We start from the raw sequence: 56,915 nt of genomic DNA on the forward strand, positions 1-56,915 counted from the left end.
AGGAGTTACCCCTCGCGATCAAGGCCGTGTGTGCGGGCCAAACCTTTGCCAGTGAGTGCCTGCGCGAGCAACTGGTGGAAGCGGGGGCTGGCGATCAGTCGCAACAGCCGCAGTTGTCCGGCAAGGAGCGCGAGGTGGTGCGCATGCTGGCCAGCGGCATGACCGTCAGCCAGATCGCGGCACGGGTCAATCGCAGTATTTCCACGATCAGCAAACAGAAAAGCACAGCCATGCAACGGCTGTGCATCTCGACGGATGTGGACTTGTTCGCGTATGCGCGTGCGGCGGGGATGGTGCCGTAGAAAGTTGCAGTTTTATGACGACTCATCATGTAAAAACGCAGTGGCCAGGATTCGTATTACTTGTATTTGGTTTGAACTAATAACGCTCTAACTTGCCAGGGTCGCCCTGCCATGAGTTCTGGTGGGGGGGCATAACATTCCTGGTTTATTAGTTGAGTCGAACTTGCAGGTAGGCGGCGTGCCTCTGCGCGTGTGTTTAACCTGCTGATAATCGACCGAAAGTGAGCATTGATATGCAACCCTCTCGTGCACTTATAACCGCCGCGCTTTTGCTGGCGGGTGTTTCCAATGTGATGGCCGCGTCCAGCGTGGACCTCAGCGTTGTTGGTGTAGTCACGCCGTCAGCGTGTACGCCAACTTTGTCCAATAATGGGGTGGTGGATCATGGGAAAGTCTCGGTTCAGGACTTTCCGGAGTCGGGCAACAAGGTGCTGCCAACGGCTTCGCTGCAGTTGGTGGTTAACTGTAATGCGCCGATGTTGATGGCCGTCAAGCCCACAGATAACCGTGCCGGTACAGCACTTTATCCTTGGCCGGAATATTTTGGTTTGGGCCTGGCAAGCGGCGGAGAAAAGATCGGTTGGTACGAACTGGTAATGCGCAATGCTACCGCTGACGACGTACCGGGTATCGTGATCGAATCCGTTGATGGGCAGCGCTGGTCTGATTCAGAGAACACGGTCTGGGGGGCAGGCTTGATGCGTACTGTCGGCACGAGCTTTGCTCCCTTGCCGTTAACGACCTTCAAGGCAGATCTGGATGTGTACACAACCCTCACCGACAAGACCAATCTGCCGATCTCCGAAGAAATCCAAATAGACGGCAGCGCCACCCTGGACGTCGTATACCTTTAACCCCGCCGGGTTTTCTAATTAGTTGAGTCGAGCTGACAGGTTGGCAGTGCGCTCCTGTGCGCCTGTTCAACCTGTTAATAATCGACCGAAAGTGAGCATTGATATGCAACCCTCTCGTGCACTTATAACCGCCGCGTTTTTGCTGACGGGTGTTTCCAATGTGATGGCCGCGTCCAGCGTGGACCTCAGTGTCGTCGGTGTAGTCACGCCGTCAGCGTGTACGCCAACCTTGTCCAATAACGGGGTGGTGGACCACGGGAAAATCTCGGTCAAGGACTTCCCGGACTCAGGCAACATGGCCTTGCCAAAGGTGACGCTGCAGTTGGTGGTCAGCTGTAATGCGGCGATGTTGATGGCCGTCAAACCGACGGATAACCGGGCGGGTTCTACCTTTTATGATTATCCGGAATATTTTGGTTTGGGCCTGGCGAGTGGCGGTGAAAAGATCGGTTGGTACATGCTGGTAACGCGCAATGGTATCGCTGACGATATAACGCGTTCCGTTATCGAATCCGATGATGGTGAGTCTTGGAGGTTCGCGGATAATACGTACTGGGGAGTGGGCCGGATGCGCACTGCCCAAGGTGCGGGTGGGGCCCCCATGCCGTTGACGACCTTCAAGGCGGACCTGGAGGTTTACACAACCCTCATGGACAAGAACACTCTGCCGATTACCGAAGAAATCCAGATAGACGGCAGCGCCACTATCGACGTCGTCTACCTCTAACCCCACCGGGCATCACTCATTCCCAAGGCGAATAGCCATGGCTTTCCCCCGCCGCGCGGACTATCGTTCAGCACCTCTGACCACCGTGCGAAACCTGCCCATGAGTGATGCCCACAACGCCCTGATCACCGAGTTTTACAGTGCCTTCCAACGCCTGGACGCCGACGCCATGGCCGCTTGCTACACCGACGACGTGGTGTTCAGCGACCCGGCCTTCGGCGAACTGCGTGGCCGTGATGCCGGGGACATGTGGCGCATGCTCACTACGCGGGCCAAGGACTTTTCCCTGACGTTCGACCATGTACGCAGTGACGAAACCACCGGCAGCGCGCATTGGGTGGCGACGTACCTGTTCAGCGCCACCGGCAACACGGTGGTCAACGATATCGGCGCGCGCTTTGTATTCCGCGACGGCAAGATCTGCGAGCACCATGACCACTTCGACCTGTGGCGTTGGTCGCGCCAGGCGTTGGGCCTCAAGGGGCTGCTGCTGGGCTGGTCGCCTGCGCTGAAAAACGCCGTGCGTGCCCAGGCGCTTAAAGGCTTGAAGGCATTCCAGGCCGGTCGTTGATAAGATTGGCGCTCTTCTGGTTTGCCGAATAGACCCGTGACTGATCTTCCTGAACCCAAACCCTGGTTCGTCTACCTGGTGCGCGCCGCCAACGGCTCGCTGTATTGCGGCATCAGCAACGACCCGGTGCGCCGTTTTGCTTCTCATCAGAGCGGCAAGGGCGCGCGGTTCTTTTTGTCCAGCCCGGCGGTTGCGCTGGTGTACACCGAGCAATGTGCGAGCAAGGGCGAGGCGCTGCGCCAGGAACGGCTGATCAAAAAATTGAAGAAAAGCGCCAAGGAGTGCCTGGCGGCGAGCGGCTCATTGATTTGACTGATGGGTTCCCATCGCCCCCGCGCGTGTTTTTGCAGGCTAAGCTAGTGGCTCACTTATTGGGCGGAGCCTGGCATGTCTGAGTTGATCCTTCACCACTACCCGCAATCACCCTTCGCTGAAAAAGCCCGGCTGATGCTTGGGTTAAAGGGCTTGTCCTGGCACTCCGTACGCATCTCGCCAGTGATGCCAAAACCCGACTTGACGGCCCTGACCGGCGGCTATCGCAAGACGCCCGTGCTGCAAGTCGGCGCCGATATCTACTGTGACACTGCCTTGATCGCCCGCCGCCTGGAACAGGAAAAAGCCGCCCCGGCGCTGTTTCCCCAAGGCCTGGAACTGGTCACCCAAGGGTTTGCCGCCTGGGCGGACTCCGTGGTGTTTTCCCATGCCGTGGCGCTGGTGTTCCAGCCGGAATCCCTGGCCGTGAAATTTGCCAACGTACCCGCGCAAATGCTTCAGGTGCTGGTGGCCGACCGCAGCAAGTTGTTCAGCGGCGGCACGGCAGCCCGCTTGCAGTTGGACCAGGCCAGGCATCAATGGCCGGCGATCATCAGCCGCATCGATCAGCAATTGCAGCACCAGGCTGGGGATTTCCTGTTTGGTGAACCGTCGATTGCCGACGTTGCCCTGGCTCATCCGCTGTGGTTCCTCAAAGGCTCTTCGGTGACGGCGCCGTTGGTGGATGCGTATCCGGCCGTTGCCGCCTGGCTGGACCGGGTGCTGGGTTTTGGCCATGGCACCGCCAGTGAGATGACTGCCGAACACGCGCTGGAAGTGGCGCGTAACGCCACGCCTGCCGGCTTGCCTGACGAACGGTTCGAGGACTTGAACGGCTTCAAGCCCGGGCAACAGGTGACTATTTCGGCCACCGACTACGGCACCGATCCGGTGGCCGGAGAGCTGCTGTTTGCCGGGCGTGAAGAGCTGATCCTGCGTCGTACCGACGAGCGCGCGGGCACCGTGCACGTGCATTTCCCGCGCCTGGGTTTTCGCATTCAAGCGCAATAAGTAAAAATATTTGCAAACAAAGGTGAGGTAAATCCACCGCTCAACCGTGTAGTGCTTGAAACTGCGATTAATTCGCATTAACAGCGTTTTCTACACGGGTTCTCACAGCATGAAGTCGACGGCGGGCGGTTGGGTAAAACAGTGGCTGGGAGCCTCGGTATTGACGGTGTCGGGGCTGGCGTTACTGCCCCTGGCCGTGGCGCAGGCGCAGGAACAGCAAAGCGCCCAGTTCAACTTTGCGCTGGCAGCCAAACCGCTGCCCCAGGCCCTGAGCGAATTCAGCCGGGTGACCGGCATCAGCGTGATCTACACCGACGAAGCGCCCTACGGCCTCAGTGCCCCGGCGGTCAGCGGGCAGATGAGCGCGACCCAGGCCCTGCAACGCCTGCTCGGTCATTCAGGCTTTACCTTCCGCCAGATCGACGCCCGCACCCTGGCCCTCGAGCCCGCGCCCACTGACGGCGCGGTCAACCTCGGCGCCACCACCATCAGCGGCGCCAGCCCGGCCCAGGACAGCACCAGCTACCAGCCGCCGCCCACCAGCTCAGTGATGCGTTCCCATGGCCTGCTGTTGGAAACCCCGCAAACCGTCAACGTGGTGCCTGCCCAAGTGCTGCGCGACCAGACCCCGCGCAACCTCGATGACGCCCTCGCCAATATCAGCGGCATCACCCAGGCCAACACCTTGGCCAGCACCCAGGACGCGGTGATGCTGCGCGGTTTTGGCGACAACCGTAACGGCTCAATCATGCAGGACGGCATGCCGGTGGTGCAGGGCCGCGCGTTGAACGCCACCGCCGAGCGCGTTGAAGTGCTCAAGGGCCCGTCATCACTGCTGTACGGCATCCAGGACCCGGGCGGCGTGGTGAATATCGTCAGCAAAAAGCCCGAGTTGGTGCAATCCACCTCCCTGACCGCACGTGGCTCGACGTTCGGCAACGGCAAAAACGGCAGCGGCGGCAGCCTCGACACCACCGGGCCCATCGGTGACGGCGGCCTGGCCTATCGCCTGATCGTCGACCATGAAGACGAAGATTACTGGCGCAATTTCGGTACCCACCGCGAGACGTTGGTGGCGCCGTCCCTGGCCTGGTACGGCGACACCACTAAAGTGGTCTTCGCCTATGAACACCGCGAATTCCTCTCGCCGTTCGACCGTGGCACCGCCATCGACCCCAAGACCAACCATCCGCTGAACATCCCCACGACGCGTCGCCTGGACGAGCCGTTCAACAATATGGAAGGCCGCTCCGACCTGTACCGCCTGGAAGTCGACCACGATTTGAACGACGACTGGAAAGCGCACTTCGGCTACAGCTGGAACCGCGAAACCTACGACGCCAGCCAAGTGCGCATTGTGTCGGTCAACCCTAACGGCACGCTGACCCGCAGCATGGACGGCACGCGGGGCGCGTTGACCACCGATCGTTTCGCCACGATGAGCCTGGAAGGCAAGGTGAACGTCGGTGGCATGCAGCATGACCTGGTGTTCGGCCTGGACGATGAGTACCGCAAGATCTATCGCGCCGACCTGATTCGCCAGGCGCAACGCAGCGCATTCAGCTACCTCAATCCGGTCTACGGCAAAGATGTGGAAGGCACCACCGTCAGCGCCAAGGACAGCGCCCAGACTGACCTGCTGCGCAGCGACTCGCTGTTCTTCCAGGACGCCATTCACCTGACCGACCAATGGATTCTGGTGGGCGGTGTGCGCTATCAGATGTACGACCAGTACGCTGGCAAGGGCGTGCCGTTTACGGCCAATACCAACGGCAATGGCCAGGCCTGGGTGCCGCGTGCCGGCCTGGTGTACCGCTACACGGATGAGCTGTCGTTCTACGGCAGCTACACCGAGTCGTTCAAGCCCAACTCCACCATCGCCGCCTTGGCCGATGGCAGCACCTTGACCGGCGACCTCACGCCTGAGGAATCCAAGTCCTGGGAACTGGGGGCCAAGCTCGACATCCCTGGGCGTATTACCGCCAGCGCAGCGTTGTTCAATATCGACAAACGCAACGTGCTGGTGTCGGTGGGTTCCGGTGCGAACACGGTCTACAGCATTGCTGGGCAAGTGCGTTCGCGTGGCCTGGAGTTGGACGCTACCGGCCAGTTGACCGACCAGTGGAGCGTGATCGGCAGCTATGCCTACACCGATGCCTTGGACACCAAGGACAAAGACCCGACCCTTGAGGGCAACCGCCTGCAAAACGTGGCCAAGCACACAGGCTCACTCTCGGCGGTCTACGACTTCGGCAATATTTTCGGTGGCGATCAACTGCGGGTGGGCGCAGGTGCGCGTTATGTCGGTGAGCGCGCTGGCGATGCCGCCAACGATTTCAACCTGCCTGGCTACACCGTCGCGGATGCGTTTGCCACCTACGACACCAAAATCGAAGGGCAGAAGGTCAAGTTCCAGCTCAATGTGAAGAACCTGTTCGACCGCACGTACTACGCATCGGCCGCGAGCCGGGTGTTTGTCTCGCTGGGCGATGCGCGGCAGGTGTCGGTGTCCAGTACGTTGACCTTCTGATGAAAAAATCCATCTGGTTATTGGGCTTGCTGCTCAGCAGCACGGCGCTGGCGGATTCCAGCGCCTACCACCGTGAACACCGGGTGACCCTGCCCGGTGCCGGCCACAGCTGGGGTTTTATTGGCCTCGACCCGACCCGTCCGTATCTGTTTGTGGCGCGGCGTGAAAACGGCCTGAGCGTGTTTGATGTGCTGCATCAGCGTGCGGTCAAGACCGTGGCCCAGTCTGCAGGCGCCAACGGCGTGGTGTTTGTGCCCAAGCTGGACCGAGTGTTCGTGCTCAATACCGACGGCAGTTTGGGCGTGGTGCAGTTATCCACACTCAAGCCGCTCAAGCGTATCGCCGTGGCACACAGCAACCTCAACAGCGCGGTGTATGAGCCATCTACCGGCAAGGTGATCATTGTGAGTGGGCGGCGGGCAGACCGCTCGACGCTGTTTGAGTTTGATCCCAAACAAGAGCGCATCACCGGCGCCCATGAGCTGGCGGTGAAGAAAATCGACCCGCTGTTGCTTAAGGGCGATGGCAGTTTCTTCCTGCCGATGCGCGATGAAGGCAAGGTCGCGCGGTATGCGGCCAGCACCTTTGCCGTGCTGGATACCTGGCAGTTTGCTGGTTGCCCCAAGCCCAGCGCGTTGGCCCAGGATGTCGAGCGCCAGCGTTTGTTTGTGGCGTGTCGCGGCGATGCGCCGGTATTGATCGTTGCCGATCGGCAGACGGGTGAAGTCAAGGCGACGTTGCCGATTGGGCGTGACGTCAATGCCGTAGCCTATGATGCGCAACATCGTCGGCTGCTGATCCCCAGCGGTGTGGATGCCAACCTGATGGTGATCGACCAACAGGATGCCGATCATTACGCCGTGGCTGCGACCCTCAGCACCTTGCCGATGGCCTACAACATGGCCTTCGATGCGCAACGCCAGCGCGTTTACCTGCCCGCCATGGACTTTGTACAGCCCGCGCCGAGCCCGGCCGAACCCAAGCCAGACCCGCAATTTCAGGCCGATACGTTCTCCATCACCACCCTGGCACTTGATTGAGCGCGGTGAATTAACCAAGCTGCGCACTTTCGTAGATTCAGGAACGCCAGGTTTATGCGGTTGGGACGATGGATACACGCCAGTGCAATGACGCTGGCCTTTGGCCTGTTGCTTGGTGGCTGCGCAACATCATCGAAGACGGCGTCCGGGCCCAGCCTGGACCAGTTGCTGGCCGACCCGGCGCTGCACGGCGCCACGGTTTCGCTGATGGTGCGTGACGCCCGCAGCGGCACCACGCTCTACGAGCACAACCCACGCACACGGCTGGTGCCAGCCTCCAACCTCAAGCTGCTGACCACCGCTGCGGCCATGGACGTGCTGGGGCCGCAATACCGCTTCGCGACGCAACTGCTGAGCAATGGCATACGCCAGGGCGATCGCCTGACCGGCAACTTGTACCTGCGTGGCCTGGGCGACCCGACCATTCAGTTCGCCGACTACCGGGCTCTTGCGGCGCAATTGGCCAGCCAGGGCGTGCGCCAGGTGCAGGGCGACCTGGTGTTCGACGACACCTGGTTTGACGCCGAGCGGCTGGGTGTCGATTGGTCCCACGATGACGAAACCACCTACTACGGCGCGCAGATTTCGGCGCTGACCGTGTCACCTAACGCAGATTTTGATGCGGGCAGCGTACTGGTCACGGCCAAAGCGCCAGCGCGTGTGGGCCAGCCGGTGAATGTCGATATCTTCCCGCCGACCGACTACCTGCAATTGAGCAACCGCGCCGTCAGCGGGCCAGGCAACACCTATGGCATCAACCGCCGCCATGGCACCAATCTGCTGCAGCTCAGTGGCGCCGTAGCACCGGGGCGGCAGAGCGAACAATTGGTCAGTGTGTGGGAGCCGACGCAACTGGTGGCCAATCTGTTTGAACAGGCGTTGGCGCAGCAGGGCATTACGGTGCTGGGGCGTCGAGTGATGGGCGGCGCCAGCCCGGCCACGGCGACGGTGTTGGCCGAGCACCAGTCGGCGCCGTTGCAGGAACTGATCACGCCGCTGCTCAAACTCTCGAACAACAACATGTCCGAAGCCCTGCTCAAGGCCATGGGCCGCAAGACGGCCAATAGCGGCACGGCGGCGGCGGGTGTGGTGGCGGTGGCCGGGTTTCTCAAGCGCCAGGGGCTGGACACGGCAACGCTGAGCCAGGTCGACGGTTCCGGCCTGTCACGGCGTAACCTGGTGTCGTCGCAAAACCTCACCGACCTGCTGCTGGCTGCGAGCAAACAGCCGTGGTTCAGCGCCTGGTACAACGCGCTGCCGATTGCCGGCAACACCGACCGCATGACCGGTGGCAGCCTGAGTTATCGCTTGCGCGGCACAACGGCTGAAAACAACCTGCACGCCAAGACCGGCTCCATGGGCGGCGTGTCGTCCTTGAGCGGTTACATCACCGATGCTCACGGGCGCCAGTTGGTGTTCTCGATGCTGACCAATAACTACGTGGTGGCCGGCGCGCAGGTGAAGGGCCTGGAGAACCGCGTGGCGGTGGCCCTGTCACGTTGGGACGATTGATTCAGGGCTGATAGCCCATCCGCCAACTCACGGCCCGGGTCGCGGCCAGCAAGCGCTGCGCCGCCGGGCCATCTTCATCGGCGTGGAACAGCGAGGTGGGGCCGACCACGGTCATCACCGCCGCCACGTGCCCGATTGCGTTGAACACCGGCGCCGACAATGCATCGACGCCGGGCATCAGCAAGCCATGCACAAAGTGCAGGCCACGGCTGCGGATCTGTTCACACGCGCTGGCGTAGGCCTGATCATCCGCCAGGGCATGGGCGATACCGGCCTGGATCTCACGCTCGCGCAATTCGACGGTCTCCCGCGACGGTAAATAAGCGCTGAACACCAACCCGGTGGATGAGCTGAGCAGCGGCAACACCGAACCCAACTGCGTCACCACCGTGATAGCGCGCACCGCCGGCTCGATGTGCACCACGGTCGCGCCCTGGTTGCCCCACACCGCCAAAAAGCAGGTCTCATTCAGTTCATCGCGCAGCTCCGCCAGGGGCAGGGCGCCGACTTTCAACACATCCATGCTGCCCAGCGCCGCCAGGCCCACGCGCAAGGCTTCGCGGCCCAGGCCATAGTGGTTGGTGGCGGTGTTCTGTTCGGCAAACCCCGAGGCGATCAGTGCCTGCAAATAGCGATGGACCTTGCTCGCCGGCATCTGCACGTGCTCGGCCAGGCGCGACAGCGAGGTGGCCGGGGACAGTTCGGCGAGGGCCTTGAGGATATCGGTGCCCACTTCGGCCGAGCGGACTTTCTGTTTACCGGTGTCGCGGGGCTTTTCCATGGGGGAGCGAGAATCCGAGAGATGAATGGGCGTCTTTATAGCTTGACGGTCGATAGTGTTCAAATTACGTTATGCGTAACTGGATTACGATAAAAACAACTTCCGTACTGAGGATGATCCATGAACCTCGAATACCTGTCGGGCTTCGGCAATGAATTCGCCAGCGAAGCCCTGCCCGGCGCGCTGCCCGTCGGCCAGAATTCCCCGCAAAAAGCGCCCTATGGCCTGTACACCGAACTGTTTTCCGGTACCGCCTTCACCATGGTGCGCAGCGAAGCCCGGCGCACGTGGCTGTACCGCATTCAGCCATCGGCCAATCACCCGGCCTTCGTGAAGCTCGAACGGCAACTGGCTGGTGGGCCGTTGGGTGCTGTGACGCCGAATCGCCTGCGTTGGAACCCGTTGGATATGCCCGCCGAGCCGACGGACTTTATCGACGGGCTCGTAGGCATGGTGGCCAACTCAGGGTCTGCAAACCCCTCAGGCATCAGCATCTACAACTACCGCGCCAACCGTTCCATGGAACGAGTGTTCTTCAACGCCGACGGCGAACTGTTGATCGTCCCCGAGCAGGGCCGGCTGCGCATCGCCACCGAGTTGGGCGTACTGGACCTCGAGCCGCTGGAAATCGTCGTGCTGCCGCGCGGCCTTAAATTCCGTGTCGAACTGCTGGACGCCCAAGCGCGCGGCTACGTCGCCGAAAACCACGGCGCGTCGCTGCGCCTGCCGGACCTGGGGCCTATCGGCAGCAACGGCCTGGCCAACCCGCGTGATTTCCTGACGCCGGTCGCGCACTACGAAGACCTCAAAAAACCGACCACGCTGGTACAGAAGTTCCTCGGCGAGTTGTGGGCCTGTGAGCTGGACCATTCGCCCCTGAACGTGGTCGCCTGGCACGGCAATAACGTGCCGTACAAATACGACCTGCGCCGCTTCAATACCATTGGCACCGTCAGTTTCGATCACCCGGACCCGTCGATCTTCACCGTGTTGACCTCGCCCACCAGCGTGCATGGCCTGGCCAACCTCGACTTCGTGATTTTCCCGCCGCGCTGGATGGTGGCCGAGAACACCTTCCGGCCGCCGTGGTTCCACCGCAACCTGATGAACGAATACATGGGCCTGATCCAGGGCGCCTACGACGCCAAGGCCGAAGGCTTCCTGCCCGGTGGTGCGTCGCTGCACAGTTGCATGAGTGCCCATGGTCCGGACGGCGAGACGTGCACCAAGGCCATCAATGTGGAACTGGCGCCGCACAAGATTGATAACACCATGGCCTTCATGTTCGAGACCAGCCAAGTGCTGCGCCCCACACAGTTCGCCCTGGAATGCCCGCAACTGCAAAACACTTACGACGCGTGCTGGGCCTCGCTGCCCGCCACCTTCAACCCGAACCGGAGATAACCCATGACTCAACCAACGCTAACCCGCAGCTGGGTGGACTCCGCCAACGGTCACCGTGATTTCCCGTTGCAGAACCTGCCGTTGGGCGTGTTCAGCATCAACGGCTCGGCACCGCGCAGCGGCGTGGCAATTGGCGACGCGATCCTCGACCTGCATGCCGCGCTGGACGAATTTGACGGTGAAGCCCGTCGCGCAGTTGAAGCGACGGTAGGTGGCCAGTTGAACGCCTTTTTCGAGCTGGGCCGTGGCCCGCGCCTGGCCTTGCGCGAGCGGCTGCTGGAGCTGCTCGCCGAAGGCAGCAAGCTGCAAACCCGTGAAGCGCAGGTGCTGCACCGCGCCGCCGATTGCCAGATGCACCTGCCGGCGAAAATCAGCGATTACACCGACTTCTATGTCGGCATTGAACACGCGCAAAACGTCGGCAAACTGTTCCGTCCCGACAACCCATTGCTGCCGAACTACAAGTACGTGCCGATCGGTTATCACGGCCGCGCCTCGACCATTCGCCCGTCGGGCACAGATGTACGCCGGCCCAAAGGCCAGACGCTGCCCGCCGGCCAGACCGAGCCAACCTTCGGCCCCTGCGCACGCCTGGATTACGAATTGGAGCTGGGCATCTGGATCGGCCAGGGCAATGCCATGGGTGACTCGATTGCGATTGGTGACGCCGCCGAGCATATCGCCGGTTTCTGCCTGCTCAACGACTGGTCGGCGCGGGATATCCAGGCTTGGGAATACCAGCCACTGGGCCCGTTCCTGTCCAAAAGCTTTATCACCAGCATCTCGCCGTGGGTGGTGACGGCCGAAGCGCTGGCGCCGTTCCGCAAAGCCCAACCGGCACGCCCCGAAGGCGATCCGCAACCGCTGCCGTACCTGCTGGACACGCGTGACCAGGCCGCGGGCGGCTTTGACATCGAACTGGAAGTGCTGCTGACCACCGCCTCGATGCGCGAGCAAAACCTGCCGGCCCATCGCCTGACGTTGAGTAACACCCAGCACATGTACTGGACCGTGGCGCAAATGGTTGCACACCACAGCGTCAACGGCTGCCAGTTGCAGGCCGGTGATCTGTTCGGTTCGGGCACCTTGTCCGGCCCGCAACCGGGGCAATTCGGCAGTCTGCTGGAAATCACCGAAGGCGGCAAAAAGCCGATTGAACTGGCCTCCGGCGAGGTGCGCAAGTTCCTCGAAGACGGCGACGAGATCATCCTGCGCGCCCGGTGCAGCCGCGAAGGGTTTGCCTCCATCGGCTTCGGCGAGTGCCGTGGCACTGTGGTCGCGGCGCGCTAAGAGGGCAGGGCGATGGAACTCTATACCTACTACCGTTCTACGTCGTCGTACCGGGTGCGTATCGCCCTGGCGCTCAAGGGGTTGGACTTCAGCGCCGTGCCGGTCAACCTGCTGGTGCCGCCCGGTGGGGCCAATCGCCAACCGGCGTACCTGGCGATCAACCCGCAAGGCCGGGTGCCGGCGCTGCGTACCGACGAGGGCGAGTTGTTGATTCAGTCGCCAGCGATCATCGAGTACCTGGACGAACGTTATCCACAGGCGCCGCTGCTTTCCAAAGACCTCGCAACCCGTGCCCATGAGCGCGCGGTGGCGTCGATCATCGGCTGCGATATTCACCCGTTGCACAACTCCAGCACCCAGAACCTGCTGCGCCAGTGGGGGCATGACGAGGCGCAATTGCTGGAGTGGATCGGGCACTGGATCAGCCAGGGCCTGGGTGCAGTCGAGCAGTTGATTGGCGATAAAGGCTTTTGCTTTGGCGAGCAGCCGGGGATGGCGGATGCGTTTCTGATTCCTCAGCTGTATGCGGCCGAACGCTTCAAGGTGCCGTTGGCGGCGTACCCGCGCATTGGGCGCGTGGCGGCGTTGGCGGCGCAGCATCCGGCGTTTGTGCAGGCGCATCCGGCTAATCAACCGGATACTCCAGAAGCACCCTGAATCAATGTAGGAGCTTGCTCGCGAATGCGTCGGATCAGTCGAAACATTTGTCGCTGACACATCGCTTTCGCGAGCAAGCCCGCTCCCACATTTTGATCGGCGACATCCTCATAAAAATAACAGGTACCTTGCGATGCACAATCAGATTGCCAGCTTTCGCGCGGCACTCGACGCCCGTCCGGTGTCGCGCTATCAGTGGTTGATTCTCCTGTTGCTGGCGTTGCTGCTGGTAACCGATGGCTACGACGCGCAGGTGCTGGGCTATGTGGTTCCGGCATTGGCGAAGGACTGGGGCCTGGAAAAAGCGGCATTCGGTCCGGTATTCAGTGCCAACCTGCTGGGCCTGACGCTGGGCTCGTTGCTGGTCACGCCACTGGCTGACCGCTTTGGTGTGCGGCGCATCCTGCTCGGCTGCGTACTGATCTACGCCAGCCTCACGGTGTTGATGGTGTTTGCCAATTCGCTGACCACGCTGATGGCCGCACGGTTTATCTGCGGCATCGGCATGGGCGGCGCAATGCCGAGTGCCATGGCGTTGATGTCGGACTATTCGCCGCCCCGGATGCGCACCTTGATGGTGACCCTGGCCGCGTGCGGTTTCTCGTTCGGCGGCGCGGCGGGTGGTTTCGTGGCCGCTGGGTTTATCGATGGCTTCGGTTGGCAGGCGGTATTCCTCGCCGGCGGCGTGACGCCGTTGCTGCTGTTTCCTTTTCTGATCTGGCTGTTGCCGGAATCCCTGCCGCGCCTGCTGCGGGATGCGCCGCCGTATGCGTGCTTGCGCAAAGTCACTGGTCGCATGCTGCCCGACTGGCAACCGCCGTTGGCGAGCGAAGCCGAAAACCTTCAGGAGCGGGGCAGCAAACTCACGGTGGTCGAGCTGTTCCGAAATGGTTACGCGCGCCCGACCGTGTTGATCTGGGCGACCTTTTTCGTCAGCCTGATCCTGCTGTATTTCATGATCAGTTGGCTGCCGTCGTTGTTGCTGGAAAGTGGCCTGGCGCTGAACGAAGCCAACCTGGTGACCTCGATGTTCCTGTTCGCCGGCACTTTGGGCGCCATCGGCATGGCCTGGTTCGCCGACCGCCTGAAAAGCAAGGTACGGCTGCTGTCCGGCGTGTTGGCAGCGGCGGCGGTATGCACCATTTTGCTGGGCCTGAACCACGATAATCCGCGCTATCTGGTGGCCTGTGTATTCGCCGCCGGGTTTTGCATCATCGGTGGGCAACTGACCCTCAATGCCTTCGCCAGTAACTTCTACCCGGCGCATGTGCGCGCCACCGGCACTGGCTGGGCGTTGGGCGTGGGGCGATTCGGGTCAATCCTGGGGCCGCTCTTTGGCAGCATGTTGCTGGCGATGCATATTCCGGTGGAGCAGATTTTCTTCTTCTGTGCGATTCCGGCGGTGATTGCGGCGCTGTTGATCATCCAGGTGCGCTCGCCTGTACCGACTGCGCCGAAGAGCCCGCTGTATAGCGATATTCTCAAGGCGCCGGCCAATCACTGATTGACCGGTTGACGCGGTTTATGTGGCGAGCCGGCTCGCCACACAGCACGTATTTCAGTGCACCACTGAGTTGGGCGGCAGGTGCCCCAGCCGCTCCGTCAGGCGCAGGCGCTGGATCGGGTCCTCGCTGAGCAACAAGGCGTGCTCGAGGTCAAAACGTTCAGCGCTCGGGCAATCCAGGCGCTGGTACAAACTGGCCCGCGCCAGGTAGTCGGCGGCGCTGGCGTTGCCCAGTTCCAGCACGCGTTCGGCGTCGACCAGCGCGGCCAGCGGGTTGTCGTTGGAGAGGTGCAGTTGGCGCAGGTTGCGTGACAACCGTTGCAGGATCGAGCGCGGGCCGGCGGTCAGCAGGTGGTCGGCGTGTAACTTGAGATTCGGCCCGTACTGGCGATGCAGCAATTCTCGGCAGTCATTGGGGTACAGGCGTCGCCCGCCGCAGGGGTCCAGCAGGTGATCGGCGCCGGGCACCCGCAGCAGGAAATGGCCCGGGAAGTTCACGCCCACCATGGGGATATCCAGGCGCCGCGCCAACTCAAGCGCGATCAGCCCCATGGCCAGGGGTTGCCCGCGTTTGCGTTGTAATACCTTGTCGAGCAAGGCCGCCGCCGGGCGCAGCGGGGTGAAGTCATCCTGGGCGAACCCCAAGTCATTCATGCGCCGCAGCAGCGGCTGGCCGAGTTCATCCGCCGGCAACATGGGCATGCCCACGCTGACCTGTTGCTGCAGCACAATGAGCTCTTGCAGGATCAGCAAGGGCTGCACGGCGGGGTCGTGTTCGGCAGCAATCCACAGCGCAGCTTCAAACAGCGCAGGGGGTGAACGGTCCAGGCAGGCGAAAAAGGCTTTGCGGGGATTCATTGCGTTCTCCGGCGGATGCCCCCGTTTTAGCCTTGCTGTGAATTTTCGTCCAGTGACTTAAGCAATAACCGACGTGCTTATGTCGCAGACCCCACGAAATCCGGCGGCTTATTCCAGCGCACTTCGGCAGTTTTCTACCGCAAGCCTATACTTGGGCCTCTACCAGAAGTGATTCGGGAGCTCGACGATGTTTGCGCTTATGCACAGCACCCGCCTTGAGTCGCTGCACCTGAGCGTCGACGCGGTCACCGGGCTGAAGGCGGTCATCGCCATTCATAACAGCCGCTTGGGGCCTGCCTTGGGCGGTTGCCGTTATCTCGCTTACCCCGACGATGAAAGTGCCGTGGCCGATGCCGCGCGCCTGGCCCAAGGCATGAGCTACAAAGCCGCCCTGGCCGGCCTGCAGGTGGGCGGCGGGACGGCGGTGATCATCCGTCCCGTGCACGTGGAAAGTCGCGCCGCCTTGTTTGAAGCGTTTGGCCGTTGCATTGAAAAACTCGATGGCCGCTTCGTTACCTCGATCGACAGCGGCACTTCAGTGGCCGACATGGACTGCATCGCCCAGCACACGCGCTTCGTCACCAGCACCACCGCCGCCGGCGACCCCGCGCCCCATGCTGCCATGGGCGTGTTCACCGGCATCCGTGCCGCCGCCATGGCCCGCCTGGGCAGTGACAACCTCGAAGGCTTGCGCGTTGCGGTGCAGGGCCTGGGCAATGTGGGTTACGCCCTCGCCGAACAACTGCATGCCGCGGGCGCTGAATTGCTGGTAAGCGACATCGACCACGGCAAGGTACAGCTCGCCATGGAGCAACTCGGCGCACACCCTATCGCCAACGACGCCTTGCTCAGCACGCCTTGCGACATTCTCGCGCCTTGTGGCCTCGGTGCGGTGTTCAATCGGCACAGCGTCGGCCAACTGCGTTGCGCCGCCGTGGCCGGTTCTGCCAGCGCGCAACTGACCACCCTGGACATCGCCGACCAGTTGGAAGGGCGCGGCATCCTCTACGCCCCGGACTACGTGATCAACTCTGGCGGCCTGATCTACGTCGCCCTCAAACACGCCGGCGCCGAGCTGGCGGACATCACCGCGCACCTGTCCAACATCGGTACGCGCCTCACCGAAATCTTCGCCCACGCCCAGGCCGAAAAACGCTCCCCCGCACGGGTGGCGGATGAGCTGGCCGAGCGCCTGCTGTACAAATAGTCCAGGCATTAAAAAGGCCCTGAATCATTGATTCAGGGCCTGTTCAATTCGGGCTTTATTCCGCCGTTGGGTTCAGCAACTCGGACAAAGCGTCCGGTTGGCTCTTGAACGCCTTGGCAAATACATCGCGGTTCTTCGCCATGTAGATCCCGGCTTCTTCCACCTGCTGCTCGCTCAGGGACGGCACGGCTTTTTGCAACACTTCTGCCAGCAACTCAGCGAGTTCAAGCATTTTGTCATGACGGTCAGCTTCGGCTTTATCCATGAACAAACGCTCCAGATCTCGGCTGCTGCGGTATACCACTTCGACGGCCATTTACCACCTCACATGCCTTCACGATAGTTGTCTTTTTCGACTACTGTATTTATATACAGCTAAAAGAGTAAGCCAAACCCTGGGGTTTGGGTAGCAGTTTTTTAATGTAGCCCGTAAATGCAGGTTTGGCGTGTCTCATGTCATCCCGCCCTCATCTTATACGTGCCTCTGGCCTTTTTTCTGCATGCAAAACAACCGTCACGTCCAACCCGCATTATCCGGTCGAGCCGACCTAAGGAAGCATCATCGTGAAAATCAACTGGGCCGAAAAGCTGCGCCGGCAAGTCCATGGGCTGGCCGAGTCGCTGGGCAATCTGTTCGTCGAGACGTTCCATTACCTGGCGCTGTTCGCCATTGGTGCGGTGACCGCCTGGGCAGCAGTGATGGAGTTTCTGGGGATGCTGGAGACCGGGCACATCAAGATTGATGACATCTTGCTGCTGTTCATCTACCTGGAACTGGGCGCAATGGTCGGGATTTACTTCAAGACCAACCACATGCCGGTGCGCTTCCTGATCTACGTGGCGATCACTGCGCTGACGCGCCTGCTGATTTCCAACGTGTCGCACCACAACCCGCCTGACATCGGCATCATCTACCTGTGTGGCGGCATTCTGCTGTTGGCGTTCTCGATTCTGGTGGTGCGCTACGCCTCGTCGGCGTTCCCGTCGGTAAAGGTTGAAGGCCCGCGCCGCAAGGGCGAAGCGAGCCTGGAAACCGAGAAGGGCGAGCTTTAAAGCCCAACGCTGAAGGGCAGGGTGCGGGCGGGCGGTCGCTGCAGGAGTTTGTGGCTGTCGCCGTCCGTCATCACCGTGAGGATTTCCATGGCGCTGTGGCCCTGCTCGATGGCGATGCCGAATTGAATACTTTGCACCAGCCGTTTGAGCCGCTGCGGGTCGTTGCGTTGTTCGGCGCTGATCATGCGTTTGGCCACCACGCCGTCCTCATTCGAGAGGGTGAGCATGATGCTGCCATCCAGCCGTTGGATGCTCAGGTTGACGCGGTAGTTGGGGGTGAAGGTGTCGGTGATGATCTGAAAAGGATTGTCCATGGTGCGTTACCGCCTGATAGGAACATGCAGTCATTGACGACCGGTGTCAGGATTAGTTCGCGTTGCCTGACCACCGGCCACTCCGTCGCTGAGGTTTCACAAAGTCCGTTTGCCTCATGAGCTGTACAGCAAGGGCCGTGCCGTAAAGCAATCCATCACCCAGTGATAGTCCAATGTGGGAGGGGGCTTGCTCCCGTTAGCGGTGTATCAGTCAATAAATGCTCGGCTGAAGGATCGCCATCGGGAGTAAGCCCCCTCCCGCATTTGTTTTGTGTTGTTCTTGAGGGCGGTGGGCTATTTCAGGGCAATACCGAGAAAACGATCGCAGACAGCGCAATCAGCCCGATCACCACCACAAACACATTCGACAGTTGGCCCGAGTACTGGCGCAGAGATGGCACGCGGCGAATCGCGTACATCGGCATCAGGAACAGCAGGCACGCGATGATCGGCCCGCCCAGGGTTTCGATCATCCCCAGGATGCTTGGGTTGAAGGTGGCCACGGCCCAGCAGGTCAGCACCATGAACAGTGCGGTACAGCGTTCCAGCCCTTTGGACGACATCGAGCGGTTACGCCCGCGCAGGGATTTGACGATCAGCCCCTGGAAGCCTTCGCTGGCGCCGATGTAGTGGCCGAGGAAGGATTTGGTAATGGCCACCAGCGCGATCAACGGCGCGGCGTAGGCGATCACCGGGGTCTGGAAGTGGTTGGCCAGGTACGACAGGATCGAAATGTTCTGCGCCTTGGCGGCGGCCAAGTCGGCTGGCGACAGGGCCAGCACGCAACTGAAGCAGAAGAACATCACCGTCAGCACCATCATGCCGTGGGCAGTGGCGAGGATGCCGCTGCTTTTGCGCTCGGCCTGGGCGCCATACACGCGCTTCTGGTCAACCGCGAACGCTGAAATGATCGGTGAGTGGTTGAAGGAAAACACCATCACCGGGATCGCCAGCCACAGGGTCTTGAAGAACAGCGGTAACGGCATGCCTTCGCTGGCCGAGGCGAAAAATGCGCCGTTCCAGTTGGGGATCAGGCTCACGGCCAGCAATAGCAGGGCGGCGACGAACGGGTACACCAGCATACTCATGGCCTTGACGATCACACCCTGGCCGCAGCGCACGATGGCCATCAGACCGAGGATCAACACCAGCGACAGGATCGCCCGGGGCGGCGGGGCCGTGTGCAGTTGGTGTTCCATGAAGCTGCTCAGCGTGTTGGTCAGCGCCACGCTGTACACCAGCAGGATCGGGAAGATGGCGAAGAAGTAGAGCAGGGTGATCAGCTTGCCGGCACCGACGCCGAAGTGTTCTTCGACCACGTCGGTGATGTCGCCGGATTTGCCTGACAATACAAAACGCGTCAGCCCACGATGAGCAAAGAAGGTCATCGGAAAGGCCAGCAACGCCAGCACGATCAGCGGCCAGAATCCGCCGACGCCAGCATTGATTGGCAGGAACAAGGTGCCTGCGCCGATGGCGGTGCCGTAGAGGCCCAGCATCCAGGTGGTGTCGTGTTTGGTCCAGCCAGTTGTTACGGTGGTCTCTGAAGCAGGATTTTCGGCAGCAGGTGTACGTACATCGGTCATCGGTATTGCCTCGTTATTATTTTTGCGCGGGCTCACGTATGGGGCGGGTAAAAGTGCTCCGATCAGCACTCCACCCAGCTGACCGCCAGGCCGCCCCGTGAAGTTTCTTTGTATTTGTCATGCATGTCTGCGCCGGTATCGCGCATGGTGCGGATTACCCGGTCGAGGGAAATGAAGTGTTTGCCGTCACCGCGCAGGGCCATTTGTGTGGCATTGATGGCTTTGACGGCGGCGATGGCGTTGCGCTCGATGCACGGCACTTGCACCAGGCCACCGACCGGGTCGCAGGTCAGCCCGAGGTTGTGTTCCAGGCCGATTTCGGCGGCGTTTTCCAGTTGTTCCGGGGTGGCGCCGAGGATGTCGGCCAGGCCGGCGGCGGCCATGGCGCAGGCGGAACCCACCTCGCCCTGGCAACCGACTTCGGCGCCGGAGATCGAGGCGTTCTTTTTGCACAGGATGCCGACGGCCGCTGCAGCGAGGAAGAAATTGACCACATCATCGTCGGACGCGTCCGCGTTGAACTTCATGTAGTAATGCAGCACCGCTGGAATGATGCCTGCCGCGCCGTTGGTTGGCGCAGTGACCATACGCCCGCCGGCGGCATTTTCTTCGTTGACGGCGAGGGCGAACAGGTTGACCCATTCCATGGCCGACAAGGTCGAGGTGATGACATTGGGTTTGCCGATTTCCAACAGGCTGCGGTGCAATTTCGCCGCACGGCGTGGCACATCAAGGCCACCTGGCAAGATGCCTTCATGGCGCAGGCCTTGCTCTACGCATTCGCGCATCACTGACCAGATATGCAGCAGCCCGCTGCGGATGTCTTCATCGCTGCGCCATGCGCGTTCGTTGGCCATCATCAATTCCGAAACCCGCAGGCCGTGCGTGTTGCACAGGGCCAGCAGTTCGACGGCGCTGGAAAAGTCGTAGGGCAATTCCACATCGCTGGCAGGCGCAATGCCTGAGGCAGCTTCAGCCGCTTCGATGATGAAACCACCACCTACCGAGTAATAGGTTTGTTCGCTGAGCAGGCCGCTGTCGCCGTAGGCGTGCAGGGACATGGCGTTGGGGTGATAGGGCAGGCTTTCGTCCAGCAGGAGCAGGTCTGTGTGCCAGTTGAAGGCAATGTCCTGCTTGCCCGCGAGCAATAAACGGCCGGACTCGTGCAATTGCTGGATACGCGCGTTGATCGAGGTGGGATCGACCTTATCCGGCCATTCGCCCATCAGGCCCATCACGCAGGCGCGGTCGGTGGCATGGCCGACGCCGGTGGCGGACAACGAGCCGTACAGACGCACTTCGACACGGCGTATGTCGTTCAGCAAATGCTGGTCGGTGAGGGCTTGGGCAAAGGTCGCCGCCGCCCGCATCGGGCCGACGGTATGCGAGCTGGAAGGGCCGATGCCCACCTTGAATAGATCGAAAACACTGATAGCCATGCTAAAGCCTTACAAGCAATGGAGTAGAAATCGCTGCCATGTTTTGTAGGACGAGCGGAATTGGCGCGATACTGAGCCTCTGGATCGGCACTGACCAACGAATTATCCTAAGACACCCTTTAGCAGGACTAAACCCTATGGCCCGCCCCCTTCATGGTCAGACGTATGTCTGGCTGCACGTTTTTTCCTGTGCTGCGCGGCATCTGTCGTTCACCCGCTGCGCCGAAGAACTGCACATCACACCGGGGGCGGTGAGCCAGCAAATCCGCCAGTTGGAGGAGCGTTTGGGCTTTCGCCTGTTTCATCGACGTGCGCGCGGGGTGGAACTGAGTGCCGAAGGGCAGCGACTGGCGGCGACGGTGGGGGAGGCCTACGGCAGCATCGATGCCGAATTGCAGCGGTTGGACGCGGGGATGATCAGCGGCACCTTGCGGTTGCGTTCTATCCCCTCGTTTCTCGGCAAGTGGCTGACCCCGCGCTTGCCACGCCTGCAGCAACGTTTTCCGGATATCCAGCTGCGCATGGTCGCCGAAGACAGCAGCATCGCGCTGCACGAGGGTGACTTCGACCTGGCCATCGACTTGAACGACGGCAGCTACCCCGGCCTGTTATCCACAGCCCTGCTCGATGAACAAATTTTCCCGGTGTGCGCCCCCAGCCTGCTGCGCGGCCGCCCGCCCTTGCATGGCCCGGCTGACCTGGTGCATTTCCCGCTGTTGCATGACATTACTGCCTGGCGTGGGAGTTATGAATACGCCGAGTGGGAGTTCTACCTGAACGCCATTGGCTATCACCAAGCCGATGTGCGGCGCGGGCACACCTTCAACCGCAATCACCTGACCATCGAGGCTGCCATCGCCGGCATGGGCGTGGCCATCGCGCGGCGCACGTTGCTCAATGATGAACTGGAGCGCGGCACCTTGATCGTGCCGTTTGGGCTGGCCGTGCCCAACCATAAACGCTACGTGCTGCTTTACGCGCCGGGCGCGCTGAGCCATCCGGGCGTACGTGCGGTGCATGACTGGCTGGTGGAAGAAGCGGGGATTTTTCGCGGACTGCACCCGTTGGGGGAGGGGCAATTGTAAGGTTCGCTGGGCGTAAGAAGATGTAACTAACTCCCCACCCTAACAGCGTTTTTGCTCGTAGTCAGACTTAATTTGTAATGTGGGATTTATCTTTGCAAAGGACTTGAAATGTTCTTCTGAGTGCTCAATTGTGTAATCAAGAGGTCATGGTTTCACCACCCCGGTGTTGCAGTTTGTGACCTCTCGCGAGCTAGCTGAAATAAGGGAAGAACTATGCAAATCCAAGTCAATAGCGATAACCATATTGAAAGCAGCATCCGACTGGAGGAGTGGGTACGTACTACCATTGAGAGCACGCTCGAACATTATGAAGAGCACCTGACCCGCGTTGAGGTCTACCTGAAGGACGAAAATGGCGACAAGCCTGGTCCCCACGATTTAAGTTGCCGTCTGGAAGCACGGCCAAAGGGTCATCAACCGCTGTCGGTATTGCATAAAGCCGATACCCTGGAACAGGCGATCGACGGCGCAGCCGTCAAGCTGGAGCATGCGCTGGAACATCTGTTCGGCAAACTGCAAGGCAAGCCACGCGCTGCCGGAAAAAGCCAGCCGACCACCAAAGTCAATGAAGATGAGCTTGAACAGGAGTTTCTGGAAAAAGAACGTGCGGTCTTTAACAGCTGATAGCTGACGGTTCTTTCATCCCTACTAAAACGGGCCTGCATTTGCAGGCCCGTTTTCGTTTACTTGGCGCGTCGGAAAAAATACCCGCTCAACACCGCCAACCCGCAAGCGCCCAGGCCCGCAAAGAGCATCGCCCAACCGACGCCGTGGCGCAGCGCGGCCTGGGCATCGGTGGGGGCCAGCGCCAACACGTCCAGCTTGCCCGCCGCAATATGCTGGCTGATTTCTGGCCAATTCATGGCCGTGGTTTCGGGGAGCAGGCTCGCGAGGTGATGGCTGATTCCCAGCAACAGCACCAGCCCCATCAGCGCGATATTGAGGGCCAGGGTTATCAGCCGTGCACTGAGGTCGATGCCCGAGGCCATGCCCGCGCGGTCGGCTGAGACCGAGCCGGTGGTGGTGTTGGTGGTGGGCGAATTGGTCAGCGCCAGGCCCACGCCGGCCATCGCGCAGCTGAAAAGCACTAATACAATGCTCGGATGCTCGACGCTATTGGCCGCGGCCATGGCGATAAAACCCGCCCCCATCAAGCCCAGGCCCAAGGGAATGATGCGTGCTGCGCCAAAGCGCAGGGCCAGGCGTTCGGCCAACGGTGGCACCAGCAACGTGGGCAAGGTGTAGGCGAGCAGGGCGCCGCCGGTGGTCATCGTGTCGTAGCCCAGGCCGGCCTGGAAGTAGAGTGGCAGGTAGATCATGAATGGCCAGAAGCTGAAATTCATGCCGATCGAGCCCATCAGCGCGCCGTTGAAGCGCTGGATGCGGAACACCGAGAAATCGAACATCGGCTGGGCGCTGCGCCTTTCAATCAGGATAAATAGCAGCAGCCCGGCCAGCGACAAGCCTGCCCAACCGAGCATGGCCGGTGCGCCGAAGCCGTTCTCGCTGCCCTGGGTGATGAAGTACACCAGCGCAAATACCGACAGCGTCAGGGTCAGCATGCCGGCAATGTCGAGGCGATGGCCGGCCGGGTCGCGGGATTCCTCGACGCTGATGCGCAGCAACACCAAGGTCAACAGGGTTAGCGGCGCATGCACGAGGAACACCCAGCGCCAGTCTGCTACCGCCAAAATCAACGCGCCCACCATCGGCCCGAAGCCCAGGCCCACGCCCGCGATCACGCCCCATATTGCGAAAGCGCGGGCCCGTGCCGCGGGTTCACGAAACCGGTGCGAAAGAATTGCGAACTGACAGATCATCATGGCACCGGCGCCCACGCCCTGGACAAAACGTGCAGCGATCAGCGTGGACGCGTCGTTCGCCAACCCACACGCCAGCGAGGCCAGCCCAAACAGCCACAAGCACAGCACCAGCATGCGCCGACGCCCAAAGCGATCGGCCAGTGTGCCCGCTGCCATCAAGACGCTGGTGCAGGCCAGGGTGTAGGCATTCATGATCCATTGCGCGTCCTGAAAGCCCGTGCCCAACTGCTGTTCCAGGGTTGGCAGGATGACCGGCACGCTGGAGATTTCCAGGCCGAACATCAGGGCTACGAGGCAGACGGCGGTAAGGGCAACGCCATCTCTGGCAGTGCGCGGGGCGCTGACGACCGATACAGCGGCGGCGGGCGGCATGGGTGGTTCCTTTCGATTGGGTGAGAGCAGTATTCTCGCGGGAGCAGGGTTCTTTATTTGTGATAAGTTTTCCGTCAATAAGGGAATTAAAGGCGACAATAGACTCATGGCCACCCCGCGTTTTGATGGCGTCGAACTCTTCCTGCAAATCGTCGAGAGCGGCAACCTGACCGAAGCCGCCGAACGCCTGAACCTAACGCGTTCTGCTGTGGGCAAGGGGTTGGCGCGGTTGGAGGCCCGTTTGGGCACCTGCCTGTTGCAGCGTTCTACCCGCCGCCAGCGTCTGACCGAGGACGGGCAGGCTTATTACGAGCATTGCCTGCGTGCACTGGCAGAGTTGGAGGCCGCCGAATCGGTATTGGAGAGCGGCCGCCAGCAGCCACGTGGGCGGTTAAGGGCAAGCTTGCCGCTGGCCTTCGGTCACCACTATGCGGCACCTGCTTTGTGGGGCTTGATGGATCGGTACCCGCAATTGGAGATCGAGATTTCCTTCTCTGACCGGCTGACGGATCTGGCGCAGGAAGGCTTCGACGTTGCCGTGCGTATCGGCCCGCTCCCGGATACAGACCGCCTGAGTGCACGCCGCCTGGGCGAACAGTCCGTGGGCCTGGCCGCTTCACCGGCCTATTTGCAACGTGTCGGGCGGATTGAATGTATCGAGGACCTCGCCGGTCATCGAGGCATTGCCTACCGTTGCGCTACTTCGCATAGCTCGGGGGTGATATCACCTTTGGTGCTGGACGACCTCCAGGCCGTGGCCGATGCCGCCATTGCTGGCGTGGGCCTGGCCTGGTTGCCGAGCTGGTTGATTGCGCACTATGTGCTGCGTGGCCAACTGGAAGCGGTACTGCCGAGCTACCGCGACCAGCCTGCGCCGATCCATGTGATATGGCCCACGGCCGCGCACATGCCGGCCAAGACGCGCTGCGCCATCGACGCGTTGGTCGCCGGCACGCCGAGTTGCTTGGCGGGCAGCTAGCGCCCAATCGAAAAGGCCGAACTCCTGTGGGAGCTGTCGAGCCCCAGCGAAGCTGCGAAGGCGGCGGCACAGGCAAAATTAGTTGCCTGACCCACCGCTTTCGCAGCCTCGCTAAAGCTCGACAGCTCCCACAGGGTCTTGCATCGTTTGTAAGGTCCCACGCCTTAATTGAAGCGCTATGACTCCGGCAGTTAAAACGCGATGGAGGTTTGCACGTAGACGGTGCGCGGCTCGCCCACGTATTTACCCTTGTTGTTGTCGTCGAACGAGCGGGTGAAATACTGCTTGTTGAAGATGTTTTTCACACCGACTGCCACGTTCAAGTCCGACAGTTGTGGGCCGAAGTCATACGCCGCGCGGCTGCTGAACAGCATGTAGCCGGGGATGCGTCCGTTGGCGCCGTCGGCGGTTTCAGCCTGGGTGTTGGCGTTGTCGGCGAACTGGCTGCTCTGGTAGCTGCTGTCGAGGTTGAGCTTCCAGCGGCCTTCGGTGTAACCCACGCCGAGAGTGCCTTTGTGCTTGGACGAAAAGGGTACGCGGTGGCCTTTGTTCGGGCCGTTTTCACGGATGGTCGCGTCCACATAGGCATAGGTGGCGTACACATCAAACCCCGCGAGCGCCGGGCTCAAACCGTCGAGCGCGTAGTTGATGCTCGACTCGATACCCTGATGGCGCGTTTCACCGCGCGCGATCACCGAATCGTTGGTCTGGTTGCTGTCGTACTGGTTGTCGAAGTTGATCAGGAATGCGCCGATTTCCGCACGCAAGGTGCCGTTGTCATAGCGTGTGCCGAGTTCCCAGGTGCGGGCTTTTTCCGGTTTCACTTCGCCGCTGGTCACGCGGTTCGGCATTTGGCTGTACTGCACGCTGCCGAATGAGCCTTCGGTGTTGGCGTAGAGGTTCCAGTCTTCGGTGAGGTGGTAAAGCACGTTCAACGCCGGCAGTGCGGTGTTGTAGTCGCCTTTGTACTTCACGTTGGTCAGGTTGTTGGTCTGCTGGGATTCGATCATCTCGTAGCGCACGCCCGGGGTGATGGTCCACTTGCCGATATCAATGCGGTCATCGACGAAAAACGCATTGGCCTCGGTGGCGCCGCGGGTGTCGCGGTCATTGCGGCTGTTGGTGGTCGGCAACTGCTGGTTGGCGCTGATCGGCGTGCGGTAGCGCAATTCGTGGCCAGCTTCGTTGATGTAGCGGTAGCCGACGCCCACTTCATGGCTGCTCGGGCCTATGTCGAAGCCTTGGGCGAAACGGGTTTCCAGGCCACGTACCCAGTACTCGCGCGGTGACAGCGAGAGGAAGCTGCCCTGGTCCAGGTAGCCATTACGCAACGTGGTGGTGAAGAAGGTATTGGCGGTGAATTCGCGGCGGTCTTCCTGGTAGCGGTAACCGGCGTTGAACATCGTACGGCGGCCCCAGAATTTGTCGTAGGGGCGCGTGGACTGGTACGGATCAGCCTTGTAGTCCTTGACGTTCAAGCCGCCGGGCATATCGGCCTGGCCTTCGTAGTACTGCGCCATGGCATTGAAGCTGTTGGCGTCGTCCAACTGGTATTTGCCTTTGAGGATCAGGTCGTCGATGCGCGTGTTGCTGTTTTCGCGCCAGTCGCCGCCACGCGTGCCGGAGTACAGGATCGCGCCGCCCAGGCCATTGTCCGCGGTGCCGCCGGCCAGTAGGTTGCCAGTGGTCTTGAAGCCGTCGTGGCTGGAGGATGGGCTGGTCTCGGTCTGCAAGCCGCCTTTGACCGTCGGCGCATCCGGGATCGCGCGGGTCACGAAGTTGACGATGCCGCCGACGTTTTGCGGGCCGTAGCGCACCGCGCCGCCGCCGCGTACCACGTCTACCGCGTCCATGTTGCCCATGCTGATCGGCGCAAATGAAAGCTGCGGCTGGCCATACGGTGCGAAGGGCACCGGGATGCCGTCCATCAGCACGGTTGAGCGCGATGCCAGGCGCGGGTTGAGGCCGCGAATGCCGAAGTTCAGCGCCATGTCGTGGCTGCCGGTGCCGTTGTTTTCCGGGGCGTTGACGCCGGGAATGCGGTTGAGCACGTCACGGGCCTGGGTCGCGCCCTGGCGCTCGAACGCTTCACGGCGGATCACATCACGCGCACCAGGGTGTTCGAACACGTTGGTTTGCGCCGCGTCGCCGAGCCAGTCCCCGACCACGCTTGAGGTTTGCAGTTCGACGGTAGCGGGGCCGTTGGCCGGTTGCAGGCTATAGGCGTTATCACCTTCGGCGCGGGCTTGCAGGCCCGTGCCCTCCAGCAGTTTTTGCAGGCCTTCGGCAGCGCCGTAATTGCCCGACAACCCACCGCTCTGCATGCCGGCCGTGACCTCGGAACCGAAAGAAATCAACACGCCAGCCTCACGCCCAAATTGGTTCAGCGCTGCTTCCAGGGTCGCCGGGGCGATGTGATACGGCTTGGCATCGGCGGCCATCACCTGCGGCAGCACGGTAAGACTGAGGCTGGCGCCCAGTAGGAGTTGGCGCAAGGTGCGTGCGAGAAGCGTCGGTTGCTGGGGCATGAAGAGCGGTCCTGAGAAGGAAAGATCAAGGTGGCTTTCCTTCTCTGTCACGCGAGGTGTGGAAATCGGCTCACTTGCGGGTAAAAAAGTGCTGAAATAATTTCAGGCGCGAGCCTGGACCGTCACCCAGTAGCGGGTAAACCGCCGCACTTTGACCGGCAGGCTGACTTCCAGCAGGTCGAGGATGCGCTCGCTGTCGTCCAGCGGGTAGCTGCCGGACAGCAGCAGGTTGGCCACTTGCGGGTCGCAATTAAGCTGGCCACGGCGATAGCGGCCCAGCTCGGCGAGAAAATCCTCCAGACGCATGTGCGCGGCCACCAGCATGCCGTCGGACCAGGCGCCGCTGTTGGCGTCGGTGGGCAGTGGGGTGTCCCAGCCTTTACGGGTGAAATTGACCTGGCGCGTGGCCTCGACGCTCAGCGGCAGGCCGCGGTAGCCGTTGGGCATTATGTCGACAGTGCCGTCAAAAACGGCCAGTTGGGTATGGTCGTTGAACTGGCGCACATTCAGCCGTGCGGCCTGGCTGCTGAGCAAACCCTGGCCGGTGAGTACATGCAGCGGCGTATTGCCGGCGCGGGCAGTCAGCAGCATTTCGCCCTCAAGCAGGCGGATCAAGCGTTGGCTGCCATCAAAATGCACATCCACCGCGCTGCCGGTGTTGAGCTGCAACCGGCTGCCGTCGGCCAATTGCACATTGCGCCGTTGGCCGACGGGGCTGCGGTAGTCGGCGCTCAATGGCGGCAAAATATGCTGCTGGCGCAGGCCCCAGGCGGCGGCCGAGCCCGCACCGAGGATCAGCAACAGCTTCAGGGCCTGGCGCCGGCTGCTGGATTTGGGCGCACTCAACGCGGCATGCGCCAGCGGCGAGGGCATGCCGCGCAGGCGCTGGTTCACGCGCTGCATATGGTCCCACGCGCGCTGATGTTCGCTGTGGGCGTTCAGCCATTGTTGCCAGGCCGCTTGCTGGCGCGGGTTGAGCGCGCCTTGCTGCATTTCCATCAGCCAATGCACCGCCTGCTCGGCAACCTGGGTCGAAAAGTTCATAGGGCGAAGTAGCAGCGCAGCGCCGCTTTATTCAGGTGGCGTTTGACCGTGGCGATGGAAATGCCCAGCTCGGCGCCGATTTGTGCGTAGGTCAGACCGTCCAGCTGGGCCAGCAGGAATGCACGTTTGACCAGGGTGGGCAGGCCGTCGAGCAATTGGTCCAGCTCCAGCAGGGTTTGCAGGATGATGGCGCGTTCTTCTTCCGAGGGCGCCACGTGTTCAGGGCTCTGCGCCAGTGCATCGAGGTAGGCGCGTTCCAGGTCCTGGCGGCGGTAGAAGTTGAACAACACGCGCTTGGCGACGGTGGTGAGGAAGGCGCGGGGTTCGATCAGCGTTGGGGTTTCCCGTGCGGTGAGCACGCGGATGAACGTGTCCTGCGCCAGGTCGGCCGCGCTTTCCGGGCAGCCGAGCTTGCGTCGCAACCAGCCGGTGAGCCAGTGGTGATGGTCGTTGTACAAAACTTCGACGGTATTGGACGGCTGCAACGCAATCACTCCACAAGCATTGGCATGCTCTAGAGAACAAGAATTGTTCGCATTGTAGGGGGCGTGACAAGGTTCGGCAATCCACCCGAGCAGATGAATCATCCGTTCTCTTTTGCTTATGAGAATATTTATCATTAATATTGCGCGCTGATGAACCTGGCGCCTCCCGCATGAAAAGCAAACGCTCACTGCCTATTACCTACCGTCTAGCCGTCACCTCGCGCGTGCTGGCAGCCGTGGTGGGTGGCTATTTGATGGCGTCCCTGGCCAGCATCTGCCTGGCGCTGTGGATGCCGACTTCCCGCGCCGACGCGGTGGTCACCGGGATGATGAGTTCATTTGTGTTTTACCTGCTGGCGGTGCTCTGGTGTTTCGCCTGCCGCACGGCATGGCGCGCATGGGCAGGTGTAATGGTGCCGAGTGCACTGTTTGCCACCTTGGCGGGCGTGGGTTTGTGGATGGCGCGCACATGAAAGAGGGCTTTCGCCAGGCCATGGCCTGGTTGCACACATGGGCGGGATTGATATTTGGCTGGCTGCTGTTTGCGATTTTCCTGACCGGCACCTTGTCCTATTTCAAGGACGAAATGACCCACTGGATGCAGCCCGAAGTGCGGGCCTATCCACTGGACGACGCGCGCAGTCTCGCGGCCGCGCAAACCTATTTGCAGCAACAGGCGCCCAACGCCGCACGCTGGTTTATCACCTTGCCGGACAGCCGCGACCCAGGCCTGTCAGTGATGTGGCAAGACAAACTCGACCCCGGCAAGCGCGGCAACTTCATCCACAAGGTCCTCGACCCTGTCACCGGCCAACCCGTCCAGGCCCGCGAAAGCATGGGCGGCGAATTCTTCTACCGATTCCACTTCCAGCTGCAAATGCCTTATCCATGGGGCCGTTGGCTGTCGACCATTGCCGCGATGGTGATGTTCGTCGCGTTGATCACCGGCATCATCACCCACAAGAAAATCTTCAAGGACTTCTTCACCTTCCGCCCGCGCAAAGGCCAGCGTTCCTGGCTCGACGGGCATAACGCGGTAGGTGTGCTGGTGTTGCCGTTTCACTTGATGATCACCTACAGCAGCCTGGTGATATTTATGAACATGGTGATGCCTGCGCCGATCGCTGCCTCCTACGGCAGCGACAGCCGCGCGTTTTTCAACGAAGTATTCCCCGCGATCAACAATGCGCCGGCGCTTGGCCAGCCGGGCAAATTACTGCCGTTGTTGCCAATGTATGAGCAGGCCCGCACGCAATGGGCGGGCGGCCATGTCGGTCGTTTGGTGGTGAATAACCCAGGTGATGTGAATGCGTCGGTCAATGTGGTCCGCGCGGGCTCCGACAGTGTGGTGCAGGATTTCGGCAGCACCCTGTCATTCAGCGGCACCACTGGCGAGCTGTTGCGGGTGAGTGGCGAGCAGTCACTGCCGGCGGCAATCAGCGGCAGTTTCTATGGCCTGCACATGGGCCATTTCGCTGGCCCGGTGCTGCGCTGGCTGTACTTTATCTGTGGCCTGGCGGGCACGGCGATGATCGGCACCGGCTTGGTGATATGGCTCGGCAAGCGTCAGCTCAAGCACGCTAAAACCTCGGTGATGCCGTTTGAACTGCGGCTGGTGGAAGTGCTGAATATCGCCAGCATGTCCGGGCTGATGCTCGCCATCGCAGGGTTTTTCTGGGCCAACCGCTTGTTGCCGGTGAGCTTCGCCGAGCGCTCCGACTGGGAAATAAATACCTTTTTTATTGCCTGGGGCCTGAGCCTGTTGCACGCCGTGCTGCGTCGAGGCCGCCAGGCTTGGGTTGAGCAATTGAGTCTCGGCGCGCTGCTGTTTGTGGCGGTCCCACTGCTTAACGCGCTGACCACCTCGCAGCATTTGGGCGTGTCACTGGCCAGCGGCGACTGGGCCATGGCCGGCTTCGACCTGACCTGCCTGGCCAGCGGTCTGTTCCTGGCGTGGGCCGCCTGGAAGATGCAGCACCGCACGGCGCCGCAGCCCAAGGTCGAACGTTCACGCGCATTGACGCTCAAGCAGGAGGCGAACTGAATGCTGCTCGCATTGCTGATGTGTTACGCCGGGTTTGCCGCGCTGTGCCTGTCCACCGATCGTCATCATGGCGAACTGCTGCACAGCAAGCCTTCGCCACCTCGACGCCTGACGTTACGTACGGCCGGTGGGTTGCTGCTGGTGCTGTCGACGTGGCCAGCGGTGGCAGCCTCGGGTTGGGCTCAAGGTTTGGTGGAGTGGTGCGCTGTGTTGATGCTCAGCGCACTGTTGCTGGTGTTGCTGTTGCCGTATCGGCCAAGGCTGGCCTTGAGCCTGGCGGGTGTCGGCCTGCTGGCCAGCCCGGTTGCTGCCTTCGCCCTGTTTTGAGCCTGCCATGATGATCAGCACGCCACCCGAATCCCAGGACAGCCCGCATACCGATGCGGCCGGTGGGCGTGCGCATTTCCTGCAGGTGTTTTTATCCCAGCGCTCGCAAATGGAGGCGCTGGTCAGCCGGCGCGTGGGTTGCCGCGCTACGGCGGCCGACCTGGTGCAAGACCTGTTCCTGCGCTTTTGGCGTCGACCGTTGGTGCAGGTCGAAGAGCTCAGCACCTACCTGTTGCGCTGCGCCGGCAACATCGCCATCGACCATTTGCGCAGTGAGGGCGCGCGCGTGCGCAGCAGCGAAGGTTGGTTGCCGGAACAACAGGACAACCAGGGCTCCGAACCCCAGGCAGCCCTCGAAGCGGGCAATGACCTGCGCCACGTCGAAGCCGCCTTGCGCAGCTTGCCGGAGCGTACCCGGCAGATTTTCCTGCTCAACCGCATCCACGGCCGCAAATACACGGAAATTGCCAAGGCCATGGGGCTGTCCCAAAGTGCCGTGGAAAAACATATGATGCGTGCCCTCGAAGCCTGCAAGGCCAGCCTTCGCGAACCCTCTTGCCCACGCACGCCAGGGAAAGCACCGTGAACGTTACCCCCACGCCCGCCCAGGAACAGGCCGCACTCGACTGGTTGAGCCTGCTGCACGATCAGCCCAGCAGTGGTGACCAGGCCACGTTCAGTCGCTGGTTACGGGCTGACCCCGCGCACGTCGAAGCCTATTCACGGGCCCAGGTGCTGTGGGAGTTGAGCGAAGTGCCGGCACGCACACTGGCGGACGAAGATGCAGTGGCGTTGCAGGGCTACCTCGACTCAATGAACAGCTCAAAACGCTCGCGTGTTGTGCGCGGGGCCGGTGCCTTGGCCATGGCCGCGTGTTTGCTGGTGATGGTGTCCCTGGGCGCGGGTTGGCAGCCGTCGCGCTGGGTTGATGACTTCGGCGCCGATTACGTGACAGCGCCAGGCGAGGTGAAGACCGTAACCCTGGCGGATCAAACCCAAGTGACCCTGGATGCCGACAGCGCCATTGCCGTGGATTTCAGCCATGGCGAGCGGCACATCCAGTTGCGCCGTGGCGCGGGTTTTTTCCGCGTGATCCACACCGGCCAGCCCTTTGTAGTCGAGGCCGGCAGCGGTGAGGCGCGGGTCTTGGGCACGCAGTTCGAAGTGCGCCTGCAACCGGCCGGGGCCCAGGTGACGGTGCTGTCCGGCCGGGTTGGCGTAACGCCGTCCAGGCAAGGGCAGCAGCAGGTGCTGACGGCAGGCCAGCAAGTGGCCTACGCCGACGGTGTGGCCGATGCCCTGCACGCGGTCGACAGCGAATCGCGCCTGGCCTGGCGTGACGGCTGGCTCAATTACTACAAAGCACCGTTGGCCGAGGTGGTTGAGGACCTTAGCCGTTACTACCCTGGGCGAATCCTTCTGCTCAACGACGAGATGGCCGCCAAGCGTGTCAGCGGGAGTTTTCCGAGCAAGGACCCAGTGGCAGTTATGAGTGCCTTGCAGGCGGTCCTGGGCTTTGAACAGCACACCGTGCTGGGCCGCATGATTGTATTGCGCTAGACATTAATCCCCTCCGTCGCCACCTCCTGCGTGGCGATTGTATGAAATATTTTCCTCTGTTTATTTTCTCCATGTCGCTGTAGACCAGGTATTGCGCTGCCTGCAGGCCTTTCATTTAACCTTCATCCCAATTGCCAAAACCTGTCACCAAACCGTTACACGCGCCAAGGATGATCCCCGGATTCCTGAACAGGTGGTCAGGAAGATTGGCGTCGCCGTTCACCCGGTTCTGACAGCCAGCACCTCCCTCCATAACAACAGATAGATGCACGTAAGGGATCTACTCGTGAAGATCAACACACTCTCTGCCCTGCTGTTAGCCTCGGGCCTAGGAAGCTTTGCGCCACTGGTTTTGGCAGACACCACGCAGGATGTCGGTTCGGTGGACGTCGCCGGCAAACAGAGCCTGGGCAACGGCCACATGATTCGCGAAGAAAGTGCCAAGGCGCGGTCGACGGTGACCAAGGAAGCCATGGACGAAATGTCGGGGACCGCCAACGCCATCGACAAACTCAAATACACGCCGGGCATCAACGTTTCCAGTGATGACGCCAGCGGCACCAGCGGCACCAACTTCACCATGCGTGGCATGAACTCCGACCAGATCGGGGTTTCCGTCGATGGCGTGCCGATCAACGACTCGGGCAACTACAGCGTTTATTCAAACCAGCTGGGCGACCCGGAAAACCTCGCCGAAGTATTCGCCACCCAAGGGTCTTCGGAAGCGGACGGCCCGCACATCGGCTCCAGCGGCGGCAACATCGGCATGATCACTCTGCGGCCGACCAAGGAGCCCGGGCTGTTCGCCAAACAGATCGTCGGTGCCAACGACCTGCGCAAGACGTTCGTGCGGGTGAATACCGGCGATTTTGGCGGCCTCAAGACCTGGGTCTCGGCGTCTCACCTGGAAGGTGACAAGTGGCGCGGCAAAGGCACATTGCGCAGCGACAAAGTCGAGTGGAGCAGCCTGTTCGAAGACGGCAATGGCAACTCGACCCTGGCCACGGTGAAATACAACAACCAGGAAAACTACAACTACAACACCCTGAGCAAGTCGCAGTTCGAGACAGAAGGGCGACGCAAGGACTTCTCGGAAACCCCGGTTTATAAGTCGGGTTTGCTGTCGTCGTCCTACAAGCTCAACCGCAACCCGTTCGAAAGCGTCAACGCCACGCTCACTCAGCGCTGGCAGTTGCAAGACAACCTGTCGCTGACGGTCACACCTTATTACTACTGGGCCAACGGTGGCAGTTTCAGCGGCCAGACCGCTTCAAACCTGGGGCCCAAGTCCGACAAGGCCGGCAACTACGACCTGAGCAACCTGAAATCGCTCAACTACTATCGCCCTTCGTGGACCGAAACCTGGCGCCCTGGCGTCACCGCCAAAATGAAATGGGACATCAACGAAGAACACAGCCTGGACTACGGCTATTGGTATGAACGTGCTCGTCAGCGCCAGACCCAGCCCTTTATCGGGATCAACGGCGAAGGCGCACCCGATGATGTGTGGGGTGACTACAACAGCGGCGGCCAAGTGGTCGACAAGAACGGCGCGACCGTACAGGGTCGTCATTACTACACCATCACCCCGGCTCAGAAGCTCTGGGTTCAGGACAGCTGGCAAGCCACGCCGGACCTGAGTTTTGTCGGTGGCGTTGCGTACCAGTACGTCGAGCGCGACGGCAACAATCTGGGCAGCCTGTACGACACGCCGGAAAAACGTAACACCCGTTACCACCAGTTCCTGCCGAACTTCAGCGCCAAGTACCAGGTCGACGAGAGCAACCAGGCGTTCTACAACGTCACCCGCAACATGCGTACACCGCCGAACTACGTGCTGTACAACAAGGGCGACTCCGTCAGCCTGAAGCCTGAGTTGAGCTGGAACCAGGAACTGGGCTGGCGCTACACCGAAGACACCCTGGCGCTGAGCGCGACCTTGTTCTACATCAGCTTCAAGGATCGCCAGTTGTCCACCACCGACTTGAACGGTGACTACGCGGTGATCAACGTCGGCAAGGTCGACAACAAAGGCCTGGAGCTGGAATGGAGTGGCCTGTTGCCGCACAACTTCAACTACTACGCCTCCTACACCTACACCCAGTCTGAGCAGAAAGACAATGTGCTCAGCAAGAATGTGTTGCTGCCGACAGCGGGCAAGCAACTGGCCAACGTGCCGGAAAACATGTTCAACCTGGTGTTCGGCTATGACGACTCGCGTTTCTACGGCAACGTTGCGGGCAAATACGTCGGCAGTTTCTACGGCGATTTGACCAACGACGAAAAAATCTCCGGCCGTACCGTGTTTGACCTCAACGCCGGTATCTACTTGCCGGTGGACAAGAAAGTCATCAAGTCCGCGGCCCTGCGGTTCTCGATGCTTAACGTGTTCGACAAGGAATACTTGAGTTCGGCGCGCACCGTGTCGTTCAACTCGGCACCGGTAAACGGCCTGGCGCCGAGCACGGCGTATTACAACGTGGGTGAGGAACGCACGGCGATGGTGTCGCTGGAAGCCAACTTCTAATTAAAGGTGCCGCTGAGCTAAATGTGGGAGCGGGCTTGCTCGCGAAAGCGGTGGGTCAGTGCCAGATGCATTGACTGACAGTCCGCCTTCGCGAGCAAGCCCGCTCCCACATTTGATCTGCAGTGTTTTACAAATTGGGTTACTTCAGCGCGGCCATAATCGCTTCAGGGTTGTAATCGCGAATCAGCGTGCCATTCACGTCCACAAACGGAATCCCGCCGCCGCCCAAGGCCTCATAGGCCTTGCGCGCCTGGGCGTCCTTCTCGATATCCAGCGCCTGGTAGGGAATGCCTTTCTGGTCCAGAAAGCGCCGGATCTGCTTGCAGTAGCCACACCACTCGGTGGAATAGAGCACCACGCGCGCTGAGGCGCGTACCTGCTCCGACACCACCTGCGAGGGGTTGAACAGCCGCTCGATCTTGCCCCAGTTCTGGATGACTACCACGACCAGCAATACCAGCAGGACCTTCTTGAGAACCCCGCCAAGCATCAGTTACGGCGCTTGAGCTGGTCAGTCAATTGGGTCGGCAGACCCTTGATGATCAAGGTGCCGGCAGCCTCGTCGTACTCGATCTTGTCGCCCAGCAGGTGCGCTTCAAAGCTGATCGACAGCCCCTCGGCACGCCCGGTAAAACGACGGAACTGGTTGAGGGTGCGTTTGTCGGCCGGGATCTCCGGCGACAGGCCGTAATCCTTGTTGCGGATATGGTCATAGAACGCCTTAGGCCGATCTTCATCGATCAAACCCGACAGTTCTTCCAGGCCCATCGGCTCGCCGAGCTTGGCCTGGCTGCTGGCGTAGTCCACCAGGGTCTTGGTTTTCTCGCGGGCCGACTCATCCGGCAGGTCTTCGCTTTCGACGAAGTCGCTGAATGCCTTGAGCAGGGTGCGGGTCTCGCCCGGGCCATCGATGCCTTCCTGGCAGCCGATAAAGTCGCGGAAGTACTCCGAGACCTTCTTGCCGTTCTTGCCCTTGATAAAGGAGATGTATTGCTTGGACTGCTTGTTGTTCTGCCACTCGGAGACGTTTATCCGCGCTGCCAGGTGCAATTGGCCCAGGTCCAGGTGGCGTGAGGGGGTCACGTCCAACTGATCGGTCACGGCCACGCCTTCGCTGTGGTGGAGCAGGGCGATGGCCAGGTAGTCGGTCATGCCTTGTTGGTAGTGGGCAAACAGCACGTGGCCGCCGGTGGAGAGGTTGGACTCCTCCATCAGCTTTTGCAGATGTTCGACTGCCGTGCGGCTGAAGGTGGTGAAATCTTGGCCGCCGTCAAAATACTCCTTCAACCAGCCGCTGAACGGGTGCGCGCCGGACTCGGCATGGAAGAAACCCCAGGCCTTGCCTTGTTTGGCGTTGTAGCTCTCGTTGAGGTCGGCAAGCATGTTCTCGATGGCGGCCGACTCGGCAAGCTCGGAGTCGCGGGCATGGAGAATTGCGGGGGTGCCGTCGGGTTTTTTGTCGATCAGGTGGACGATGCAATGACGGATCGGCATAGGCTTCTCGGCTGGTTGAGGGGAGCGGTTGGCCTCCCCGAAAAGTTGCCCAGTGTACCGCACCCATTGGCCAAGACACGTGTCCAAGGGTGCTTTGGCAGCTCTCCGACGGCCTATATGCCTTTTTTTCACGGTTTAGAGCGATAAAGCTGACCAAATGGGTATGTTGAGGCGGATATTTCCCCGTCTCTGTGCTAGTTTTGCCCCGTCTTACGCCAAGTCTCGGCGTTAAGCGTGCATTCAGCATCTGTCAGGTCGAACCAATCCCCGTTTCAAGCATCTATAACCCCGATCTCCGTGGTTATGGCCGGGGGTGCCAGGCCATGACGGTCGGGCTCGACGGCTGACACTGCACTCTGCAATCCATATGAATTTGATAGGGAAGGAACACCACAATGGCTATTACTAAAGACCAACTGATCGCTGACCTGGCTGAAGCAGTAGACGCACCGAAAACTACCGTGCGCGCTCTGCTGGACCAACTGAGCCAAGTTGTTGCTGATCAGCTGGAAAACGGCGGCGAAATCACTCTGCCAGGCGTTGGCAAACTGAAAGTGACCGAGCGTCCAGCCCGTACTGGCCGTAACCCTTCGACTGGCGCCGCCATCGAAATCGCTGCCAAGAAAGTTATCAAGCTGGTTGTGGCCAAAGGCCTGACCGACGCTGTTAACAAGTAAGACGCAGCAAAAAAAACCGTGCTTCGGAGCGATCCGGGCACGGTTTTTTGTTGCCTGCGGTTTACTGTGATGAAGGGCTAGTCGCGAACCCAGCGCTGGCGCCAGATCTGCTGCTCGTTCTTGGTCTGGAAAGTCCAGGCCACGAAACGGCTTTGCTTTTGGCCCTGGGACATCTCCACCACATGACTTTCCAGCACGTTGGCTTTTTTGAGTGCCGTCTCAATCGCGGGCAAATTTGACGCTTTTGACACCAATGTGCTGAACCACAACACCTTGTGGGCAAAATGCGCACTCTCAGCGATAAGCTGCGTGACGAAGCGCGCTTCACCGCCTTCACACCACAACTCCGCCGATTGCCCGCCGAAGTTCAGTACCGGCAACTTGCGCTTGGGATCGGCTTTGCCCAGCGCGCGCCACTTGCGTTCGCTGCCCTTGGTGGCTTCGTCCATGGACGCATGGAACGGCGGGTTGCACATGGTCAGGTCAAAGCGCTCGCCCGGCTCCAGCAGGCCCAACAGGATTTGCTTGGGGTTGGTTTGCTGGCGCAACTGGATGACCTTGCTCAGGTCATTGGACTGCACGATGGCCCTGGCCGCGGCCACGGCGATAGGGTCGACCTCGGAGCCGAGGAAGTTCCAGCGGTACTCCATGTAGCCAATCAACGGATAGACACAGTTGGCGCCCATGCCGATGTCCAGCACCTTGACGATTGAACCGCGCGGAATCTTGCCGTCGTTGACGCTGGCCAGCAGGTCGGCGAGGAAATGCACATAGTCGGCACGCCCCGGCACTGGCGGGCACAGGTAGTCGGCTGGGATATCCCAATGCTGGATGCCGTAGAAGGCTTTCAGCAGCGCCCGGTTGAAGACCCGCACCGCGTCAGGGCTGGCAAAGTCGATACTTTCCTTGCCATAGGGGTTGGTGATCACGAATTTCGCCAGTTCCGGCGTCGTTTTGATCAGCGCCGGGAAGTCATAACGGCCTGTGTGGCGGTTACGCGGATGCAAGGTGGCCTCTTTACGCGGCGCGACGGGTTTGGCCGTGGCGGCGGTTTTAGGCTTCTTGCGCGGTGGTTTGGGTGTGCTGGGGGCGGTCATGGCTGCGTCGATTCTGGGGTTGTTTCAAAAGTGGCGGGTATTGTCACACATTCCTGAGGTGACCTCGTTCAAAAGTGGGAGCTGGCTTGCCTGCGATGCAGGCGACACGGTCCGGCAGCCAAACCCAGGCGATGCTATCGCAGGCAAGCCAGCTCCCACATTGATCGGGTTCCCAATGGGGAGTTTCAGTGTTTTTCGGGCAAAAAAAGAGGCCCGAAGGCCTCTTTCTTATACGCAGTCCACCTTACAGGCTGGAAATCCGCGCATGTTGCTCCGCCAGTTTGCCCAAGGCCTGTTCAGCCTCAGCCAGCTTGGCGCGCTCTTTGTCGATCACTTCAGCCGGCGCCTTGTCGACGAACGCGGCGTTGGACAGCTTGCCGCCCACTCGCTGCACTTCGCCTTGCAGGCGTGCAATTTCCTTGTCGAGACGGGCCAGTTCGGCGCCCTTGTCGATCAGGCCGGCCATCGGCACCAGCACTTCCATGTCGCCGACCAGTGCGGTCGCCGACAGGGGCGCTTCTGCGCCGTCAGCCAATACCGTGATCGACTCCAGCTTCGCCAGCTTCTTGAGCAATGCGTCGTTCTCGGTGAGGCGACGCTGGTCTTCGGCACTGGCGTTCTTCACGAATACGGCCAATGGCTTGCCCGGACCGATGTTCATCTCGGCGCGAATGTTGCGCGTGCCCATCATCAAGGTCTTGAGCCATTCGATGTCGCTTTCGGCGGCCTCATCAATGCGCGCTTCATTGGCTACCGGCCAAGGTTGCAGCATGATGGTCTTGCCTTCGACACCGGCCAGCGGCGCGATGCGCTGCCAGATTTCTTCGGTGATGAACGGCATGAACGGGTGCGCCAGGCGCAGCGCCACTTCCAGCACGCGTACCAGGGTGCGACGTGTACCGCGCTGGCGTTCGACCGGCGAGTTTTCGTCCCACAGCACAGGCTTGGACAGTTCCAGGTACCAGTCGCAATACTGGTTCCAGATGAACTCGTACAAGGCCTGTGCGGCCAGGTCAAAACGGAACTGGTCGAGCTGGCGGGTCACTTCGGCTTCGGTGCGCTGCAGCTGCGAAATGATCCAGCGATCAGCCAGGCTCAGCTCATAGGCTTCGCCGTTCTGACCGCAGTCTTCGCCTTTATCCAGCACGTAGCGCGCGGCATTCCAGATCTTGTTGCAGAAGTTGCGATAGCCTTCGACGCGGCCCATGTCGAACTTGATGTCGCGACCGGTGGACGCCAGCGAGCAGAAGGTGAAGCGCAGGGCGTCGGTGCCATAGCTGGCAATACCGTCGGCGAACTCGTCACGGGTCTGCTTCTCGATCTTCTTCGCCAGTTTCGGCTGCATCAGGCCCGAGGTGCGTTTTTGCACCAGGGTTTCCAGGTCGATGCCGTCGATGATGTCCAATGGGTCCAGGACGTTGCCCTTGGACTTGGACATCTTCTGGCCCTGGCCATCACGCACCAGGCCATGCACGTACACGGTTTTGAACGGTACCTGCGGGGTGCCGTCCTCGTTCTTCACCAGGTGCATGGTGAGCATGATCATCCGGGCAACCCAGAAGAAAATGATGTCGAAGCCGGTAACCAGCACGTCGGTGGAGTGGAATTTCTTCAGGAATTCGGTCTGTTGCGGCCAGCCGAGGGTGGAGAAGGTCCACAGGCCCGAACTGAACCAGGTGTCCAGTACGTCGTTGTCCTGTTGCAGCGCCACGTCCGCGCCGAGGTTGTGCTTGGCACGCACTTCAGCTTCGTCACGGCCGACATAGACCTTGCCCGACTCGTCGTACCAGGCCGGAATGCGGTGGCCCCACCACAGTTGACGGCTGATGCACCAATCCTGGATGTCACGCATCCACGAGAAATACATGTTCTCGTACTGTTTAGGCACGAACTGAATGCGGCCATCTTCGACGGCAGCAATCGCAGGCTCTGCCAACGGCTTGGTGGACACATACCACTGGTCGGTCAGCCACGGTTCGATGATGGTGCCGGAACGGTCGCCCTTCGGCACTTTCAGGCCGTGGTCGTCAACGCTCACCAGCAGGCCGGCAGCGTCAAAGGCAGCAACGATCTGCTTGCGAGCGTCAAAGCGGTCGAGACCGGCGTACTCAGCCGGGATCTTGCCGTCGATGCTTTCGTTCAGCGTGCCGTCCAGGTTGAACACCTGGCAGGCCGGCAGGACGGCGGCGTTTTTGTCGAAGATGTTCAGCAGCGGCAGGTTATGGCGCTTGCCGACTTCGTAGTCGTTGAAATCGTGGGCCGGGGTGATTTTCACGCAGCCGGTGCCGAATTCAGGGTCGCAGTAGTCGTCCGCGATGATCGGGATGCGGCGGCCAACCAACGGCAGCTCGACGAACTTGCCGATCAGCGCCTGGTAGCGTTCGTCGTTCGGGTTAACCGCGACGGCGGCGTCGCCGAGCATGGTTTCCGGACGGGTCGTGGCGACGATCAGGTAGTCGTTGCCTTCAGCGGTCTTGGCGCCATCGGCCAGCGGGTACTTGAGGTTCCACAGGAAACCTTTCTCGTCGTGGTTTTCCACTTCGAGGTCGGAAATCGCCGTGTGCAACTTGGTGTCCCAGTTGACCAGGCGCTTGCCACGGTAGATCAGACCGTCTTCGTGCAGGCGTACGAAGGCTTCTTTCACGGATTCCGACAGGCCGTCGTCCATGGTGAAGCGCTCGCGGCTCCAGTCGACGGACGAACCCAGGCGACGGATCTGACGGCTGATATTGCCGCCGGACTGGTCTTTCCATTCCCAGATCTTTTCCAGGAATTTCTCGCGACCCAGGTCGTGACGGTTCTGGCCGGTGGCTTCGAGTTGACGTTCCACCAGCATCTGGGTGGCGATACCGGCGTGGTCGGTACCCGGTTGCCACAGGGTGTTGCGACCCTGCATGCGGCGGAAACGGATCAACGCATCCATGATCGCATTGTTGAAGCCATGGCCCATGTGCAGGCTGCCAGTGACGTTCGGTGGCGGAATCATGATGGTGTAGGAATCGCCCGCGCCTTGCGGAGCGAAATAATTCTCGGACTCCCAGGTCTTGTACCAGGAAGTTTCAATAGCGTGCGGCTGGTAGGTCTTATCCATGCGCGGCGGGACCCTAGTTGGCATTAATTCAGGAAAGCCGACAAGTATAACGGGGGATAGGGCGCAGGGCGAGGCGAAGACAGGCTTGAGATGTACGCAGTGCAAATGTGGGAGGGGGCTTGCCCCCGATAGCAGTGGGTCAGTGACTGATAAGCTGGCTGACCCGGCGCTATCGGGGGCAAGCCCCCTCCCACAGTAGATCCAGGTGTGGCTCAGGACTGATATTGGCTCAACAACCGCTCCATGCGCGCATCCAGCCGGCGCTTGATCTCGGTTTCGATATGCGGGGCAAAGTCGTCGATCACGTCTTGCATGATCAGTTGTGCGGCGGCGCGCAGTTCGTTGTCCAGGTGCAGCAGCAAGGCGTCAGGCGCCTTTTCGGCAGCAGCCGCGGCAGGCACGGGTTCTACAACCGGGGCTGCAGCAGCAGGCGCTGGTGCGGCGGGCTTGCCACCGACCAGGTCGAACAGCAGCGGAATCTGTACCTCGCCATCGACCGTGTCGGTCAGCAGCGGCGGTTGCAAGGCATCATCACCCAGCAATTGACGGATCGACTCCAGGTCGTCCAGCAAGTGGTCGTCTTTTTTAATCGGGTTGGGAGTGTCCATCATGTGCTCAAAGTCGTTGTAGCCGGTGATCCTGCAGAGGATAGCCCTGTTCGCGATAGAAACGGAAACTCTCCCGCGCGGCCTGACGAATAGCCGGGTCTTCCACCACCACTTCCGCCACGCGGGCAAAAGCCTTGGCAAAGGTCGGTACTTTCAGGTCCAGGTTGACCAGCAGGTCATGGTGACTGCCGCAGTTGTCGCCCAGGCCCAACACAATCAGGCCTTCGGGTTCGGACTCGGCGGGGCCGTGGGGCACGAAGCTTTCACCCTTGAAGCGCCACAGGCGGGCATCAAGGTCGTCTCGTTGGGCTGCATCGCTGCAATGCAGGTAGATGCGGTGGCCCATGCGCCAGGCTTTTTCGGTGAGTTTGCAGGCAAAGTCCAGGCGCGCAGAAGGATCGGCGCTGGGCAATATATAGAAGTCGACTTGGGTCATTGCGGTTCCTGAGACCGGGGCGGCGGGATGGCCGCCCCGGAATCTTCAGTTTCAGGCTTTGGCGCGATCCAGCAGGTACTGGGTCAGCAGTGGAACCGGACGGCCAGTGGCGCCCTTATCCTTGCCGCCGCTGGTCCAGGCCGTACCGGCGATGTCCAGGTGCGCCCAGTTGAAGTTCTTGGCAAAGCGCGACAGGAAGCAGGCCGCTGTGATGGTGCCGGCTTTCGGGCCGCCGATGTTGGCGATGTCGGCGAACGGGCTGTCCAGCTGCTCTTGATACTCATCGAACAGCGGCAGTTGCCAGGCGCGGTCGTCGGCAGACTTGCCGGCGCTGAGCAGTTGCTCGATCAACTCGTCGTTGTTACCCAGCAGGCCGGACGTGTGAGCGCCCAGGGCGACCACGCAGGCACCGGTCAGGGTGGCGATGTCGATCACCGCTTGTGGCTTGAAGCGTTCGGCGTAGGTCAGCGCATCGCACAGCACCAGGCGGCCTTCGGCGTCGGTGTTGAGGATCTCGACGGTCTGGCCGCTCATGGTGGTGACGATGTCGCCCGGACGGGCCGCGCCGCCGCTCGGCATGTTCTCGGCACACGCCAGGATGCACACCAGGTTGATCGGCAGCTTGAGTTCCAGCACGGCACGCAGGGTGCCGAACACGCTGGCGGCGCCGCCCATGTCGTACTTCATTTCATCCATGCCGGCGCCCGGCTTGAGGCTGATGCCGCCGGTGTCGAAGGTGATGCCTTTGCCGACCAGGGCGTACGGCTTCTCGGATTTCTTGCCACCGTTGTATTGCATCACGATCAAGCGTGGTGGCTGGTCGCTGCCCTGGCCCACGGCGTAGAACGAGCCCATGCCCAGTTCCTTGATCTTATTCTCGTCCAGCACTTCAACCTTCAAGGCCTTGAACTCTTTGCCCAGCGCCTTGGCTTGTTCGCCCAGGTACGTTGGGTGGCAGATGTTCGGCGGCAGGTTGCCCAGGTCGCGGGTGAACGACATGCCGGCGGCGATGGCCTGGGCGTGGGTCACAGCGCGCTCGACCTCAGCTTGGGCAGCCTTGATGGTCAGCAGGGTGATTTTCTTCAGGGCGCGGGGTTCGGCTTTCTGGCTCTTGAACTGGTCGAAGACGTAGCTGCCGTCCACCAGGCTTTCGGCCAGCAGGCGGGTCTTGCCGTAGCTGTCGCGGCCTTTTACGACGATTTCATCGAGTGCCAGCGCAGCATCGGCGCCGCCCAGGCCTTTAAGGGCGGTGAGGAGGGTGCTGATGATCTTGCGGAACGGGCGGTCGCCCAGTTCGGCGTCCTTGCCCACGCCCACCAGCAATACGCGGTCGGCTTTAAGGTTAGGCAGGCTTTGCAGCAACAGGCTCTGGCCGACTTTGCCGGCCAGGTCGCCGCGCTTGAGGATCGCGCTGATAGCGCCGCCGCTCAGTTCGTCGAGTTGCTTGGCGGCGACGCCGAGCTTGCGCCCTTCGCCGACGGCGACCACGAGGGTGGCGGTTTTCAACGTTTCGGGGCTAACGCTTTTTACAACCAATTCCATTTTCGGGTCCCTTATAAAGGTCGGTGAGCCTGGAGTCTGTGTACCCAGGCTTAAAGCGAGGCAGCTGTGTAAACCGCCCGCGACAAAGGCCGCAGTTTGAACCTCGCCGGCGGAGCCTGACAACCCTTGCCGCACGCTTTGTGCACGCGTATGAGCAAGCACCGTGACAGGCGCGGTCAATCACAGGATAATGCGCCATCTTTTTAGCCGGCCCGTGCAAACGGGTCGACTCGGTATGCTTGCTTGTTTGGCCGCCTTAGCCTGACAACCCTGGAGTGTCTGGTTTGATCGTCTTCCGTTATCTGTCCCGCGAAGTCCTGTTGACCCTGAGTGCCGTGAGTGCGGTATTGCTGGTCATCACCATGAGTGGTCGTTTCGTCAAATTCCTCGCCCAGGCCGCCTCGGGCGCTCTGGACCCAGGCTCGTTGTTCCTGATCATGGGCTTTCGCCTGCCGGGGTTTTTGCAACTGATCCTGCCGCTCGGCCTGTTCCTGGGCATTCTGCTGGCCTATGGCCGGTTGTACCTGGAAAGTGAAATGACCGTGCTCTCGGCCACCGGCATGAGCCAGCAGCGTCTGCTGGCCATGACCATGGTGCCCGCTACCGGCGTTGCGCTGGTGGTGGCATGGTTGAGCATGAGCCTGGCGCCCCAGGGCGCCATGCAGTTCCAACTGCTGCTGAACAAGCAGGATGCAATGACCGAGTTCGACACCCTCGAGCCCGGGCGCTTTCAGGCGCTCAACGACGGCACGCGGGTGACCTATACCGAAACCATGACGGATGACCGCTCCAACCTGGGCGGCGTGTTTATTTCCCAGAAAAACCTGGGGCAGAATCAGAAAGATCGTGGAATTTCGATTCTGGTGGCCAACAGCGGGCGCCAGGAAGTACGCCCTGACGGCAGCCGTTACCTGATCCTGGAAAATGGCTTTCGTTACGACGGCAGCCCAGGGCTGGCGGATTATCGGGCGATCAAGTACGACACGTATGGCGTAATGCTGGCCAAACCGGAGATCAGCGAAGAGGTCACCGACCGCGACGCACTCCCGACGTCGTCGCTTTTCGGCAATACGGAACTGCGTTCAGTCGCGGAACTGCAATGGCGAATTTCCCTGCCGCTGCTGGTGTTTATCGTGACCTTGATGGCGGTGCCGCTGTCGCGCGTCAACCCGCGTCAGGGCCGTTTCCTCAAGCTGTTGCCAGCGATCCTGCTGTACATGGCCTACCTGACCCTCCTGATTTCCGCCCGTGGTTCCCTGGAGAAGGGCAATCTGTCGCCGGCCCTCGGCCTGTGGTGGGTGCACGGGATTTTCCTGGTGATCGGCCTGGGGCTGCTCTACTGGGAACCTATCCGTTTGAACATGAAGAGCCGTCGTGGCCTGAAGGAGTTGGCTCGTGGCTAAGCTCGATCGCTACATTGGTAGCAGCGTACTGATCGCCATTCTGGCGGTATTGGGCATCATCCTTGGCCTGGCCTCCTTGTTCGCCTTCATCGATGAAGTGGGCAATGTCACCGACACCTATACGGTCACGGACGTGCTGAGCTACGTGGCACTGACCGCGCCGCGCCGTCTCTACGACATGATGCCGATGGCCGCGTTGATCGGGTGCCTGATCGGCCTGGGCAGCCTGGCCAGCAGCAGCGAATTGACCATCATGCGCGCCGCCGGTGTTTCCATCGGCCGTATCGTCTGGGCGGTGATGAAGCCGATGCTGTTGCTGATGGCCTGCAGTGTGCTGATCGGCGAATACGTGGCGCCACCGACCGAAGCCACGGCCCAGGCCAATCGCGCCCTGGCCCAGGGTTCGGGGGATGCGCAGAGTGCCAAGCACGGCCTGTGGCACCGCCAGGGTGACGAGTTTATCCACATCAACGCCGTGCAACCCGGCGGTCTGTTGGTGGGTGTGACGCGTTATACGTTCGATAAAGAGCGGCACATGCTGACTTCCAGTTTCTCCAAGCGTGCGCAATACGATGAAGGGAAGTGGGAGCTGTACGAAGTCACCACGACTTATTTCCATAATGTAGGGCAGGGCACCAAGGCCAGCACCGAAGTCGTCAATGTGCCGTCCGAGCAGTGGGACATCGCGCTGAAGCCGGAGCTGCTCAATACCGTGGTGATGGTCCCGGAAGCTCTGCCGATCTCCGGTTTGTGGGGCTATATCCATTACCTCAAGGATCAGGGGCTGAACAACGGCCGCTACTGGCTGGCATTTTGGGTCAAGGTGTTGCAGCCGTTGGTCACCGCCGCGCTGGTATTGATGGCTATTTCGTTCATCTTCGGCCCGCTGCGTTCCGTGACCCTTGGCCAGCGGGTGTTTACCGGCGTGCTGGTGGGCTTCACCTTCCGTATCGCCCAGGACCTGCTGGGCCCGTCGAGCCTGGTGTTCGGTTTCTCGCCGCTGTTTGCGGTGCTGGTGCCGACCGCGATCTGCGCCCTGGCCGGGTTCTGGCTGTTGCGTCGGGCCGGTTGATACTGCGCTTATGAACAAAAAATGCCCCGCTCCCAGGATCGGGGCATTTTTGTTCTGGTCAGCAAAGATGACGCCCGGCCTGAGCATCAGGTACAATTCCCGGCTATTTTTCAGCGGGCAATCTGCCTGCAGCCTTTTTGAGTGTTGATCCGTGAGTGATTTGAGTCATATCCGCAATTTCTCCATCATCGCCCACATTGACCATGGCAAGTCGACGCTGGCCGATCGATTCATCCAGATGTGCGGCGGCCTTGCCGAGCGTGAAATGGAAGCCCAGGTCCTGGATTCCATGGACCTTGAGCGTGAACGCGGGATCACCATCAAGGCCCATAGCGTTACCCTGTACTACACCGCCAAAGACGGTATCAAGTACCAGCTGAACTTCATTGATACTCCCGGCCACGTTGACTTCACCTACGAAGTCAGCCGCTCGCTGGCGGCGTGTGAAGGCGCCTTGCTGGTGGTCGACGCCGGCCAGGGCGTTGAAGCCCAGTCCGTTGCCAACTGCTACACCGCGATCGAGCAGGGCCTTGAGGTCATGCCGGTGCTGAACAAGATCGACCTGCCCCAGGCCGATCCGGACCGCGTTAAAGAAGAAATCGAAAAAATCATCGGCATTGACGCCACCGACGCTGTCGAGTGCAGCGCCAAGACCGGCCTGGGCGTCGACGAAGTGCTCGAGCGCCTGGTCAAGACCATTCCTGCGCCAACCGGCAACTACGAAGATCCGCTGCAAGCGTTGATCATCGACTCCTGGTTCGACAACTACCTGGGGGTTGTTTCCCTGGTACGTGTGCGCCACGGCCGCGTGAAGAAGGGCGACAAGATCCTGGTTAAATCCACCGGCAAGATCCACCTGGTGGACAGTGTCGGCGTATTCAACCCCAAGCACACCGCTACCACTGACCTGAAGGCCGGTGAAGTAGGCTTCATCATCGCCGGTATCAAGGACATTCACGGTGCACCGGTCGGTGACACCCTGACCTTGAGCTCTACCCCTGATGTAGACGTGCTGCCGGGCTTCAAACGCATCCAGCCGCAGGTTTACGCCGGCCTGTTCCCGGTGAGCTCCGACGACTTCGAAGACTTCCGTGAAGCCCTGCAAAAGCTGACGCTCAACGACTCGTCGTTGCAGTACACCCCGGAAAGCTCCGACGCCCTGGGCTTCGGCTTCCGTTGCGGGTTCCTCGGCATGCTGCACATGGAGATCATCCAGGAGCGCCTCGAGCGCGAATACGACCTGGACCTGATCACCACCGCGCCAACGGTTATTTTTGAACTGTTGCTGAAAACCGGTGAAACGATTTACGTCGATAACCCGTCCAAGCTTCCAGATCTGTCCTCCATTGAAGACATGCGCGAGCCGATCGTGCGGGCCAATATCCTGGTCCCGCAGGAACACCTGGGCAACGTCATTACTCTGTGTATCGAAAAACGTGGCGTACAACACGACATGTTGTTCCTCGGTACCCAAGTGCAAGTGACCTACGATTTGCCGATGAACGAAGTGGTCCTGGACTTCTTCGACCGTCTCAAATCCACCAGTCGCGGCTATGCTTCGCTGGATTACCATTTCGATCGTTACCAATCGGCTAATCTGGTGAAACTGGATGTGCTGATCAACGGCGACAAGGTTGATGCTCTTGCGCTGATCGTGCACAAGGACAACGCGCACTACAAAGGTCGCCAGCTGACCGAGAAGATGAAAGAACTGATTCCGCGCCAGATGTTCGACGTCGCGATCCAGGCCGCCATTGGTGGGCAGATCATTGCGCGAACCTCCGTCAAGGCTCTCAGAAAGAACGTACTGGCCAAATGCTACGGCGGTGACGTAAGCCGTAAGCGCAAACTGCTTGAGAAGCAAAAGGCCGGTAAAAAACGCATGAAGCAAGTGGGCAACGTGGAAATTCCACAAGAAGCCTTCCTTGCGGTGCTCAGGTTGGATAGTTAGGTCCTATGTCACTAAATTTCCCGCTGTTGCTGGTCATCGCCGTTGCCGTTTGCGGTCTCCTGGCGTTGCTCGATCTGGTGTTCTTCGCCCCGCGTCGGCGGGCGGCTATCGCGTCCTATCAGGGCAGCGTGAGCCAGCCCGATGTCGTGGTGATCGAGAAGCTGAACAAAGAGCCTCTGCTGGTTGAATACGGCAAATCGTTCTTTCCCGTGTTGTTCATCGTGCTGGTGCTGCGGTCGTTTCTGGTGGAGCCGTTTCAGATCCCTTCGGGGTCGATGAAACCTACCCTGGACGTCGGTGACTTTATCCTGGTGAACAAGTTTTCCTACGGGATCCGCCTGCCGGTCATCGACAAGAAAGTCATCCCGGTCGGTGATCCGCAGCGCGGCGATGTGATGGTGTTCCGCTACCCTAGCGACCCGAACGTCAATTACATCAAGCGCGTAGTAGGCCTGCCGGGCGACGTAATTCGCTACACCAGCGACAAGCGTCTGTTCGTCAACGGGGAATCGGTGGCCGAGAAGTTGATTGGTGCCGAGCCGAACACCCTGGGCAGTGCCGAGTTGTACCAGGAAAAACTCGGGGCTGTAGAGCACCAGATCCGCAAGGAAATGAGCCGCTACCGTTCGCCGCCTGACACCGAATGGAAAGTGCCGGCCGGTCACTACTTCATGATGGGCGACAACCGCGACAACTCCAATGACAGCCGCTACTGGGATGACCCCAACATTCCCAAGGACCTGCTGGGCATGGTTCCCGACGAGAACATTGTCGGCAAGGCCTTTGCCGTATGGATGAGCTGGCCGGAACCCAAACTCAGCCACCTGCCGAACTTCTCGCGGGTCGGGCTGATCAAGTAATACAGGCGGCGCTGTGAACACAGCGCCGAATGCTTTTCTGGGGTTGGGACAATTCATGGCCCGGCCCCATGCGACACCAATCGGGATTTAAATTTGAACACTGCGTCAATCGTCGATGGCCGCCGGTGCCACCAAACAGATATGGGTAAACCGTGAGCGTTTCTCTAAGCCGTCTCGAGCGTCAGCTCGGCTACACCTTCAAGGACCAGGAATTGATGGTCCTTGCCCTCACACACCGCAGTTTTGCCGGGCGTAATAACGAACGCCTGGAGTTTCTCGGTGATGCCATCCTTAACTTTGCCGCCGGTGAGGCGCTATTCGAGCGTTTCCCTCAAGCGCGCGAAGGTCAGCTGTCACGCCTGCGCGCGCGTCTGGTGAAAGGCGAGACCCTGGCCGTGCTGGCCCGTGGTTTCGGCCTGGGCGAGTACCTGCGCCTGGGGTCGGGTGAGCTGAAAAGCGGTGGCTTCCGTCGCGAGTCGATCCTGGCCGATGCCCTTGAAGCGTTGATCGGTGCGATCTACCTCGATGCGGGTATGGAGACGGCCAAGGAGCGCGTGGTTGCCTGGCTGGCTTCGGAGATCGAAAGCCTGACGCTGGTCGACACCAATAAAGATCCCAAGACCCGCCTGCAGGAATACCTGCAGTCGCGCGGTTGCGAACTGCCACGCTACGAAGTGGTGGATATCCAGGGTGAGCCGCATTGCCGCGTATTTTTCGTGGAATGTGAGATCACCTTATTGAATGAAAAAAGCCGAGGTCAGGGTGTGAGCCGTCGTATTGCCGAACAGGTAGCGGCCGCTGCAGCACTGATTGCCCTGGGCGTGGAGAATGGCCATGACTGATTCAACCGCAACACGCTGTGGCTATGTTGCCATCGTCGGCCGCCCGAACGTGGGCAAGTCCACGCTGCTGAACCACATCCTGGGCCAAAAGCTGGCGATCACCTCGCGCAAGCCGCAGACCACCCGCCACAACATGCTGGGCATCAAGACCGAAGGCACCGTGCAAGCGGTGTATGTCGACACCCCGGGCATGCACAAAGGCGGCGAAAAGGCCCTCAACCGTTACATGAACAAGACCGCTTCGGCGGCGTTGAAAGACGTCGACGTGGTGATATTCGTGGTCGACCGCACCAAGTGGACCGACGAAGACCAGATGGTTCTGGAGCGTGTGCAGTACGTCACCGGTCCCTTGATCGTCGCGCTGAACAAGACCGACCGTATCGAGGACAAAGCCGAGCTGATGCCGCACCTGAGTTGGCTGCAGGAACAACTGCCGAACGCCCAGATCATGCCGATCTCGGCCCAGCACGGCCACAACCTCGACGCCCTGGAACGTGTGATCGCCGAGCACCTGCCGGAGAACGAGCACTTCTTCCCGGAAGACCAGATCACCGACCGCAGCAGCCGTTTCCTCGCCGCCGAACTGGTACGCGAGAAAATCATGCGCCAGATGGGCGCAGAGCTGCCGTACCAGATCACCGTTGAAATCGAAGAGTTCAAGCAGCAGGGCAAAACCCTGCATATCCACGCGCTGATCCTCGTCGAACGTGACGGCCAGAAAAAAATCATCATTGGCGACAAGGGCGAGCGCATCAAGCGCATCGGCACCGAAGCGCGCAAGGACATGGAATTGCTGTTCGATTCCAAGATCATGCTTAACCTGTGGGTGAAGGTTAAAGGTGGTTGGTCTGATGATGAGCGCGCGTTGCGTTCGTTGGGCTACGGCGACCTGTAAGGACACCGCAGGGCAAAAAATGTGGGAGGGGGCTTGCCCCCGATAGCGGTGGGTCAGTTAATAAATAAGTGACTGACACACTGCCATCGGGGGCAAGCCCCCTCCCACATTAGGTTTGTGTAGTTTTCAAAAATGCATTCCAGCAGTGAGAACCCATGTCCCAATCCCCACCCCCCAGCCAACCCGCCTACGTCCTGCATAGCCGCGCCTACCGCGAGACCAGCGCCCTGGTGGACTTCATCACGCCCCAAGGTCGCCTGCGCGCGGTATTGCGCAGCGCACGGGGCAAGACGGGTACGCTGGCTCGGCCGTTCGTGGCCCTGGACGTGGAGTTTCGTGGCAAGGGCGAGTTGAAAAACGTTGGCCGGTTGGAAAGCGTCGGCAACTCCGCCTGGCTCAATGGCGAGGCGCTGTTCAGTGGCCTCTACCTCAACGAGCTGCTGATCCGCCTGCTGCCCGCCGAAGACCCGCACCCGGCGGTCTTCGATCACTACGCCGCCACCCTGATAGCCCTGGCCGAAGGCCGCCCCCTGGAACCGCTGCTGCGCGCCTTCGAATGGCGCCTGCTTGACGACCTCGGCTACGGCTTTGAACTGAGCAACGACCTGCACGGCGACCCCATCGCCGCCGACGGCATGTACCGCCTGCAAGTCGATGCCGGCCTTGAACGCGTCTACCTGCTGCAACCGGGCCTGTTCCAGGGCACCGAGCTGTTGGCCATGAGCGAAGCTGACTGGACCGCGCCAGGTGCCTTGTCCGCCGCCAAGCGTTTGATGCGCCAGGCGCTGGCCGTGCATTTGGGTGGACGGCCGCTGGTCAGTCGCGAGTTGTTTCGAAAGCCCTGACATCCCCGTGTATGCTGTGCACCGTTTCTTTCCCTTTTCAGGAGCGCTTCCGTGACCACCAGCAATCGCATTCTTCTTGGCGTCAACATCGACCACGTCGCTACCCTGCGCCAGGCCCGGGGCACCCGTTACCCTGACCCGGTCAAGGCTGCGCTGGACGCCGAAGAAGCGGGCGCCGACGGCATCACCGTGCACCTGCGCGAAGACCGCCGCCACATCCAGGAGCGCGACGTGTTGCTGCTCAAGGACGTGCTGCAAACCCGCATGAACTTCGAGATGGGCGTGACCGAAGAAATGATGGCGTTCGCCGAGCGCATTCGCCCGGCGCATATCTGCCTGGTACCGGAAACCCGCCAGGAACTGACCACCGAAGGCGGCCTCGATGTGGCCGGCCAGGAAGCGCGGATCAAGGCCGCGGTGGAACGCCTGTCGAAGATCGGCAGCGAAGTGTCGCTGTTCATCGACGCCGACGAGCGCCAGATCGAAGCCTCGCGTCGTGTCGGCGCGCCGGCCATCGAACTGCACACCGGCCGTTACGCCGATGCCACCACGCCGACCGAAGTCGCTGACGAGCTGCAGCGCATCATCGAGGGCGTAAAGTGCGGCCTGAATGAAGGTCTGATCGTCAATGCGGGCCATGGCCTGCACTACCACAACGTGGAAGCGGTGGCCGCGATCAAGGGCATCAACGAACTGAACATCGGCCACGCACTGGTAGCCCATGCACTGTTCGTCGGTTTCAAAGGCGCGGTCGCCGAGATGAAAGCCCTGATTCTGGCGGCTGCCAAGCACTGATCAGACACAGGATATTTCCTGTGTGTGCGGGCTTGTGTGGGAGCGGGCTTGCTCGCGAATACGGTGGGTCAGCCAATACATGTGCTGACTGGCACACCGCATTCGCGAGCAAGCCCGCTCCCACATTGGCCCATTCTCATCTTTATACCCCTGTGTTTTCGCAGTGCGGCAATGCGAAGCCTTACTGTTTAGCCGGGTCAGGTGTATCGTATCTGCCCTTTGCGGGCCTCTGGCCTGCGGCAGATACGTGAGGTTGTTGTGTCCCGATCCTTTTCCCGTCGACAAATCCTGGGTGGCCTTGCAGGCCTGGCCGTAGTGGGCGTCGGTGCCGGTGGTGCCTATCGCTACTGGCTGGGGAAAGTTGCCGAGGCTGAAGCGGGGCACGATTACGAGCTGATCGCGGCGCCGCTGGACGTGGAACTGGTGCCAGGGCACACAACCCAGGCCTGGGCATTCGGCCCCTCCGCGCCAGGCACCGAGTTGCGCGTGCGCCAGGGCGAATGGCTGCGGGTGCGCTTTATCAACCACCTGCCGGTTGCCACCACCATCCACTGGCATGGCATCCGCCTGCCGCTGGAAATGGACGGCGTGCCTTACGTCTCGCAGTTGCCGGTGTTGCCTGGCGAATACTTCGACTACAAATTCCGCGTCCCGGACGCCGGCAGCTACTGGTACCACCCCCATGTGAACAGCAGCGAAGAGCTCGGCCGTGGCCTGGTTGGCCCGCTGATCATCGAAGAGCGCGAACCCACCGGTTTCAAGCACGAACGCACCCTGAGCCTGAAAAGCTGGCATGTGGACGAAGAGGGCGCTTTCGTCGCCTTCAGCGTGCCTCGCGAGGCGGCACGTGGCGGCACGGCCGGGCGGCTGTCGACGATCAATGGCGTGTCCCAGGCGGTGATTGATTTGCCGGCGGGGCAGATCACCCGCGTGCGGTTGCTCAACCTCGACAACACCCTGACCTACCGCCTCAACATTCCTGATGTCGAAGCACAGATCTACGCGCTGGACGGCAACCCTATCGAACCACGCCCATTGGGCAAGGAATATTGGCTGGGCCCGGGCATGCGCATCTGCCTGGCGATCAAGGCACCGCCTGCGGGTGAGGAGTTGTCGATCCGTAACGGCCCCGTGCGTCTGGGCACCTTTCGCTCGGTGGCCAATACCGACGCGCCCACCGAATGGCCACCGGCGTTGCCCGCCAACCCGATTGCCGAGCCGGACCTGGCCAACGCCGAGAAACTCAACTTCAATTTCGAATGGGTCGGCACGGTGTCGGTGGATGACGGCAAGCCGCCAAGCCTGTGGCAGATCAACGGCAAGGCCTGGGACATCACCGACAAGACCTGCGCCGACCGCCCGATTGCCAAACTGGAGAAGGGCAAGAGCTACATTTTCGAATTGAAGAACATGACCCAATACCAACACCCGATCCACCTGCACGGCATGAGCTTCAAAGTGATCGCGTCGAACCGCCACAAGGTGATTCCGTACTTCACCGACACCTACCTGCTGGGCAAGAACGAACGTGCCCGTGTGGCGTTGGTGGCCGATAATCCGGGGGTGTGGATGTTCCATTGCCACGTGATCGACCACATGGAAACCGGCCTGATGGCCGCCATCGAGGTGGCGTGATGCGCCAGATTCGCCCCGCCGCGATTATCGACCGCAGCCGCGACCAGGACTTTATGCGCGAAGCCCTGGCCCTCGCGGCCCAAGGCGCGGCACTTGGCGAAGTGCCGGTGGGTGCCGTGCTGGTGCAGGACGGTGAAATCATCGGCCGAGGCTTCAACTGCCCGATCAGCGGCAACGACCCCAGCGCCCACGCCGAGATGGTCGCCATTCGCGCCGCTGCGCAAGCGATCAGCAACTATCGGCTGGTGGGCAGTACGCTGTATGTGACCCTGGAGCCGTGCAGCATGTGCGCGGGCCTGATCGTACATTCACGCATCGCGCGAGTGGTGTACGGCGCGCTGGAGCCCAAGGCCGGCATCGTGCAAAGCCAGGGCCAGTTTTTTACCCAGGGGTTTCTCAACCATCGGGTGTTGTTTGAAGGCGGGGTGTTGGCTGAGGAGTGCGGGACGGTGTTGAGTGAGTTCTTTAAGGCCCGCAGAGCAAAACCCCCACTCTAAAGAACACCAAGAATCCAATGTGGGAGCGGGCTTGCTCGCGAATACGGTGGGTCAGTCGACACATATATGACTGATACACCGTATTCGCGAGCAAGCCCGCTCCCACATTTTTGATCTCCATTGAGTCAGACAGACCAATGCTTACTTCCTGGCGATAATCACCGCGCGCATCGGCGCCGGGAGCCCTTCAATGGTCTTGCTGTGATCATCCGGGTCGAGGAAATCACTCAGCGACTGAAACTTCATCCATTCAGTCCCACGCTGCTCCTCGACCGTGGTCACGCTCACGTCCACACAGCGCACATCACTGAAACCCGCCCGCCGCAGCCACAGCATCAGCGCCGGCACCGACGGCAGGAACCACACGTTGCGCATCTGCGCATAACGGTCTTCCGGCACCAGCACCTGCTGCTGATCGCCTTCGACTACCAAGGTTTCCAGGACCAACTCGCCGCCTTTGACCAAGGTGTCCTTGAGCGCCAGCAAGTGCTCAATGGGCGAACGACGATGGTAGAACACGCCCATGGAAAACACCGTGTCGAAGCCTTCCAGGTTCGACGGCAGGTCTTCAAACGGGAACGGCAAGTGCCAGGCCTTTGGCTCGTTCAGGTAGCGCTGCACCGCCTGGAACTGGCAGAAAAACAGCCAGTTGGGGTCGACGCCTATCACACTGTCGGCACCCGCGCCGAGCATGCGCCACATGTAGTAGCCGTTGCCGCAGCCCACATCGAGGATGCGCTTGCCCTTCAAATCCAGGTGCGGTGCAACCCGCGACCACTTCCAGTCCGAACGCCATTCGGTGTCCACATGCACGCCGAACAGGTTGAACGGGCCTTTGCGCCACGGGCTCAGGCCCATCAGCGCGGTGTGCATTTGCGCGCGAGTGGCGTCGTCGCAATCGGTATCAAGGGTCAGGCCATTGAGCAAATCGACTTGGCTGGGCTGGATCTGCGGCAGCGCATCCAACGCACTCTGCCAGCGTTCGAGGTCGCCATGACCCTTTTCCATTTTGCTATCGAGTTGCGCTTGCAGGCCCTGGGCCCACACGGCCAGGGGAGTGCCGACCAAATGGCGGGCGAGAGGGGACAGATCAATCATGGCAAGGCAATCAACGAGGCAAAGTTAAGACACTGGAACCACGGCACGACTTTCGAGAACCCGGCCGCCAGCAGGCGTTCACGGTGTTCTTCGAGGCTGTCGGGCTTCATGACGTTTTCGATGGCGCTGCGCTTCTGGGCAATTTCCAGTTCGCTGTAGCCGTTGGCGCGTTTGAACGCGATGTGCAGGTCGGTGAGCAGCGTGTGTTCTTCAGGGTCATTGAAGCGCAGCTTTTCCGAGAGGATCAACGCTCCGCCTGGCAGTAGCGACTGGCGGATACGACCGAGCAAGGCCAGGCGTTCATCGGGGGCAATAAATTGCAGGGTGAAGTTCAGCGCCACCACCGAGGCC

54 protein-coding genes (2 of these 54 only partly in view) are annotated in these 56,915 nt (G+C 60.8%); 35 read left to right on the plus strand and 19 right to left on the minus strand.

The features are described from left to right. The 9 genes from ACLBW8_RS24810 to dacB all read left to right on the plus strand — a co-directional run. A protein-coding gene (locus tag ACLBW8_RS24810; protein ID WP_447806533.1) for a response regulator crosses the window boundary here: on the plus strand, positions 1-302 show its final stretch. It extends 334 nt beyond the left edge of the window; only the last 302 of its 636 coding nucleotides appear in the window; its start codon lies off the left edge, out of view; the stop codon is at positions 300-302. A gap of 221 nt (positions 303-523) precedes the next feature. Further along, a complete protein-coding gene (locus ACLBW8_RS24815) occupies positions 524-1,156 on the plus strand; it encodes a DUF1120 domain-containing protein (protein WP_447806534.1) in 633 nt (210 codons plus the stop codon). A 91-nt stretch (positions 1,157-1,247) separates the two neighbouring features. After that, complete coding sequence (locus ACLBW8_RS24820) at positions 1,248-1,883, plus strand: DUF1120 domain-containing protein (RefSeq protein WP_447806535.1); 636 nt, start codon at positions 1,248-1,250, stop codon at positions 1,881-1,883. A 100-nt stretch (positions 1,884-1,983) separates the two neighbouring features. After that, the gene (locus ACLBW8_RS24825; RefSeq protein WP_064454859.1) at positions 1,984-2,454 is read left to right on the plus strand and encodes a nuclear transport factor 2 family protein; all 471 of its coding nucleotides are present in this window, start codon (positions 1,984-1,986) and stop codon (positions 2,452-2,454) included. Between the two features lie 36 nt (positions 2,455-2,490). Further along, entirely contained in the window at positions 2,491-2,766 is a 276-nt protein-coding gene (locus ACLBW8_RS24830) for a GIY-YIG nuclease family protein (RefSeq protein WP_025855645.1), read from the plus strand. A 75-nt stretch (positions 2,767-2,841) separates the two neighbouring features. Further along, positions 2,842-3,777 carry a glutathione S-transferase family protein gene (locus ACLBW8_RS24835; protein ID WP_447806536.1) on the plus strand — a complete coding sequence of 312 codons (936 nt, stop codon included), beginning with the start codon at positions 2,842-2,844 and terminating at the stop codon, positions 3,775-3,777. Positions 3,778-3,886: 109 nt separating this feature from the next. Beyond that, entirely contained in the window at positions 3,887-6,307 is a 2,421-nt protein-coding gene (locus ACLBW8_RS24840) for a TonB-dependent siderophore receptor (RefSeq protein ID WP_447806537.1), read from the plus strand. Beyond that, positions 6,307-7,347, plus strand: a complete 1,041-nt coding sequence (locus ACLBW8_RS24845; RefSeq protein WP_447806538.1) for a YncE family protein — start codon at positions 6,307-6,309, stop codon at positions 7,345-7,347. Before ACLBW8_RS24840 ends, ACLBW8_RS24845 begins: the two co-directional genes overlap by 1 nt. 54 nt (positions 7,348-7,401) lie before the next feature. Beyond that, the gene (gene dacB / locus ACLBW8_RS24850; RefSeq protein WP_447806539.1) at positions 7,402-8,859 is read left to right on the plus strand and encodes a D-alanyl-D-alanine carboxypeptidase/D-alanyl-D-alanine endopeptidase; all 1,458 of its coding nucleotides are present in this window, start codon (positions 7,402-7,404) and stop codon (positions 8,857-8,859) included. Position 8,860: 1 nt separating this feature from the next. Here the strand turns inward: dacB and ACLBW8_RS24855 are convergent, their stop codons facing one another. Next, positions 8,861-9,640, minus strand: a complete 780-nt coding sequence (locus tag ACLBW8_RS24855) for an IclR family transcriptional regulator (RefSeq protein WP_064450829.1) — start codon at positions 9,638-9,640, stop codon at positions 8,861-8,863. Positions 9,641-9,760: 120 nt separating this feature from the next. Between ACLBW8_RS24855 and hmgA the strand changes: the two genes are divergently transcribed. The 4 genes from hmgA (at position 9,761) to ACLBW8_RS24875 (ending at position 14,495) form a co-directional block, all read left to right on the plus strand. Continuing rightward, positions 9,761-11,044 (plus strand): homogentisate 1,2-dioxygenase, encoded by a 1,284-nt coding sequence (hmgA, locus tag ACLBW8_RS24860; RefSeq protein WP_447806540.1) that lies wholly within the window; start codon positions 9,761-9,763, stop codon positions 11,042-11,044. A 3-nt stretch (positions 11,045-11,047) separates the two neighbouring features. Continuing rightward, a complete protein-coding gene (gene fahA / locus ACLBW8_RS24865) occupies positions 11,048-12,334 on the plus strand; it encodes a fumarylacetoacetase (RefSeq protein WP_447806541.1) in 1,287 nt (428 codons plus the stop codon). Positions 12,335-12,346: 12 nt separating this feature from the next. Continuing rightward, positions 12,347-12,991 (plus strand): maleylacetoacetate isomerase, encoded by a 645-nt coding sequence (gene maiA, locus ACLBW8_RS24870; protein ID WP_221294004.1) that lies wholly within the window; start codon positions 12,347-12,349, stop codon positions 12,989-12,991. Between the two features lie 133 nt (positions 12,992-13,124). Next, a complete protein-coding gene (locus ACLBW8_RS24875; protein ID WP_447806542.1) occupies positions 13,125-14,495 on the plus strand; it encodes an MFS transporter in 1,371 nt (456 codons plus the stop codon). Between the two features lie 54 nt (positions 14,496-14,549). Here the strand turns inward: ACLBW8_RS24875 and ACLBW8_RS24880 are convergent, their stop codons facing one another. Continuing rightward, the gene (locus ACLBW8_RS24880; RefSeq protein WP_447806543.1) at positions 14,550-15,353 is read right to left on the minus strand and encodes a SirB1 family protein; all 804 of its coding nucleotides are present in this window, start codon (positions 15,351-15,353) and stop codon (positions 14,550-14,552) included. Between the two features lie 187 nt (positions 15,354-15,540). On the opposite strand from ACLBW8_RS24880, the gene ACLBW8_RS24885 reads away from it, so the two are divergent. After that, complete coding sequence (locus ACLBW8_RS24885) at positions 15,541-16,560, plus strand: Glu/Leu/Phe/Val dehydrogenase family protein (protein WP_064450835.1); 1,020 nt, start codon at positions 15,541-15,543, stop codon at positions 16,558-16,560. Between the two features lie 55 nt (positions 16,561-16,615). Here ACLBW8_RS24885 and ACLBW8_RS24890 read toward each other — a convergent pair whose 3' ends face one another. Then, entirely contained in the window at positions 16,616-16,876 is a 261-nt protein-coding gene (locus ACLBW8_RS24890) for a YebG family protein (protein WP_016974596.1), read from the minus strand. A gap of 248 nt (positions 16,877-17,124) precedes the next feature. Between ACLBW8_RS24890 and ACLBW8_RS24895 the strand changes: the two genes are divergently transcribed. Further along, positions 17,125-17,613, plus strand: coding sequence for a phosphate-starvation-inducible protein PsiE (locus ACLBW8_RS24895; RefSeq protein WP_064450838.1), 489 nt, complete (start codon positions 17,125-17,127; stop codon positions 17,611-17,613). On the opposite strand, the gene ACLBW8_RS24900 is transcribed toward ACLBW8_RS24895, so the two are convergent. The 3 genes from ACLBW8_RS24900 to ACLBW8_RS24910 all read right to left on the minus strand — a co-directional run bounded on the left by ACLBW8_RS24900 (position 17,610) and on the right by ACLBW8_RS24910 (position 20,952). After that, positions 17,610-17,927: a DUF3509 domain-containing protein gene (locus ACLBW8_RS24900; RefSeq protein WP_053254548.1), complete on the minus strand. Its 318-nt coding sequence runs from the start codon at positions 17,925-17,927 to the stop codon at positions 17,610-17,612. The two genes, ACLBW8_RS24895 and ACLBW8_RS24900, sit on opposite strands and share 4 nt — an antisense overlap. Positions 17,928-18,226: 299 nt before the next feature. Further along, positions 18,227-19,513, minus strand: a complete 1,287-nt coding sequence (locus tag ACLBW8_RS24905) for a serine/threonine transporter (protein WP_447806544.1) — start codon at positions 19,511-19,513, stop codon at positions 18,227-18,229. 62 nt (positions 19,514-19,575) lie between these two features. After that, a complete protein-coding gene (locus tag ACLBW8_RS24910; RefSeq protein WP_447806545.1) occupies positions 19,576-20,952 on the minus strand; it encodes an L-serine ammonia-lyase in 1,377 nt (458 codons plus the stop codon). A gap of 137 nt (positions 20,953-21,089) precedes the next feature. Here ACLBW8_RS24910 and ACLBW8_RS24915 point away from each other — a divergent pair, with 137 nt between their 5' ends. Continuing rightward, entirely contained in the window at positions 21,090-22,037 is a 948-nt protein-coding gene (locus ACLBW8_RS24915; RefSeq protein ID WP_053254551.1) for a LysR substrate-binding domain-containing protein, read from the plus strand. Positions 22,038-22,250: 213 nt separating this feature from the next. Then, complete coding sequence (locus ACLBW8_RS24920) at positions 22,251-22,661, plus strand: HPF/RaiA family ribosome-associated protein (protein WP_064450842.1); 411 nt, start codon at positions 22,251-22,253, stop codon at positions 22,659-22,661. A 59-nt stretch (positions 22,662-22,720) separates the two neighbouring features. On the opposite strand, the gene ACLBW8_RS24925 is transcribed toward ACLBW8_RS24920, so the two are convergent. Next, positions 22,721-24,232, minus strand: a complete 1,512-nt coding sequence (locus tag ACLBW8_RS24925; protein WP_447806546.1) for an MFS transporter — start codon at positions 24,230-24,232, stop codon at positions 22,721-22,723. A gap of 106 nt (positions 24,233-24,338) precedes the next feature. Between ACLBW8_RS24925 and ACLBW8_RS24930 the strand changes: the two genes are divergently transcribed. Next, positions 24,339-25,211, plus strand: coding sequence for a LysR family transcriptional regulator (locus ACLBW8_RS24930; protein ID WP_447806547.1), 873 nt, complete (start codon positions 24,339-24,341; stop codon positions 25,209-25,211). Between the two features lie 191 nt (positions 25,212-25,402). On the opposite strand, the gene fecA is transcribed toward ACLBW8_RS24930, so the two are convergent. The 3 genes from fecA to ACLBW8_RS24945 all read right to left on the minus strand — a co-directional run bounded on the left by fecA (position 25,403) and on the right by ACLBW8_RS24945 (position 29,268). Next, positions 25,403-27,739 carry a TonB-dependent Fe(3+) dicitrate receptor FecA gene (gene fecA / locus ACLBW8_RS24935; RefSeq protein ID WP_447806548.1) on the minus strand — a complete coding sequence of 779 codons (2,337 nt, stop codon included), beginning with the start codon at positions 27,737-27,739 and terminating at the stop codon, positions 25,403-25,405. A gap of 102 nt (positions 27,740-27,841) precedes the next feature. Beyond that, positions 27,842-28,783 carry a FecR domain-containing protein gene (locus ACLBW8_RS24940; protein WP_221294011.1) on the minus strand — a complete coding sequence of 314 codons (942 nt, stop codon included), beginning with the start codon at positions 28,781-28,783 and terminating at the stop codon, positions 27,842-27,844. Then, positions 28,780-29,268, minus strand: coding sequence for a sigma-70 family RNA polymerase sigma factor (locus ACLBW8_RS24945; protein ID WP_447806549.1), 489 nt, complete (start codon positions 29,266-29,268; stop codon positions 28,780-28,782). The genes ACLBW8_RS24940 and ACLBW8_RS24945 overlap by 4 nt, the downstream gene beginning before the upstream one ends. Before the next feature lie 170 nt (positions 29,269-29,438). Between ACLBW8_RS24945 and ACLBW8_RS24950 the strand changes: the two genes are divergently transcribed. The 6 genes from ACLBW8_RS24950 (at position 29,439) to ACLBW8_RS24975 (ending at position 35,726) form a co-directional block, all read left to right on the plus strand. Further along, positions 29,439-29,741 carry a DUF3649 domain-containing protein gene (locus ACLBW8_RS24950; protein ID WP_447806550.1) on the plus strand — a complete coding sequence of 101 codons (303 nt, stop codon included), beginning with the start codon at positions 29,439-29,441 and terminating at the stop codon, positions 29,739-29,741. After that, positions 29,738-31,312: a PepSY-associated TM helix domain-containing protein gene (locus ACLBW8_RS24955; RefSeq protein ID WP_447806551.1), complete on the plus strand. Its 1,575-nt coding sequence runs from the start codon at positions 29,738-29,740 to the stop codon at positions 31,310-31,312. Before ACLBW8_RS24950 ends, ACLBW8_RS24955 begins: the two co-directional genes overlap by 4 nt. After that, positions 31,313-31,639, plus strand: a complete 327-nt coding sequence (locus ACLBW8_RS24960; protein WP_064450848.1) for a DUF3325 domain-containing protein — start codon at positions 31,313-31,315, stop codon at positions 31,637-31,639. It abuts the gene before it with no gap. 7 nt (positions 31,640-31,646) lie between these two features. After that, a complete protein-coding gene (locus tag ACLBW8_RS24965; protein ID WP_064450849.1) occupies positions 31,647-32,225 on the plus strand; it encodes an RNA polymerase sigma factor in 579 nt (192 codons plus the stop codon). Further along, positions 32,222-33,199 carry a FecR family protein gene (locus tag ACLBW8_RS24970; protein WP_447806552.1) on the plus strand — a complete coding sequence of 326 codons (978 nt, stop codon included), beginning with the start codon at positions 32,222-32,224 and terminating at the stop codon, positions 33,197-33,199. Before ACLBW8_RS24965 ends, ACLBW8_RS24970 begins: the two co-directional genes overlap by 4 nt. Positions 33,200-33,485: 286 nt before the next feature. Next, positions 33,486-35,726, plus strand: coding sequence for a TonB-dependent receptor (locus ACLBW8_RS24975; RefSeq protein WP_447806553.1), 2,241 nt, complete (start codon positions 33,486-33,488; stop codon positions 35,724-35,726). A 139-nt stretch (positions 35,727-35,865) separates the two neighbouring features. Here the strand turns inward: ACLBW8_RS24975 and ACLBW8_RS24980 are convergent, their stop codons facing one another. Further along, positions 35,866-36,216 (minus strand): glutaredoxin family protein, encoded by a 351-nt coding sequence (locus ACLBW8_RS24980; protein ID WP_447806554.1) that lies wholly within the window; start codon positions 36,214-36,216, stop codon positions 35,866-35,868. Then, positions 36,216-37,220: a nucleoid-associated protein YejK gene (yejK, locus tag ACLBW8_RS24985; RefSeq protein ID WP_064450853.1), complete on the minus strand. Its 1,005-nt coding sequence runs from the start codon at positions 37,218-37,220 to the stop codon at positions 36,216-36,218. The genes ACLBW8_RS24980 and yejK overlap by 1 nt, the downstream gene beginning before the upstream one ends. A gap of 395 nt (positions 37,221-37,615) precedes the next feature. On the opposite strand from yejK, the gene ACLBW8_RS24990 reads away from it, so the two are divergent. Next, a complete protein-coding gene (locus ACLBW8_RS24990) occupies positions 37,616-37,897 on the plus strand; it encodes an HU family DNA-binding protein (protein ID WP_003188840.1) in 282 nt (93 codons plus the stop codon). A gap of 77 nt (positions 37,898-37,974) precedes the next feature. Here the strand turns inward: ACLBW8_RS24990 and rlmF are convergent, their stop codons facing one another. From rlmF to ACLBW8_RS25015, 5 genes are all read right to left on the minus strand, one after another. Then, positions 37,975-38,994, minus strand: coding sequence for a 23S rRNA (adenine(1618)-N(6))-methyltransferase RlmF (rlmF, locus tag ACLBW8_RS24995; RefSeq protein ID WP_447806555.1), 1,020 nt, complete (start codon positions 38,992-38,994; stop codon positions 37,975-37,977). A 244-nt stretch (positions 38,995-39,238) separates the two neighbouring features. Beyond that, positions 39,239-42,085 (minus strand): valine--tRNA ligase, encoded by a 2,847-nt coding sequence (locus ACLBW8_RS25000; RefSeq protein ID WP_447806556.1) that lies wholly within the window; start codon positions 42,083-42,085, stop codon positions 39,239-39,241. A 212-nt stretch (positions 42,086-42,297) separates the two neighbouring features. Then, complete coding sequence (locus tag ACLBW8_RS25005; protein ID WP_064450856.1) at positions 42,298-42,693, minus strand: hypothetical protein; 396 nt, start codon at positions 42,691-42,693, stop codon at positions 42,298-42,300. Positions 42,694-42,700: 7 nt separating this feature from the next. Next, positions 42,701-43,129, minus strand: a complete 429-nt coding sequence (locus ACLBW8_RS25010) for a DNA polymerase III subunit chi (protein ID WP_064450857.1) — start codon at positions 43,127-43,129, stop codon at positions 42,701-42,703. Between the two features lie 51 nt (positions 43,130-43,180). Further along, complete coding sequence (locus ACLBW8_RS25015; RefSeq protein ID WP_447806557.1) at positions 43,181-44,671, minus strand: leucyl aminopeptidase; 1,491 nt, start codon at positions 44,669-44,671, stop codon at positions 43,181-43,183. Positions 44,672-44,955: 284 nt separating this feature from the next. On the opposite strand from ACLBW8_RS25015, the gene lptF reads away from it, so the two are divergent. The 10 genes from lptF (at position 44,956) to tadA (ending at position 55,466) form a co-directional block, all read left to right on the plus strand. After that, positions 44,956-46,074 (plus strand): LPS export ABC transporter permease LptF, encoded by a 1,119-nt coding sequence (lptF, locus tag ACLBW8_RS25020; protein ID WP_064450859.1) that lies wholly within the window; start codon positions 44,956-44,958, stop codon positions 46,072-46,074. Next, on the plus strand, positions 46,067-47,146 hold the full coding sequence (gene lptG, locus ACLBW8_RS25025) for an LPS export ABC transporter permease LptG (protein WP_064450860.1): 1,080 nt from the start codon (positions 46,067-46,069) through the stop codon (positions 47,144-47,146). Before lptF ends, lptG begins: the two co-directional genes overlap by 8 nt. A gap of 151 nt (positions 47,147-47,297) precedes the next feature. Then, positions 47,298-49,097, plus strand: a complete 1,800-nt coding sequence (gene lepA / locus ACLBW8_RS25030) for a translation elongation factor 4 (protein WP_032859966.1) — start codon at positions 47,298-47,300, stop codon at positions 49,095-49,097. Positions 49,098-49,102: 5 nt separating this feature from the next. Further along, positions 49,103-49,957: a signal peptidase I gene (lepB, locus tag ACLBW8_RS25035; RefSeq protein WP_064450861.1), complete on the plus strand. Its 855-nt coding sequence runs from the start codon at positions 49,103-49,105 to the stop codon at positions 49,955-49,957. 152 nt (positions 49,958-50,109) lie between these two features. After that, entirely contained in the window at positions 50,110-50,799 is a 690-nt protein-coding gene (gene rnc / locus ACLBW8_RS25040; RefSeq protein WP_017136295.1) for a ribonuclease III, read from the plus strand. Continuing rightward, the gene (gene era / locus ACLBW8_RS25045; protein ID WP_034102340.1) at positions 50,792-51,694 is read left to right on the plus strand and encodes a GTPase Era; all 903 of its coding nucleotides are present in this window, start codon (positions 50,792-50,794) and stop codon (positions 51,692-51,694) included. Before rnc ends, era begins: the two co-directional genes overlap by 8 nt. Before the next feature lie 155 nt (positions 51,695-51,849). Then, a complete protein-coding gene (gene recO / locus ACLBW8_RS25050) occupies positions 51,850-52,539 on the plus strand; it encodes a DNA repair protein RecO (protein ID WP_064450862.1) in 690 nt (229 codons plus the stop codon). Positions 52,540-52,590: 51 nt separating this feature from the next. Next, on the plus strand, positions 52,591-53,334 hold the full coding sequence (gene pdxJ / locus ACLBW8_RS25055) for a pyridoxine 5'-phosphate synthase (RefSeq protein WP_064450863.1): 744 nt from the start codon (positions 52,591-52,593) through the stop codon (positions 53,332-53,334). 258 nt (positions 53,335-53,592) lie between these two features. Then, positions 53,593-54,969: a multicopper oxidase family protein gene (locus ACLBW8_RS25060; RefSeq protein ID WP_156526251.1), complete on the plus strand. Its 1,377-nt coding sequence runs from the start codon at positions 53,593-53,595 to the stop codon at positions 54,967-54,969. Then, on the plus strand, positions 54,969-55,466 hold the full coding sequence (gene tadA, locus ACLBW8_RS25065) for a tRNA adenosine(34) deaminase TadA (RefSeq protein WP_159954423.1): 498 nt from the start codon (positions 54,969-54,971) through the stop codon (positions 55,464-55,466). The genes ACLBW8_RS25060 and tadA overlap by 1 nt, the downstream gene beginning before the upstream one ends. A 141-nt stretch (positions 55,467-55,607) precedes the next feature. Here the strand turns inward: tadA and cmoB are convergent, their stop codons facing one another. Further along, positions 55,608-56,564 (minus strand): tRNA 5-methoxyuridine(34)/uridine 5-oxyacetic acid(34) synthase CmoB, encoded by a 957-nt coding sequence (gene cmoB, locus ACLBW8_RS25070; protein WP_128587117.1) that lies wholly within the window; start codon positions 56,562-56,564, stop codon positions 55,608-55,610. Continuing rightward, a protein-coding gene (cmoA, locus tag ACLBW8_RS25075; protein ID WP_064450867.1) for a carboxy-S-adenosyl-L-methionine synthase CmoA crosses the window boundary here: on the minus strand, positions 56,561-56,915 show its 3' end. Its footprint extends 389 nt past the window's final position; only the last 355 of its 744 coding nucleotides appear in the window; the start codon falls outside the window, past its right edge; its stop codon occupies positions 56,561-56,563. The genes cmoB and cmoA overlap by 4 nt, the downstream gene beginning before the upstream one ends.

This window comes from Pseudomonas sp. M5A4_2d, from assembly GCF_053345295.1.

Coding starts and splice junctions, on each gene's coding strand:
- ACLBW8_RS24825 (WP_064454859.1), top strand. CDS start 1,984: ATGAGTGATGCCCACAACGCCCTGATCACCGAGTTTTACAGTGCCTTC.
- ACLBW8_RS24835 (WP_447806536.1), top strand. CDS start 2,842: ATGTCTGAGTTGATCCTTCACCACTACCCGCAATCACCCTTCGCTGAA.
- ACLBW8_RS24840 (WP_447806537.1), top strand. CDS start 3,887: ATGAAGTCGACGGCGGGCGGTTGGGTAAAACAGTGGCTGGGAGCCTCG.
- ACLBW8_RS24845 (WP_447806538.1), top strand. CDS start 6,307: ATGAAAAAATCCATCTGGTTATTGGGCTTGCTGCTCAGCAGCACGGCG.
- dacB (WP_447806539.1), top strand. CDS start 7,402: ATGCGGTTGGGACGATGGATACACGCCAGTGCAATGACGCTGGCCTTT.
- ACLBW8_RS24855 (WP_064450829.1), bottom strand. CDS start 9,640: ATGGAAAAGCCCCGCGACACCGGTAAACAGAAAGTCCGCTCGGCCGAA.
- hmgA (WP_447806540.1), top strand. CDS start 9,761: ATGAACCTCGAATACCTGTCGGGCTTCGGCAATGAATTCGCCAGCGAA.
- fahA (WP_447806541.1), top strand. CDS start 11,048: ATGACTCAACCAACGCTAACCCGCAGCTGGGTGGACTCCGCCAACGGT.
- maiA (WP_221294004.1), top strand. CDS start 12,347: ATGGAACTCTATACCTACTACCGTTCTACGTCGTCGTACCGGGTGCGT.
- ACLBW8_RS24875 (WP_447806542.1), top strand. CDS start 13,125: ATGCACAATCAGATTGCCAGCTTTCGCGCGGCACTCGACGCCCGTCCG.
- ACLBW8_RS24880 (WP_447806543.1), bottom strand. CDS start 15,353: ATGAATCCCCGCAAAGCCTTTTTCGCCTGCCTGGACCGTTCACCCCCT.
- ACLBW8_RS24885 (WP_064450835.1), top strand. CDS start 15,541: ATGTTTGCGCTTATGCACAGCACCCGCCTTGAGTCGCTGCACCTGAGC.
- ACLBW8_RS24890 (WP_016974596.1), bottom strand. CDS start 16,876: ATGGCCGTCGAAGTGGTATACCGCAGCAGCCGAGATCTGGAGCGTTTG.
- ACLBW8_RS24900 (WP_053254548.1), bottom strand. CDS start 17,927: ATGGACAATCCTTTTCAGATCATCACCGACACCTTCACCCCCAACTAC.
- ACLBW8_RS24905 (WP_447806544.1), bottom strand. CDS start 19,513: ATGACCGATGTACGTACACCTGCTGCCGAAAATCCTGCTTCAGAGACC.
- ACLBW8_RS24910 (WP_447806545.1), bottom strand. CDS start 20,952: ATGGCTATCAGTGTTTTCGATCTATTCAAGGTGGGCATCGGCCCTTCC.
- ACLBW8_RS24915 (WP_053254551.1), top strand. CDS start 21,090: ATGGCCCGCCCCCTTCATGGTCAGACGTATGTCTGGCTGCACGTTTTT.
- ACLBW8_RS24920 (WP_064450842.1), top strand. CDS start 22,251: ATGCAAATCCAAGTCAATAGCGATAACCATATTGAAAGCAGCATCCGA.
- ACLBW8_RS24925 (WP_447806546.1), bottom strand. CDS start 24,232: ATGCCGCCCGCCGCCGCTGTATCGGTCGTCAGCGCCCCGCGCACTGCC.
- ACLBW8_RS24930 (WP_447806547.1), top strand. CDS start 24,339: ATGGCCACCCCGCGTTTTGATGGCGTCGAACTCTTCCTGCAAATCGTC.
- fecA (WP_447806548.1), bottom strand. CDS start 27,739: ATGCCCCAGCAACCGACGCTTCTCGCACGCACCTTGCGCCAACTCCTA.
- ACLBW8_RS24940 (WP_221294011.1), bottom strand. CDS start 28,783: ATGAACTTTTCGACCCAGGTTGCCGAGCAGGCGGTGCATTGGCTGATG.
- ACLBW8_RS24950 (WP_447806550.1), top strand. CDS start 29,439: ATGAAAAGCAAACGCTCACTGCCTATTACCTACCGTCTAGCCGTCACC.
- ACLBW8_RS24955 (WP_447806551.1), top strand. CDS start 29,738: ATGAAAGAGGGCTTTCGCCAGGCCATGGCCTGGTTGCACACATGGGCG.
- ACLBW8_RS24960 (WP_064450848.1), top strand. CDS start 31,313: ATGCTGCTCGCATTGCTGATGTGTTACGCCGGGTTTGCCGCGCTGTGC.
- ACLBW8_RS24965 (WP_064450849.1), top strand. CDS start 31,647: ATGATGATCAGCACGCCACCCGAATCCCAGGACAGCCCGCATACCGAT.
- ACLBW8_RS24980 (WP_447806554.1), bottom strand. CDS start 36,216: ATGCTTGGCGGGGTTCTCAAGAAGGTCCTGCTGGTATTGCTGGTCGTG.
- yejK (WP_064450853.1), bottom strand. CDS start 37,220: ATGCCGATCCGTCATTGCATCGTCCACCTGATCGACAAAAAACCCGAC.
- ACLBW8_RS24990 (WP_003188840.1), top strand. CDS start 37,616: ATGGCTATTACTAAAGACCAACTGATCGCTGACCTGGCTGAAGCAGTA.
- rlmF (WP_447806555.1), bottom strand. CDS start 38,994: ATGACCGCCCCCAGCACACCCAAACCACCGCGCAAGAAGCCTAAAACC.
- ACLBW8_RS25000 (WP_447806556.1), bottom strand. CDS start 42,085: ATGGATAAGACCTACCAGCCGCACGCTATTGAAACTTCCTGGTACAAG.
- ACLBW8_RS25005 (WP_064450856.1), bottom strand. CDS start 42,693: ATGGACACTCCCAACCCGATTAAAAAAGACGACCACTTGCTGGACGAC.
- ACLBW8_RS25010 (WP_064450857.1), bottom strand. CDS start 43,129: ATGACCCAAGTCGACTTCTATATATTGCCCAGCGCCGATCCTTCTGCG.
- ACLBW8_RS25015 (WP_447806557.1), bottom strand. CDS start 44,671: ATGGAATTGGTTGTAAAAAGCGTTAGCCCCGAAACGTTGAAAACCGCC.
- lepB (WP_064450861.1), top strand. CDS start 49,103: ATGTCACTAAATTTCCCGCTGTTGCTGGTCATCGCCGTTGCCGTTTGC.
- era (WP_034102340.1), top strand. CDS start 50,792: ATGACTGATTCAACCGCAACACGCTGTGGCTATGTTGCCATCGTCGGC.
- recO (WP_064450862.1), top strand. CDS start 51,850: ATGTCCCAATCCCCACCCCCCAGCCAACCCGCCTACGTCCTGCATAGC.
- tadA (WP_159954423.1), top strand. CDS start 54,969: ATGCGCCAGATTCGCCCCGCCGCGATTATCGACCGCAGCCGCGACCAG.
- cmoB (WP_128587117.1), bottom strand. CDS start 56,564: ATGATTGATCTGTCCCCTCTCGCCCGCCATTTGGTCGGCACTCCCCTG.